The 57,671-nt window shown below is 53.6% G+C and carries 51 protein-coding genes and 1 tRNA gene (1 of these 52 running past the window's edge); 22 read left to right on the top strand and 30 right to left on the bottom strand.

Going from position 1 to position 57,671, the window contains the following annotated elements; translation table 11 throughout:
- Window positions 1-571: 571 nt before the first annotated feature.
- The 4 genes from TALK_RS15445 to TALK_RS15460 form a co-directional block, all read right to left on the bottom strand.
- Window positions 572-648 (bottom strand) — tRNA-Ile (locus TALK_RS15445).
- 96 nt (window positions 649-744) lie between these two features.
- Window positions 745-2,838, bottom strand: a complete 2,094-nt coding sequence (gene rpoD / locus TALK_RS15450; protein WP_085620051.1) for an RNA polymerase sigma factor RpoD — start codon at window positions 2,836-2,838, stop codon at window positions 745-747.
- 117 nt (window positions 2,839-2,955) lie between these two features.
- Window positions 2,956-4,848, bottom strand: coding sequence for a DNA primase (dnaG, locus tag TALK_RS15455; RefSeq protein WP_085620052.1), 1,893 nt, complete (start codon window positions 4,846-4,848; stop codon window positions 2,956-2,958).
- A 142-nt stretch (window positions 4,849-4,990) separates the two neighbouring features.
- Complete coding sequence (locus TALK_RS15460) at window positions 4,991-5,446, bottom strand: GatB/YqeY domain-containing protein (RefSeq protein WP_085620181.1); 456 nt, start codon at window positions 5,444-5,446, stop codon at window positions 4,991-4,993.
- A gap of 365 nt (window positions 5,447-5,811) precedes the next feature.
- Between TALK_RS15460 and carA the strand changes: the two genes are divergently transcribed.
- From carA to TALK_RS15480, 4 genes are all read left to right on the top strand, one after another.
- Window positions 5,812-6,978 carry a glutamine-hydrolyzing carbamoyl-phosphate synthase small subunit gene (gene carA / locus TALK_RS15465; protein WP_085620053.1) on the top strand — a complete coding sequence of 389 codons (1,167 nt, stop codon included), beginning with the start codon at window positions 5,812-5,814 and terminating at the stop codon, window positions 6,976-6,978.
- A 90-nt stretch (window positions 6,979-7,068) separates the two neighbouring features.
- A complete protein-coding gene (gene carB, locus TALK_RS15470; RefSeq protein WP_085620054.1) occupies window positions 7,069-10,311 on the top strand; it encodes a carbamoyl-phosphate synthase large subunit in 3,243 nt (1,080 codons plus the stop codon).
- A 106-nt stretch (window positions 10,312-10,417) separates the two neighbouring features.
- Window positions 10,418-10,891 (top strand): transcription elongation factor GreA, encoded by a 474-nt coding sequence (greA, locus tag TALK_RS15475; protein WP_085620055.1) that lies wholly within the window; start codon window positions 10,418-10,420, stop codon window positions 10,889-10,891.
- Window positions 10,892-10,976: 85 nt separating this feature from the next.
- Window positions 10,977-11,462 carry a GNAT family N-acetyltransferase gene (locus TALK_RS15480; RefSeq protein ID WP_169715051.1) on the top strand — a complete coding sequence of 162 codons (486 nt, stop codon included), beginning with the start codon at window positions 10,977-10,979 and terminating at the stop codon, window positions 11,460-11,462.
- A 62-nt stretch (window positions 11,463-11,524) separates the two neighbouring features.
- On the opposite strand, the gene TALK_RS15485 is transcribed toward TALK_RS15480, so the two are convergent.
- The 3 genes from TALK_RS15485 to TALK_RS15495 form a co-directional block, all read right to left on the bottom strand.
- Window positions 11,525-12,988 carry a methyl-accepting chemotaxis protein gene (locus tag TALK_RS15485; RefSeq protein WP_085620057.1) on the bottom strand — a complete coding sequence of 488 codons (1,464 nt, stop codon included), beginning with the start codon at window positions 12,986-12,988 and terminating at the stop codon, window positions 11,525-11,527.
- 17 nt (window positions 12,989-13,005) lie between these two features.
- Window positions 13,006-13,362 (bottom strand): hypothetical protein, encoded by a 357-nt coding sequence (locus TALK_RS15490; protein ID WP_085620058.1) that lies wholly within the window; start codon window positions 13,360-13,362, stop codon window positions 13,006-13,008.
- A 492-nt stretch (window positions 13,363-13,854) separates the two neighbouring features.
- Window positions 13,855-14,340 (bottom strand): Lrp/AsnC family transcriptional regulator, encoded by a 486-nt coding sequence (locus tag TALK_RS15495; RefSeq protein ID WP_085620059.1) that lies wholly within the window; start codon window positions 14,338-14,340, stop codon window positions 13,855-13,857.
- A gap of 331 nt (window positions 14,341-14,671) precedes the next feature.
- Here TALK_RS15495 and trxB point away from each other — a divergent pair, with 331 nt between their 5' ends.
- From trxB to TALK_RS15515, 3 genes are all read left to right on the top strand, one after another.
- A complete protein-coding gene (gene trxB, locus TALK_RS15505; protein ID WP_085620061.1) occupies window positions 14,672-15,622 on the top strand; it encodes a thioredoxin-disulfide reductase in 951 nt (316 codons plus the stop codon).
- Window positions 15,623-16,006: 384 nt separating this feature from the next.
- On the top strand, window positions 16,007-16,936 hold the full coding sequence (locus TALK_RS15510) for a LysR family transcriptional regulator (RefSeq protein ID WP_085620062.1): 930 nt from the start codon (window positions 16,007-16,009) through the stop codon (window positions 16,934-16,936).
- 957 nt (window positions 16,937-17,893) lie between these two features.
- Window positions 17,894-19,225 carry an adenylate/guanylate cyclase domain-containing protein gene (locus TALK_RS15515; protein ID WP_085620063.1) on the top strand — a complete coding sequence of 444 codons (1,332 nt, stop codon included), beginning with the start codon at window positions 17,894-17,896 and terminating at the stop codon, window positions 19,223-19,225.
- 634 nt (window positions 19,226-19,859) lie between these two features.
- On the opposite strand, the gene TALK_RS15520 is transcribed toward TALK_RS15515, so the two are convergent.
- Complete coding sequence (locus TALK_RS15520; protein WP_085620064.1) at window positions 19,860-20,138, bottom strand: hypothetical protein; 279 nt, start codon at window positions 20,136-20,138, stop codon at window positions 19,860-19,862.
- On the opposite strand from TALK_RS15520, the gene TALK_RS15525 reads away from it, so the two are divergent.
- Window positions 20,137-22,224, top strand: coding sequence for an elongation factor G (locus tag TALK_RS15525; RefSeq protein ID WP_085620065.1), 2,088 nt, complete (start codon window positions 20,137-20,139; stop codon window positions 22,222-22,224). The genes TALK_RS15520 and TALK_RS15525 overlap by 2 nt on opposite strands.
- Before the next feature lie 131 nt (window positions 22,225-22,355).
- Window positions 22,356-22,826 carry a Dps family protein gene (locus TALK_RS15530; protein ID WP_085620066.1) on the top strand — a complete coding sequence of 157 codons (471 nt, stop codon included), beginning with the start codon at window positions 22,356-22,358 and terminating at the stop codon, window positions 22,824-22,826.
- Between the two features lie 110 nt (window positions 22,827-22,936).
- Here TALK_RS15530 and TALK_RS15535 read toward each other — a convergent pair whose 3' ends face one another.
- From TALK_RS15535 to TALK_RS15565, 7 genes are all read right to left on the bottom strand, one after another.
- Window positions 22,937-24,217 carry an amidase gene (locus tag TALK_RS15535; RefSeq protein ID WP_085620067.1) on the bottom strand — a complete coding sequence of 427 codons (1,281 nt, stop codon included), beginning with the start codon at window positions 24,215-24,217 and terminating at the stop codon, window positions 22,937-22,939.
- 40 nt (window positions 24,218-24,257) lie between these two features.
- On the bottom strand, window positions 24,258-24,941 hold the full coding sequence (locus tag TALK_RS15540) for a DUF2848 domain-containing protein (protein ID WP_085620068.1): 684 nt from the start codon (window positions 24,939-24,941) through the stop codon (window positions 24,258-24,260).
- 131 nt (window positions 24,942-25,072) lie between these two features.
- Window positions 25,073-26,353 (bottom strand): TRAP transporter large permease, encoded by a 1,281-nt coding sequence (locus TALK_RS15545; RefSeq protein WP_085620069.1) that lies wholly within the window; start codon window positions 26,351-26,353, stop codon window positions 25,073-25,075.
- Entirely contained in the window at window positions 26,350-26,898 is a 549-nt protein-coding gene (locus tag TALK_RS15550) for a TRAP transporter small permease subunit (protein WP_245829956.1), read from the bottom strand. Before TALK_RS15550 ends, TALK_RS15545 begins: the two co-directional genes overlap by 4 nt.
- 27 nt (window positions 26,899-26,925) lie before the next feature.
- Window positions 26,926-27,978: a TRAP transporter substrate-binding protein gene (locus tag TALK_RS15555; protein WP_085620070.1), complete on the bottom strand. Its 1,053-nt coding sequence runs from the start codon at window positions 27,976-27,978 to the stop codon at window positions 26,926-26,928.
- Between the two features lie 39 nt (window positions 27,979-28,017).
- Window positions 28,018-28,869: a putative hydro-lyase gene (locus TALK_RS15560; RefSeq protein WP_085620071.1), complete on the bottom strand. Its 852-nt coding sequence runs from the start codon at window positions 28,867-28,869 to the stop codon at window positions 28,018-28,020.
- Between the two features lie 90 nt (window positions 28,870-28,959).
- The gene (locus TALK_RS15565; RefSeq protein ID WP_085620072.1) at window positions 28,960-29,853 is read right to left on the bottom strand and encodes a LysR family transcriptional regulator; all 894 of its coding nucleotides are present in this window, start codon (window positions 29,851-29,853) and stop codon (window positions 28,960-28,962) included.
- Between the two features lie 324 nt (window positions 29,854-30,177).
- Here TALK_RS15565 and msrP point away from each other — a divergent pair, with 324 nt between their 5' ends.
- Complete coding sequence (gene msrP, locus TALK_RS15570; RefSeq protein WP_085620073.1) at window positions 30,178-31,146, top strand: protein-methionine-sulfoxide reductase catalytic subunit MsrP; 969 nt, start codon at window positions 30,178-30,180, stop codon at window positions 31,144-31,146.
- Between the two features lie 26 nt (window positions 31,147-31,172).
- Here msrP and TALK_RS15575 read toward each other — a convergent pair whose 3' ends face one another.
- Window positions 31,173-32,222: a DmpA family aminopeptidase gene (locus tag TALK_RS15575; RefSeq protein WP_085620074.1), complete on the bottom strand. Its 1,050-nt coding sequence runs from the start codon at window positions 32,220-32,222 to the stop codon at window positions 31,173-31,175.
- Between the two features lie 98 nt (window positions 32,223-32,320).
- Window positions 32,321-34,456, bottom strand: coding sequence for an excinuclease ABC subunit UvrB (gene uvrB / locus TALK_RS15580; protein ID WP_085620183.1), 2,136 nt, complete (start codon window positions 34,454-34,456; stop codon window positions 32,321-32,323).
- Window positions 34,457-34,762: 306 nt separating this feature from the next.
- On the opposite strand from uvrB, the gene TALK_RS15585 reads away from it, so the two are divergent.
- Window positions 34,763-35,965 carry an aspartate transaminase gene (locus tag TALK_RS15585; protein WP_085620075.1) on the top strand — a complete coding sequence of 401 codons (1,203 nt, stop codon included), beginning with the start codon at window positions 34,763-34,765 and terminating at the stop codon, window positions 35,963-35,965.
- Between the two features lie 116 nt (window positions 35,966-36,081).
- The gene (locus TALK_RS15590; protein ID WP_085620076.1) at window positions 36,082-36,906 is read left to right on the top strand and encodes an alpha/beta fold hydrolase; all 825 of its coding nucleotides are present in this window, start codon (window positions 36,082-36,084) and stop codon (window positions 36,904-36,906) included.
- Between the two features lie 142 nt (window positions 36,907-37,048).
- On the opposite strand, the gene TALK_RS15595 is transcribed toward TALK_RS15590, so the two are convergent.
- Window positions 37,049-38,374 carry a serine hydroxymethyltransferase gene (locus tag TALK_RS15595; protein ID WP_085620077.1) on the bottom strand — a complete coding sequence of 442 codons (1,326 nt, stop codon included), beginning with the start codon at window positions 38,372-38,374 and terminating at the stop codon, window positions 37,049-37,051.
- Between the two features lie 99 nt (window positions 38,375-38,473).
- On the opposite strand from TALK_RS15595, the gene TALK_RS15600 reads away from it, so the two are divergent.
- A complete protein-coding gene (locus TALK_RS15600; protein ID WP_085620078.1) occupies window positions 38,474-39,367 on the top strand; it encodes a LysR substrate-binding domain-containing protein in 894 nt (297 codons plus the stop codon).
- An 88-nt stretch (window positions 39,368-39,455) separates the two neighbouring features.
- On the opposite strand, the gene ahpD is transcribed toward TALK_RS15600, so the two are convergent.
- Both ahpD and TALK_RS15610 read right to left on the bottom strand, forming a co-directional pair.
- Window positions 39,456-39,992: an alkylhydroperoxidase, AhpD family gene (ahpD, locus tag TALK_RS15605; protein ID WP_085620184.1), complete on the bottom strand. Its 537-nt coding sequence runs from the start codon at window positions 39,990-39,992 to the stop codon at window positions 39,456-39,458.
- A gap of 159 nt (window positions 39,993-40,151) precedes the next feature.
- Complete coding sequence (locus tag TALK_RS15610) at window positions 40,152-40,679, bottom strand: peroxiredoxin (RefSeq protein ID WP_085620079.1); 528 nt, start codon at window positions 40,677-40,679, stop codon at window positions 40,152-40,154.
- A gap of 180 nt (window positions 40,680-40,859) precedes the next feature.
- On the opposite strand from TALK_RS15610, the gene TALK_RS15615 reads away from it, so the two are divergent.
- Genes TALK_RS15615 through TALK_RS15630 form a run of 4 tightly spaced genes read left to right on the top strand, consistent with a single transcriptional unit; the run spans window position 40,860 to window position 44,409 of the window.
- Entirely contained in the window at window positions 40,860-41,783 is a 924-nt protein-coding gene (locus TALK_RS15615) for a LysR substrate-binding domain-containing protein (RefSeq protein ID WP_085620080.1), read from the top strand.
- A gap of 55 nt (window positions 41,784-41,838) precedes the next feature.
- A complete protein-coding gene (locus TALK_RS15620) occupies window positions 41,839-42,801 on the top strand; it encodes a rhomboid family intramembrane serine protease (RefSeq protein ID WP_085620081.1) in 963 nt (320 codons plus the stop codon).
- A gap of 45 nt (window positions 42,802-42,846) precedes the next feature.
- Window positions 42,847-43,887 carry a zinc-dependent alcohol dehydrogenase family protein gene (locus TALK_RS15625; protein WP_085620082.1) on the top strand — a complete coding sequence of 347 codons (1,041 nt, stop codon included), beginning with the start codon at window positions 42,847-42,849 and terminating at the stop codon, window positions 43,885-43,887.
- 3 nt (window positions 43,888-43,890) lie between these two features.
- Window positions 43,891-44,409: a DUF2478 domain-containing protein gene (locus TALK_RS15630; RefSeq protein WP_085620083.1), complete on the top strand. Its 519-nt coding sequence runs from the start codon at window positions 43,891-43,893 to the stop codon at window positions 44,407-44,409.
- Window positions 44,410-44,442: 33 nt separating this feature from the next.
- Here the strand turns inward: TALK_RS15630 and TALK_RS15635 are convergent, their stop codons facing one another.
- From TALK_RS15635 to rfaD, 10 genes are all read right to left on the bottom strand, one after another.
- Window positions 44,443-45,189, bottom strand: a complete 747-nt coding sequence (locus tag TALK_RS15635) for a glutamine amidotransferase-related protein (RefSeq protein ID WP_085620084.1) — start codon at window positions 45,187-45,189, stop codon at window positions 44,443-44,445.
- A gap of 145 nt (window positions 45,190-45,334) precedes the next feature.
- A complete protein-coding gene (gene ychF / locus TALK_RS15640; RefSeq protein ID WP_085620085.1) occupies window positions 45,335-46,438 on the bottom strand; it encodes a redox-regulated ATPase YchF in 1,104 nt (367 codons plus the stop codon).
- Window positions 46,439-46,504: 66 nt separating this feature from the next.
- Window positions 46,505-47,260, bottom strand: coding sequence for an aminoacyl-tRNA hydrolase (pth, locus tag TALK_RS15645; protein WP_085620086.1), 756 nt, complete (start codon window positions 47,258-47,260; stop codon window positions 46,505-46,507).
- Window positions 47,261-47,275: 15 nt separating this feature from the next.
- The gene (locus TALK_RS15650) at window positions 47,276-47,902 is read right to left on the bottom strand and encodes a 50S ribosomal protein L25/general stress protein Ctc (RefSeq protein WP_085620087.1); all 627 of its coding nucleotides are present in this window, start codon (window positions 47,900-47,902) and stop codon (window positions 47,276-47,278) included.
- 122 nt (window positions 47,903-48,024) lie between these two features.
- Window positions 48,025-48,957 (bottom strand): ribose-phosphate pyrophosphokinase, encoded by a 933-nt coding sequence (locus tag TALK_RS15655; RefSeq protein ID WP_085620088.1) that lies wholly within the window; start codon window positions 48,955-48,957, stop codon window positions 48,025-48,027.
- A gap of 316 nt (window positions 48,958-49,273) precedes the next feature.
- Window positions 49,274-50,287 (bottom strand): hypothetical protein, encoded by a 1,014-nt coding sequence (locus tag TALK_RS15660; protein WP_085620089.1) that lies wholly within the window; start codon window positions 50,285-50,287, stop codon window positions 49,274-49,276.
- A gap of 109 nt (window positions 50,288-50,396) precedes the next feature.
- Window positions 50,397-51,218: a peptidoglycan editing factor PgeF gene (gene pgeF, locus TALK_RS15665; protein ID WP_085620090.1), complete on the bottom strand. Its 822-nt coding sequence runs from the start codon at window positions 51,216-51,218 to the stop codon at window positions 50,397-50,399.
- Between the two features lie 11 nt (window positions 51,219-51,229).
- Window positions 51,230-52,357, bottom strand: a complete 1,128-nt coding sequence (locus TALK_RS15670; RefSeq protein WP_085620091.1) for a class I SAM-dependent methyltransferase — start codon at window positions 52,355-52,357, stop codon at window positions 51,230-51,232.
- On the bottom strand, window positions 52,354-53,187 hold the full coding sequence (gene lgt, locus TALK_RS15675) for a prolipoprotein diacylglyceryl transferase (RefSeq protein WP_085620092.1): 834 nt from the start codon (window positions 53,185-53,187) through the stop codon (window positions 52,354-52,356). The genes TALK_RS15670 and lgt overlap by 4 nt, the downstream gene beginning before the upstream one ends.
- A gap of 116 nt (window positions 53,188-53,303) precedes the next feature.
- Window positions 53,304-54,290 (bottom strand): ADP-glyceromanno-heptose 6-epimerase, encoded by a 987-nt coding sequence (gene rfaD / locus TALK_RS15680; protein WP_085620093.1) that lies wholly within the window; start codon window positions 54,288-54,290, stop codon window positions 53,304-53,306.
- A 241-nt stretch (window positions 54,291-54,531) separates the two neighbouring features.
- Here rfaD and TALK_RS15685 point away from each other — a divergent pair, with 241 nt between their 5' ends.
- The 5 genes from TALK_RS15685 to TALK_RS15710 form a co-directional block, all read left to right on the top strand.
- On the top strand, window positions 54,532-54,849 hold the full coding sequence (locus tag TALK_RS15685; RefSeq protein WP_085620185.1) for an accessory factor UbiK family protein: 318 nt from the start codon (window positions 54,532-54,534) through the stop codon (window positions 54,847-54,849).
- A gap of 189 nt (window positions 54,850-55,038) precedes the next feature.
- The gene (locus tag TALK_RS15690; protein ID WP_085620094.1) at window positions 55,039-55,545 is read left to right on the top strand and encodes a type III secretion system chaperone family protein; all 507 of its coding nucleotides are present in this window, start codon (window positions 55,039-55,041) and stop codon (window positions 55,543-55,545) included.
- Between the two features lie 270 nt (window positions 55,546-55,815).
- On the top strand, window positions 55,816-56,631 hold the full coding sequence (gene proC, locus TALK_RS15700) for a pyrroline-5-carboxylate reductase (RefSeq protein WP_085620096.1): 816 nt from the start codon (window positions 55,816-55,818) through the stop codon (window positions 56,629-56,631).
- Window positions 56,632-56,667: 36 nt separating this feature from the next.
- A complete protein-coding gene (locus TALK_RS15705) occupies window positions 56,668-57,372 on the top strand; it encodes a TetR/AcrR family transcriptional regulator (protein WP_085620097.1) in 705 nt (234 codons plus the stop codon).
- 197 nt (window positions 57,373-57,569) lie between these two features.
- On the top strand, window positions 57,570-57,671 hold the start of the coding sequence (locus tag TALK_RS15710; protein ID WP_085620098.1) for a phasin family protein. Its footprint extends 351 nt past the window's final position; the window shows 102 of its 453 coding nt (coding positions 1-102); the start codon lies at window positions 57,570-57,572; its stop codon lies beyond the right edge, outside the window.

Here is a 57,671-nt window from a genome sequence, read left to right on the forward strand (position 1 = left end):
GGGAATCCTGAATGTAAACACCGCCTAGGCTACAGTCAACACTTACACCCAGCACTAACTCAAACAAAATCTAGTTTAAGTTGCATATTTTTCGAAACTCATTTGGTTGTATATCTTATCATATTCACAACCAAGTGCTCGATTTACGCTGAAAAAAACAAAACTTTTCAAGCTTTTGCTCCGTAGATATTTTTGTTTATACAATTTTTTCAATAGCTTATCATTGCACCACTTCTATGGCACGCTCAATCACCACACTAAACACCCAGAAAGACAACTTCCCCTAAAAGTTGTACTTCTTGGCAAAAAAAACTTTCCCAAAGCACGACTTTGTTCGAAAAATAGCAATAAGCGCTACACATCAGATAAGTACGCACTTGTATTTACAGAGACTCGAGGACGTTTTTGTCTTGGATGCTATAAATAGGGCGAGATGAAAGCCTGTCGTCCCAGCTTGCCAAAATGCTTCAAGATTTAGATTTTCGGAAATCTGCATGCCAACTTCTTGGCGATATTGCCATCTTCTGTGGCAAGAATGCCAACTTCTCTGGCAAACGACAATACGAAAAAATGGTAGGCCCGGAGGGACTTGAACCCCCAACCAGACCGTTATGAGCGGTCGGCTCTAACCAATTGAGCTACGGGCCCCCGAGGGGAATAGAAAAGACCGCGCCAAACATTTGGCGCGGTCCCGAAAACTAGCGATTTTCAGGCTAAGGTCAAGCCCGAACGTCGTTTGATTTCTTAATAATCGAGGAACGACCGCAATTTGCGCGAGCGTGACGGATGTTTAAGCTTGCGCAGCGCCTTTGCCTCGATCTGACGGATACGTTCGCGGGTCACAGAAAACTGCTGACCGACTTCTTCGAGGGTATGATCCGTATTCATGCCGATACCAAAACGCATGCGCAGCACACGTTCCTCACGCGGGGTAAGGGAAGCCAGAACCCGCGTGGTCGTTTCACGCAAGTTTGCCTGGATCGCAGCATCAAGCGGCTGAACCGCATTTTTATCCTCGATGAAATCACCAAGATGGCTGTCTTCCTCGTCCCCGATCGGGGTTTCGAGCGAGATCGGCTCTTTGGCGATTTTCAGAACCTTGCGAACCTTTTCAAGCGGCATCTGCAGTTTTTCAGCCAGCTCTTCCGGGGTCGGCTCCCGACCGATTTCATGCAACATCTGGCGCGACGTACGAACCAGCTTGTTGATGGTTTCGATCATGTGAACCGGAATACGGATCGTACGAGCCTGATCGGCGATAGAACGCGTGATCGCCTGACGGATCCACCAGGTCGCATAGGTCGAGAATTTATACCCACGGCGGTATTCAAATTTATCCACCGCCTTCATCAGGCCGATATTGCCTTCCTGAATAAGGTCAAGGAACTGAAGACCACGGTTGGTATATTTTTTGGCAATCGAAATCACAAGACGCAGGTTGGCCTCGATCATTTCTTTTTTCGCACGGCCTGCTTCGCGTTCGCCCTTGTTGACGACGCCATAGACGCGACGGAATTCACCAATCGGCAAGCCAACCTCGGCCGAAACACCACCGACATTTTCACGCAATTGCGCGATTTCATCGGGATAGCGTTCGATAAAGAGTTTCCAACCCTTGCCCGGCAAAGCGCCAACGCGCTCCATCCAGTTCGGGTCGAGCTCATTGCCCTGATAGTGTTTGACGAAGTCCGGACGTTTGATTTTGCAACGATCGGCAAAACGCAGCAGCTTGCCTTCAAGGCCAAGCAAACGGTTATTCAGGCCGGTCAGATGATCAAGGAGTTCCTCGATGCGGAAGTTGTTCAAATGAACATCTTCCATCAGATCGACCATCTCGTTTTTCAGCTTGTTGTAACGCTTTTCCGTCGCAGCCGGAACGCTTTCACCCTTGTTCATCGCAACAAGGCGCTGTTCCTGTGCCTTGTGCAATTTCTCATAAGTCTTGGCGATCAGCTCGAACTTTTCAAGAACCTGCTCGGTCAGTTCCTCTTCCATCTTGGAAAGCGAAACATTGACCTTCTCATCATCGTCCTCGTCATCGTCGTCGTCGGTTTGTTCGCCCTCAGAAGTTTCAGAAGACTTTTCGGTTTCGTCCTCATCTTCTTCATCGTCAGAAGGAACACCGGTCGATTCGGGCGTTTCAGTTTCGGCTTCATCTTCATCGTCGTCGTCAGAAACAGCCTCGCCTTCAACAGCAGTGACTTCAAGGTCTTCACCCTGCGCCGCGGCCCCTTCGGCTTCTTCACCTTCTTCTTCGCTTTGCTGGGCTGCGATTTCCGCATCCGGGCCACCGCCATAGGTGGTTTCCAGATCGATCACATCACGAAGCAGAAGATTGCCAGCCTGAAGCTGATCATGCCAGTTGACGATCGCACGGATGGTCAGCGGGGATTCGCAAATCCCGCCAATCATCATGTCACGGCCTGCCTCGATACGCTTGGCAATGGCAATTTCGCCTTCACGCGACAGCAGTTCAACACTGCCCATCTCGCGCAGATACATCCGCACCGGATCATCGGTACGGCCAACATCATCGGCCGAAATATTGCCACTCGGATCAGCATCTTTGTCGTCGCTGTCATCCGAGTCGTCGCTATCCTCGCCATCGATAACATTGATGCCCATCTCGTTGAGATTGCTCATCACGTCTTCGATCTGCTCGGAAGAAAAATGCTCCGAAGGCAGGGCAGCGTTCAGTTCGTCAACCGAGATGTGGCCTTTCTCCTTGCCTTTGGCAATGAGCTTTTTGATGGCCGCCTTGTATGTATCGAGAAGAGGTCCGTCTGCGGTTTCAGAAGAGTTCTTTTTCTCTTCAGCGTTCGAAGTCTTAGACGACATCTATTCCCCGTTTCCCGCTGGGTACTATTCGTACCGTTGTTGTCCCACGCACTGTTTTTATCAGCGCAAATCACAAATAGCCCGAACGCCGATCCCACATACATCCGCATGCGTCGATCAGTCGTCGAGCTTAAACACTTTTTCCCGGCGCCGGGCGAGGTCGTCGCGTCTATGCGAAAACCTTTCCCATTCTTCATCGCTGATATCTGCTGCCAACTGTCGGACGGCGTATTTTGCCTCTTCGTCCTCCAGGGAGCTTACAGCCATGGAAAAAACCTGTTCCCAACCCGCACGGGCCCGTTCAAGCGGCGTTTCGGGCTTGGCGAAAGCGGCGTGCGCCAAAATATCCGCACCAACCACCCGCAATACTGTCTCTGACAGCCCGTCGCGCTCCAAATAGGCCTTGATCGCATCAGTATCAAGTCCAGGATCACCATCAAGGAGCTTTAAAACGGCCCGACGAAGATTGTCAAGTTCAGAGTCAGCACAAGTGTAGATTCCGAGCCGTTCACCGACGTCATCATGCAAATGGGGATGATTTATCAGCGTTACCAGCAAAATACAGTCCTGTACGGCACGGCGCTTTTGCATTGGCCGCTGCGACATGCCGGGCACGGCTTTTCCTGCTGGTTCCCAGAAATAGTCTTTTTTTCCGCTTTTGCCACCCTTGCTGAATTTTTTATTCTGGTAATTGCCACCACCTTGGCCGGAACGCGGCCCGTTGCCCTTGGAACGATCCCCCTTAAATAATTTCCAGACCCGGTCACGGAACATCGACTGATATTGCGATCTGACGGCTTCATCCCCGATCACCGAAACACGTTTCTGAATATCGGCCTCAAGGGCGGCACGCCGTTCAGGCGTGTCAATTGCACGCCCGGCAACATCAAGACGCCAAACCAGTTCGACCAGCGGCACCGATGTATCAAGAATTTTGCGGAAACTGGCAAACCCGTTTGGCGCCGCCATCAAACTGTCCGGGTCTTCGCCCTCGGGCAGGATCGAAAACAAAAGCGACTTTCCCGGGCGCAGGATTGGCAACGCACGCTCAGCAGCACGCACAGCGGCGCGTTTGCCCGCTTCATCACCGTCAAGGCACAGGATCGGCTCATTAGCCATTTTCCAAAGTTCGCCGATCTGTTCTTCGGTCACCGCGGTCCCCAGTGGCGCCACCGCCCCGCGGAATCCGGCCCGATGCAGGGCGATCACATCCATATAGCCCTCGGTCACAATGATCGGCGCATCGTGCTGGCTGGCTTCGCGGGCCTGTGGCAGGCCATAAAGCAACCGCCCCTTGTGAAACAGCGGTGTATCCGGACTGTTAAGGTATTTGGGCTTGGTATCGCCCATCACACGTCCGCCAAAGGCCACAACCCGCCCGCGCCGATCCAAAATAGGGAACATCACCCGTCCGCGGAATCGGTCATAGGTTTGCCGATCGCGATCTTCGGGTTCGATCAGAAGCCCGGCTTCAACCATCAGGGTTTCGTCGAATTCCTCGCGCTTGAGGGCTGCTTTTAAGGCACCGCGATTATCCGGCGCATAGCCAAGCCGGAATTCGGACATCGTTTTGTCGTCAAGGCCGCGACGATGGAAGTAATCAAGTCCTTCGCGCCCTTCGGGCATACGCAGCACGCGTTCGTAAAACGCACAGGCCGCTTCCATGACTTCGTATAGCGTCTTGGCCTTTTTTTCGCGTTCCTGGGCTTCACGCGACGGTTTGGGCACATCCATGCCAACCTGATTGGCCAGCACCTCGACCGCCTCGACAAACGTCAGGCCACGGGTATTCATCATAAAACTGATGACATCCCCATGCGCACCACAACCAAAGCAGTGGTAAAAGCCTTTTTGTTCGTTGACCGTGAAGGATGGGGATTTTTCGGAATGGAACGGACACAGCCCGGAATATTCCCGGCCGCGCTTGATCAGCTTCACCGACGTACCGACAATATCGGCCAGCCCGACGCGCGCCCGCAGATCGTCAAGGAACGACTGGGGAAAGCTCATGATTGTCCCGATCCCGTGATCACATTAATCCAAGCCCCTTGTGACCCTTTTATTGATTCTCATCGGAATCCGGGCTTTGGGACGACGAAAGCCGGACGATTTTACACGCCCGGCTTTCAATAAAAAATTTAAATTCTCGAAATCAGCCGAGAAGTTTTTTCGCAACACCACCAGCTTTGCCAAAATCCATGCAACTGGCATATTGTTCGCGAAGTGCTGCCATTGTCCGGCCCATATCCTTTAAGCAGGTCGCCCCAAGATCGGTAACAGCAGCTTTAACAGCCGCCTCGATCTCTTCGTCGGACATCTGCTTGGGCAGGAACCGTTCAATCACACCGATTTCCGAAGCTTCCTGCGCGGCAAGTTCGGGGCGATTGCCCTTGGTGTACATTTCAATGCTTTCACGACGCTGTTTGACCATCGCCTGCAGCAAGGTCAAAATTTCTTCGTCGGGAATACCATCTGTGTTCCCTTCGCCGCGTGCCGCAATATCGCGTTCTTTAAGTGCCGCCAAGATCAGGCGCACGGTCGTCACGGATACGGCATCCTTTGCGAGGACGGCCTTTTTCAAAGCGTCTCTGAGCTGCGATCGCAGCATGGCATATCTCTGATTCTGTGGAAGAAAGGAGCGAACATACCGCAAAACCGTGATGTAAGCAAAGAAAACCTTGCTGCGTAACACCTTGATTTTAAACGATAAATAAAAGTTTGGATGCGTTCTTGACAGCGCAGCGCGACTCCCGTAGACATCCGCCAATTTGCCCGCCGGGATAAGGATTTGCCTTGTTTTCAGCATATTTAACCGACGCCTACTGGTGTTTCGGCAAATCATGCTGAAAACACCTTGTCATGTTCGCATGCCCGATATGCAAGGGAATTAGGCTGATTCTCTCGGCCTGTTCGTAATTTTTATATATAAAGACTCCGTGTCTCACCGTGGAAAGATCGAAAGGACATTTGCCAATGTCAGCGCCCACGCACACCCCGCCTCCTGGTGCTTCTGCCGTTCTGGTACTAGCCGATGGTTCTGTTTTCTGGGGACGAGGCGCCGGTGCCCGAGGAGAAGTGGTTGGTGAAGTTTGCTTCAACACCTCGATCACGGGCTATCAGGAAATCATGACCGACCCGTCCTATGCCGGCCAGATGATCACCTTTACTTTCCCCCATATCGGTAATGTCGGCGTCAATGACGAGGATATTGAAAATACCCTTCCCGTCGCCCTTGGCTGCATCCTGCGCCAGGACATCACCGAACCGTCAAACTATCGCGCACAGGGTCATTTCAATGACTGGCTGGTCAAACACGGCCGTATCGGCATTACCGGCGTCGACACCCGCCGCCTGACCAAACGCATCCGTAATGAAGGCGCGCCAAACGGGGTAATTTGCCACAACCCGGATGGCACGTTTGATATTGATGCGCTGATTGCCAAGGCCAATGAATGGCCGGGCCTTGAAGGCATGGATCTGGCGAAAGACAATAGCTGCACCGAAGGATACGACTGGGATCAGGCGCTGTGGACCCGCGAAGGCGGTTACGGCAAACTGGGCAATGCCAAACACCATGTCGTTGCCATTGATTACGGTGTCAAACGCAATATCCTGCGCAATCTGGCCGCCCTTGATTGCAAAGTATCGGTTGTTCCGGCAACCACCAGCGCCGAGGCAATCCTTGCGATGAACCCGGATGGGGTATTCCTGTCGAACGGCCCCGGTGATCCTGCGGCCACAGGCGAATATGCTGTGCCGACCATCCAGAAACTGATCGCCAGCGGCAAACCGGTTTTCGGCATCTGCCTTGGTCATCAGATGATGGCACTGGCCCTTGGGGCAAAAACCCTGAAAATGGAAGTCGGCCATCGTGGTGCAAACCACCCGGTCAAGGATACCACCACCGGAGTTGTCGAGATCACCAGCCAGAACCACGGCTTTGTGGTCGACAAGGACAGCCTGCCTGACACCGTCGAAGCAACCCATTTCTCGCTGTTTGACGGATCACTTGCCGGGCTTCGCGTCAAAGACAAGCCGGTCTTTGCGGTCCAATACCATCCGGAAGCATCCCCGGGCCCGCATGACAGCCACTACCTGTTCAAACGTTTCGTTGGTCTGATCGAAGACGCCAAAGCCTGATAGCGCGAAAGTGTCAGCGACAAGCGATTAACGGACTTAATTTCGGGCGGTGCAGCCATTGCGCCCGCCACGCCAAAAGCGGAAGAAGACATGCCGAAACGTACAGATATCAAATCCATCCTAATCATCGGCGCCGGCCCGATTGTGATCGGTCAGGCTTGCGAGTTCGATTATTCTGGTGCCCAGGCCTGCAAAGCCCTGAAAGAGGAAGGCTATCGCGTCATTCTGGTCAATTCGAACCCGGCGACCATCATGACCGATCCGAACCTGGCCGATGCCACCTATATCGAGCCGATCACCCCGGAAATGGTCGCCAAGATCATCGAAAAAGAACGCCCGGACGTTCTTTTGCCGACCATGGGCGGACAAACTGCACTGAATACCGCACTTGCGCTTTATGACGACGGCACGCTTGAAAAATACAACGTCGAGATGATCGGTGCGAAAAAGCACGTGATTGAAAAAGCCGAAGATCGTCAGCTTTTCCGCGAAGCCATGGACAAGATCGGCCTTGAAAGCGCGCGCTCTGCCATGGTGCGCACCTTTGAAGAAGCCGTTGTTGCCCTTGAAACAACAGGCCTTCCTGCCATCATCCGCCCAAGCTTTACCCTTGGCGGTGAAGGCGGCGGCATTGCCTATAACCGCGAAGAATTTGAACAAATTGTTCGCAACGGTTTGGCGATTTCGCCGACCCACACGGTTCTGGTCGAAGAATCCATTCTTGGCTGGAAAGAATACGAGATGGAAGTCGTTCGCGATCATGCAGATAACTGCATCATCATCTGTTCGATTGAAAACGTTGACCCGATGGGCATCCATACCGGCGACTCGATCACTGTCGCCCCGGCACTGACCCTGACGGACAAGGAATACCAGATCATGCGTAACGCCTCCTTGGCGGTTCTGCGCGAGATCGGTGTGGATACCGGCGGATCAAACGTTCAGTTCGCGGTCAATCCCGATGATGGCCGTTTAATCGTCATTGAAATGAACCCGCGCGTTTCGCGTTCCTCGGCACTGGCATCAAAGGCAACCGGTTTCCCGATTGCCAAAATCGCGGCCAAACTGGCTGTTGGCTATACGCTTGATGAACTTGATAACGACATTACCGGTGTGACCCCGGCATCGTTCGAGCCGACCATCGATTACGTTGTGACCAAAATTCCGCGCTTCACCTTTGAAAAGTTCCCCGGCGCACAGGCGCTTTTGGGAACGGCCATGAAATCGGTCGGCGAAGCCATGTCGATTGGCGGATCCTTTGCCGAAAGCCTTCAAAAAGGCCTGCGGTCGATGGAAACAGGCCTGACCGGCCTTAACGAAGTCAAGATTGACGGCGCACCGGACAAGGCAGCGATCCGCGCAAAACTGTCTCAACCGATGCCATTTCGCATTCTTTACGCCGCACAGGCGTTCCGCCATGGCATGACCGTTGCCGAAATCCATTCCGCCACCAAATTCGATCCCTGGTATCTGCGTCAGATCGAAACCCTGGTCGCCGAAGAAGAAAAAATACGCGCCAGTGGCCTGCCGAAAGAAAAGCAGGAATTCCTGCGCCTGAAGAAACTTGGTTTCTCGGACGCCCGTTTGGCAGAACTGGTCGGCATGGAAGAAGACGATGTCCGTGCTGCGCGCCAGGCAATGAACCTGCGCCCGGTTTACAAACGCATTGATACCTGTGCCGCCGAATTCCCGTCGCGCACGTCCTATATGTATTCGATGTATGAAGGCGACGGGTTCTTTGAGCCGGAAAACGAAGCCGAAGTCACGGATCGCAAAAAAGTCATCATTCTTGGCGGTGGACCGAACCGTATCGGTCAGGGCATCGAATTCGATTATTGCTGTGTCCACGCGGCCTATGCACTGCGTGAAACCGGCATCGAAGCCATCATGGTCAACTGCAACCCGGAAACGGTTTCAACCGACTATGACACCTCGGACCGTCTGTATTTCGAACCCCTGACCGCCGAAGACGTGATCGAGCTGTGCCAGTTGGAACAAACCAATGGCGAACTGCTTGGTGTGATTGTGCAGTATGGCGGACAGACCCCGCTTAAACTGTCAGCAGCCCTTGAAAAAGCAGGCATTCCGATCCTTGGCACCAGCCCTGACAGCATCGACCTTGCCGAAGACCGCGACCGTTTCCAGGAACTGATCCACAAGCTGGGCCTGAAACAACCGGCCAACGGTATCGCACGTTCGGTCGACCAAGCCGTCACCATTGCCGAAAGCATCGGTTACCCGATTGTCATCCGGCCAAGCTATGTTCTTGGCGGGCGGGCAATGGAAATTGTTCACACCACCGAAGACTTGCTGCGCTACATGACCGAAGCCGTTCAGGTATCGGGCAAAAGCCCGGTTCTGATCGACAGCTTCCTTCAGGATGCGATCGAAATTGACGCCGATGCGGTTTCAGATGGCGAAAACGTCTTTGTGGCCGGCATCATGCAACATATCGAAGAAGCCGGCATCCATTCCGGGGACTCCGCCTGTTCGCTGCCACCCTACTCGCTCGATCAGGATATGATCGACCGCCTCAAGGCGCAGACCGTTCAACTGGCCCATGCGCTTAACGTTGTCGGCCTGATGAACGTTCAGTTCGCGATCAAGGATGATGTCATCTATCTGATCGAGGTAAATCCGCGCGCCTCGCGGACGGTTCCGTTCGTTGCCAAGGCAACCGGCAATCCGATTGCCAAGATCGGCGCGCGTATCATGGCAGGTGAAAAACTTACGGACTTCAAAATCAACGAAGGCCCGTTCAAACATATCGCCGTCAAGGAAGCCGTCCTTCCGTTCAACCGCTTCCCGGGTGTTGATACCTTGCTTGGCCCGGAAATGCGTTCAACCGGCGAAGTCATGGGGCTTGATACCGATTTCGGTCGCGCCTTTGCCAAGGCCCAGATGGCTGCGGGCCACGACCTTCCGCAATCGGGCAAGATCTTTATCTCGGTTAAAGGTCATGACAAACCGGCCGCCGTTCAACTTGCACGCGACGCGATTGCGCTTGGCTTTGCCATCGTCGCAACCCATGGCACCGCCGAAGCTCTTGAAAAAGAAGGGCTGGACGTCACCCCGGTCAATAAGGTACAGGAAGGACGTCCCCATATCGTGGACATGATGAAGAACGGTGATATCAACCTGGTATTCAATACCACCGAGAGCAAGCAGGCCGTGGTCGACAGTTTCTCGATCCGGCGGACGGCTCTGACCAATGATATTCCGTACTACACCACGATTGCCGGCGCACGCGCCACATTGCGTGCCATCGACAACCTGCAACGCGGAGCACTTGCAGTGCGGCCCGTTCAGGAATATCTTGGGGATGAATACTGAGGTTCGCTTCCGAACCCGACCAAAGAGTTTAGACCGCCCGGCGGTGTCGCCGGGCGGTTGATTTTGTAATACCGATCGCTAATTAAGAGAATAGGCTGTGAGCGCGATGGAAAAAGTACCAATGACCCCGCAAGGGCATCAGCGCCTCGAAGAAGAACTGAAGCACCGCAAATCTGTTGAACGCCTTGAAATCATCAAGGCAATTGCGGAAGCGCGCGAGCATGGCGATCTTTCAGAAAACGCTGAATACCATGCCGCACGCGAACGTCAGAGCTTCTGCGAAGGTCGTATTGCCGAGCTGGAAGATGTCCTGAGCCGTTCCGAAGTCATCAACATCAAGTCGCTGGCGGGATCGGTTGTCAAATTCGGTGCAACTGTGCATCTTGTCGATGAAAACACCGACGAGGAAACCACCTATCAGGTTGTGGGCCCGATTGAAGCCGATATCAATTCCGGTCGCATTTCGACCACATCCCCGATTGGCCGTGCGCTGATCGGCAAGGCCGTTGGTGAATCCGTAGAAGTTATCGTGCCCGGCGGCACAAAAAGCTACGAGATACTCTCGGTCAATTTCGCCTGATCCCATCATGTTATCTCGCGAAAAACGGTCCGATAATTATCGGGCCGTTTTTTTTGATCACAATGATCCCGCATTGGTGACTGCCATGACTGCCATAACCACCAACATCACCATTACCCCGGCCATGCCCGCCGATTGCCCCCATGTCGCGGAAATGTCCAATGCCCTGCACATCGAACTTGATTACGACAACCCGCCCCATACAAGCCAAAGCATCCACGAAATGATGTTCGGCCCCAAGGCACTGATCCAAAGCCTGATCGCATGGCATGGAGACCGCGCCGTCGGCCAGACGATCTTCCAGCCGTTCTATAATCCGGATTATTCCAAACTTGGTCTGTGGATGACCGAATTATACGTCATCCCCGATATGCGCTCAGAAAAGGTCGGCAACAAATTGATGACGGCGCTTGGAAAACACGCGCTTGATGAAGGCTATGTGTCGATGTGGTGGTCCGTCCTGCATCGCAACAAGGCAGCATGCCGGTTTTACGAACGTCTGGGCGCACGCAATTCAGGCGCCCTTCAATATGAAATCGATGGCAATGACCTTATCGATCTTGCCGGTTAAACAAGATACTTAACTAAAAAAGCCGGGCATTTTGCCCGGCTTTTCGCAAGTATGAAATGCCATTATTGACTTTTCGCCAGACTATCCAACACCATATCGATATTGCGATTAAGTGCGGTGGCTTCTTGGCCAAGATGGTCGGCACTGCCTGACATTTCAGATGACATCTCACCACTTTCATCCGCAACCGCCGAAAGCTGATTAATCAGCTCCGCAAGATCACGGGTGGCATCAACTGTAATGTTAAGGCTTTGCGCGATTTCGCGGGTGGCTGACTGTTGTTGATCCATGGTCGACGCAATCGTACTGGTCACTTCAGCCATGCTTTCGATGCTTTCCGACACTCCCTTGACAGCGGTAACAGAATCACCGGTTGCCGACTGGATTTCTGAAATCTGCTGGGCAATTTCATCCGTCGCACGTGCCGTTTGGTTAGCAAGGTTCTTAACCTCGCCCGCGACAACCGCAAATCCCTTGCCCGCCTCGCCCGCACGCGCAGCCTCGATTGTCGCATTCAGGGCCAAAAGATTGGTTTGTGCGGCAATATCGGTGATCAGTTTGACCACCTCGCCGATTTTTTCTGCCGCATTTGACAGCCATTCAATCCGTTCACTCGCCTGCCCGGAACGTGCCACCGCGTCATCCGTGATGCCGCGAGCACGATCAACCTGACGGGAAATTTCACCGGCTGATGTATTGATTTCCTCAACCGCAGATGCCGCGGCTTCCACGCTGGTTGATGTTTCTTCCGATGCGTGAACAGCACCGCGTGATGCTTCATGTGCCGCGCGTGCGCTATTTTCCATATGTTTTGCACGCTTCTGCAATTGAACCGATTCCGCGTCCACCGCTGCCGCAGACTGACCGATATTGTCACGTATCTGATCGGCAATTTCGGCAACGAACCGTGCCCGTTCCACCTGACGCTGGTCCCGGATTTGTTCGTTCTGTCTCAGCAATTCTTCGGCTCGATTGGCAGCATTTTCCGCAAGAACCGTGGCAGCCGCAGCATCGACAAGCGTCGTGTGCAATCGCAGGCAAGTCCAAAGCAACACACCGGCTTCAACGACAACGATAACAGCGTGCAAAATAACGCGGAAAAACTGACCGCCATCCGGGAAGACCCAATAGGGCACGGCAAAATTCAGAACCAGATGATGAACGGCGACAACCCCGGCGGCAACGACGATCGTACGCCAGCAAACCAACGCGCTAAGCACAGCCAGTGTTGCAAAGAAATACATATGAATATCGATCTGCCAGGGGTCGCCACGAAAAGCATAAACCAGAACACTGACTTGCAGCATCAGTGCCGTTGCGATCATGAAACGGCCAACCGGCGCTTGTCCGCCGCTAACACGATGGGTCGCATAAGCAACAATGGCAAAGATCGCACTGGCGATAAAGGGCGACACAGCATCGTCACTTGCAAAATAACCGGCAAGTGCGCTGATTGGCACATGGATCAAAAGGATGATCAATAGTGCCTGTGTGGCACGTTCGCGAATTTCCGTTAGTTTTTCCATCTATCGATTTCCGGATACTAAAAGCTGTTCACATCACTGTCTGCAAACGCACAGACAGACAGAATAATCGGGGCCAGCGCGAACAGGGCATCAAAGTCCTTTGCCTCGGGCACCAATCCGTCATCGCGCGCAACAACCGCCAAATGACCAAACCCGCCAAAGCGCAACACACGACCGCCATTCGATCCAACATGGTTCAGAATTTCTGTTTCCGACATGGCAAGCGGGAAGATCATACCAACTTCACGCGCCCCCACCAGTGGGCGATACGTCAGCACAACCAGCATCACCGTACCAATAATCGCAAAAATCCCGACCGGGATAATCCCGCGCCAATGATCGACATTCTCTTTTTTGGTATGCTGTACTGTCATTTTACCCACGGAAACATCATCATTCCCAATATAAAACCGACACTTTAGTATAGGTCACTGGAATTTATTAAAACCTTACCCTGCTGATCACAAGAAAAATCCCGCAAAAGATTTATGATAGATAGAAGGCACACGCATTGAGCGTGATTTTAATAATCAAATGCAATTAATCTATGGTGGACATTCAATACCGACCTTTCCCGATGGCTAAATTTATTTGGTAAGCTTTCCGCATTCACTTCAAATGGGAAATCACAGCATCGGTTTCAATCAAATTTACAATCCCAACGAACCATAACATTTTAATTCAATAATGTATTATGGTTCATCATTTCAAAACGCTTCATCCAGAACGGCAAAAGATTTCCACAAGGCACGTCAACGGCTAATACGAAATCCGGACGTCCCCATACCCTATGGTATAGGCCAGACAAGACAAAACCGGCAACCAATGGCGCCGGTTTATCGTCAGACAGGATCTATTGAAAAAGGTCAGTCCCGGGCTTCAATATCAATCGGGACACCGGGTTGATTTTTCGCAGTACGAATCGACAACGCGGATTTCACGTGATTGACGTTTTCGGCAACTGTCAGTTCGGTCGTCAGGAACTTTTGATACTCATCCCAGCTATGGGATACGATTTTCAAAAGGAAATCCATTTCCCCCGCGACCATGTGACATTCGCGCACTTCCACCCATGCCGCAGCCCGGGCTTCGAATGCCCGCAGATCATGTTCAGCCTGACTTGCCAAACCGACCAATGCAAACACGGTGACATTATAACCCAATGCCTGCGCATCAACATCAGCGTGATAGCCTTGGATAAAACCGGCTTCTTCGAGCGCACGGACGCGACGCAAACAAGGCGGCGCGGAAATACCTGCACGGCGTGCAAGCTCCACATTGGTCATGCGGCCATCTTCCTGGAGATCGCGCAAAATTCTGCGGTCGATCTTGTCGAGTTTGACCCGTTGCATTTATTCCTCGATTCTGTGCGCTGAACGTACCCCGGACGAAACAATATTACAGGGGGCCAGTACGCTGGCAATAATATATTCAACGACGGAATGCAATCTGCCCTTTTGTAAAGCGCAGAAATGCCCTGCACAATTTTGTATCAAAACATAACAACTGGCTGTTTTCGGGCGGCTTGGGCGCATTGGCACCATGATCCGGCGATGACAAAACACGCATTATCAAGACGCGCGATGAAAAGCTTGCGAAACTTCGTCCGAGGCAGTTGCACAACACAACATCACCCCATATGTTCGAGCGCAGTTTTTTCATCGACGACAACATGCGAAGCACATGGCCCAAAAACATAACACCAAAGTACTCATCATCGGATCCGGTCCTGCCGGGTACACCGCCGCAATCTATGCCGCGCGCGCCAATCTGGAACCCATGATGGTTATGGGGCTGCAACCGGGTGGACAGTTGACGATCACGACCGATGTCGAAAACTATCCCGGTTTTGCCGATGTCATTCAGGGTCCATGGCTTATGGATCAGATGAAGGCTCAGGCTGAGCATGTCGGGACCAAAATGGTTCATGACCTGATCACCGAAGTTGACTTTTCCAAACGCCCCTTCGTCTGCAAGGGTGATTCAGGCGATGAATACATCGCCGACAGCGTGATCATTTCGACCGGCGCACAGGCCCGCTGGCTTGGCCTTCCGGGCGAGGAAAAGTTCAATGGCCGCGGCGTTTCCGCCTGCGCGACGTGTGATGGTTTCTTTTATCGCAACAAACCGGTTGTCGTTGTCGGTGGGGGGAACACCGCCGTTGAAGAGGCGCTTTATCTGGCCGGAATTTGCAGCAAGGTAACGCTGGTCCATCGCCGCAATGAATTGCGCGCGGAAAAAATGCTGCAAGATCGTCTTTTGAAACATGAAAAGATTGATGTGGTCTGGGACAGCGTGATTGACGATATCCTTGGCGGCGACGGACCGATGGACGGTGTTGAAGCGGTGCGCCTGCGCAATGTCAAAACCGGTGACCTGACCGATATCACTGCGGATGGTTTCTTTGTCGCAATTGGCCATGATCCGGCCACGGGCATCTTCAAGAACCAGATCAACATGGATGACGAGAACTATATCCTTGTCAAAGCGGGTAGCACGACAACCAATGTTCAGGGTGTTTTTGCTGCGGGTGACGTGACCGACAAAGTGTATCGTCAGGCCGTGACAGCGGCAGGCATGGGCTGTATGGCAGCCCTTGAAGCCGAAAAATTCCTTGCCGAACACGCCGAATAAGCATCCTTGGCAAGACAATCATGATCAAGGGGTGCCGTTGTGCACCCCTTTTTCGTATCTCCAGCTTCGTTTATTCGACGAACCACCGATGTGCATAACCGGCTATTCATGCCGAATCTTGCCAATTTCCATGGGGCTTGACGGCCGTTTTTGACGGCAATGTCCTGAGTTCATTTGCAAATTTGTTGTAAACGAAATCACTCCGTTTGCAATTGGCGGCTTGCAGATCGCGTCAAAGGCCTCATATTGATCTAAAGATGTCAATTTGGAAGCAATTGTACACACTGCTTAACAGTGTAGAAACCAAATGCTTTTAATAAGAACATAAGAAGTATCAGGGGACTGGCGCGGCAACAGCGCGACAGTGACATTAGGAGCAGGTCGATGGACTGGGACAAGCTGCGTGTTTTTCACGCTGTTGCGGAAGCGGGAAGCTTCACACACGCGGGGGAAAACCTTAATCTGAGTCAGTCGGCCGTCAGCCGTCAGATCAGCGCACTTGAAGAAAGTGTCAAGGTACCGCTATTTCATCGCCATGCCCGTGGCCTGATCCTGACCGAGCAGGGCGAACTTCTATATCGTACTGCCCATGATGTTTTTGCCAAGCTTTCCATGGCCGAAGCACGGATTCGCGAATCCAAGGAACGGCCAAGCGGCCCATTAAAAGTGACAACCACGGTTGCCTTTGGTTCGACCTGGTTAACACCGCGTATCAATGAATTCCTTGAACGCTATCCGGAAATCGAACTATCGCTGGTGCTTAATGACGAGGAACTCGACCTTGCCATGCGCGAGGCCGACGTTGCAATCCGTATGCAGCCCCCCCGTCAGGCCGATCTGGTCCAGCGCCAGTTGATGACGTTGCGCTATCACGTGTTTGCGTCACCGGAATATATCAAGCAATACGGCATGCCCAAAAAACCCGAAGACCTGAAAGATCACCGTCTGATCATTTACGGTGCGGATGCCCGGCCGCCGGTTTCGAACGTTAACTGGATGATGGCCGTTGCGCAGCAGTTCAAACCCGATATGCGCCCGATTCTGAAGCTGAACAACATTTACGGTATCTTCCGGGCCACCGAGTCAGGCCTTGGTATTTCAGCATTGCCCGATTATCTGTTCCCGACCGGCAGCAATCTGGTGCGAATCCTTCCAGAGCTTGAAGGTCCAAGCTTCGACGCCTATTTCGTCTATCCCGAAGAATTGCGCCATTCCAAGCGGATTGCTGTATTCCGGGACTTCCTGATTGACGAAATCAACAAAGTCAAAGCCAAGACGAACGCAGCCGCTGCGGCTGCGGCCGCCGCCAAATAACGCTGCCTTGCCATTACATTACATCGCCTTGCAATAGCCTCGCAGCGTTTCGTTGTGGGGCTATTTTGTTTCCCCCAGGGAACAATCAAACCCAAGGATGATTTATCAAAAACAACACACCGCCCATACGGGTTTTCCTGTGATCAAATCCGTTATTTTCGGCCCTGTTCGTCATAATAGGTTCAATTTACTGAAACTTTTTCGCCATGCATTAAACGCATGGTTGAATTGACGATATTCTACTTTTAAGCGTAAGGTCATATGCGTATATTCATACTGTAAGTTGTTAGCGACCGCAAAAGCGAAGAGCGCTTTCATCTTTCGATGGTCTTCGTATCATCCGTTTACCGATACGTTATTCGGTTTGGAATCTCCCCCAGATTCCACGTCTCCCAGACGTTAAAACCTCCCTGTTGATCTTGCCGGTAGCTTCCCCTAGCTACCGGCTTTTTTTTCGCATTCGCACAATTAAACAGCACCCTGCCTGCGGCATATTGGGGAACATACCTATTAGAAGATCAATATATTTGTTGTTTTTCAATTGATTAACCGGATAATTTTCACAGCCTAAGATTTATGCATTTTACGCATAGCTGAAAGAGGATTTTGACAGTGGTCTTTCCCGTCAGAAACGCTATCTTCCTCTTCGAACCGCAGCGGTTAACGCCGCGTCGCGGTAAAGAGTTTTCTCCCTGACCGTTTTTCGGTCTTTGCCGGGCGCCCTGCCCGGCATACCCAGGGCCCTGAGAAGGGTCCTACGTCTCCCAGACGTGAAGCCTCCCTGATAAACTTGCCGGGCATTTAATTGCCCGGCTTTTTTTTTGTCCAAATCACACCCTCCGTCACATCCCCTTCCTTTTTTACGCAATGTCGCAACTTTATCAGTCGCTGTCTTGGCAGTTGGCCCTCAACCGCGCAATATAGGGATTGCGTTTAGCGATCAGGGCATTGCACATCATGAAAAAAGACATCGGCATTTTTCTGTTTGGCAAGCCAGCCGAAAAACGCCTGCCGGACCGGGTCCGCAATGCCATTGCCCAACAACAACGTGACAGCGAAAAGCTGATCAGTTGGGTTCAATTGTTACTGGTTACGATTTTTGCCGCCCTTTATGCAATATCACCCAAAACATTGATGAATGCCGGTATTCACCCTGTTCCCTGGGCGCTAGGACTATATTTTCTGTTCACCTTTACCCGATTAATCATGTCCTATCGCGGGGGATTATCCAGTTGGTTCCTGACCCTGTCTGTGATCGCCGATATCGGACTTTTGATGGTGCTGATCTGGAGCTTCCATATCCAGTACATGCAACCGGCAAGCTTCTATCTCAAAGCGCCGACGATGATTTATGTGTTTATCTTCATCTCGTTGCGTACTTTGCGGTTTGATCCGCGTTATATCCTGCTGGCCGGGGCAACAGCGGCAATTGGCTGGCTGTCATTGGTGATGTATGTCGTCTGGAGCGAAGGCGGTGCCAGCATGATCACCCGAAATTACGTGACCTATCTGACATCAAACTCGATCCTGATCGGGGCCGAAGTCGACAAGATCATCGCCATCGTACTGGTATCGCTCGTTCTGGCCATTGCTGTCCTGCGTGCCCAGCGATCCTTTACCCGGGCGGTCACCGACGAAATTGCCGCCAGCGAATTATCGCGCTTTATCTCGCCCGAGGTTGCCGCCCGCATCACCCATGCCGATCAACAAATAAAGCCCGGCGATGGTGAGGCCGTCCGTGCCACCATCATGTTTACTGATATCGAAGGCTTTTCGACTGTTTCCGAAAAACTTAAGCCCCAGGAACTTGCCGCGATGCTGAATGATTATTTCGCCATAACCAGTGCGGTCATCGACCAGCATGGCGGGGTAATTACCCAGTTCGAAGGCGATGCCATGCTGATCACATTTAACGCCGTCAAACCAGACCCTGATCACGCGATCAATGCAGTCAAAACCGCGCTGGAAATTCAAAAAATCTGTGCGCAAACCGTCTTTTGCCATGGCGAAAAACTGAAAACCCGCTGCGGGATCAATACCGGCGACATCGTGATTGGCGCAATCGGGTCGGAAAGCCGCCTGACCTTTACCGTCCATGGCGACAACGTCAATATTGCCGCACGGCTGGAACAGCTAAACAAGCAATTCGGAAGCTATGTCCTTGCCAGCGAAAATACCGTAGATGCCTGTGGCAAAGATAGTTCGCTGGTCTGGCAGGCACGCGGCGATGTGACCGTGCGCGGACGTGCCGCGCCGACGCAAATATTCAGCATTTCCGACAAAACCTGACAGGCCGGTACTTAACTGTCCCAAACCGATCACATCCCATCACCCCACGCAAAAAAAAGCGTGGTGGCGGGCGATTTGCCCGCCCCACGCTTTTGGGGACAGATGGTCTTGGGGAGACCGATCAGACGCAGTGCCTTGACCTTGGGGTGCAGAACACTGTGGGGGACAGTGACTTAAAGGTCCCGGTGAGTAGCGAGGGAGGGGCGCTTCACCGATGTTTCCGCGTCTGACAATTGTGAATATGCCCTTGAATTACGGCTCAAAAATTGATCGCAAATGACCATTCAGGGGCAAAATAGGGCGAAATAAAGTCTGTGGCCGAGCCCCTGAGTTCAAACAAAAAAAGAAGGGGCGGGATTTACCCGCCCCCAATTTCGGGGTCTTCATGGTCTTGGGGAGACCGGTCAGTCGAGGCCGAGGGGGTTCTTTCTTCGGGGGGAGACGAAAGAACTAGGGCCAGAAGACGTTTGAGGGGGGACAGAAGGTTCTGGCCGATGCCTCAACTGACAGTGAAGAATATGACCTGTGAATAGGGCAGGAAAACAGATCGCTTTGGGCCATTTGAGGGCGAATTATGGTCAAAAAGGGGCAGGCACAACAACAAACCCGTGATGGCGAATAGTGCAATAATGATTTACTCTGTGGTTGATCCGGTTCCGCATTGGCCTATACGTGCCAATCCGAAATACCACAGATAAACCGCATCATTTACTGGCACAGGCATGCTTTGCCCAAGGGCCAACGCGGATCGGACGACCAGCACACGACAAACCCGGCCCAGAACCGGGCCCGCGAAACGTTCTGACCGGTTGCCATGTATGGCAACAGCCGTGGAGCCGCTACAGCCATTAAACCCGGTGGCATAATTCGATCCCACGCGCACCCGGTCATCTTGCGTCAAGGAGATGTCCATGCCCTCGTCCACTACATCTGCCAACACCACAAATGCCAATGCACCAACTGCCCGAACCACCACGGCACGCTGTGCCGCACTGGTCGGTCCGTATTCCAGCGGTAAAACCAGCCTGCTTGAAAGCCTTCTGACCGCGACCGGGCGGGTCCATCGCAAGGGATCGGTTGGGGATGGCACCACAATCGGGGATGCGTCCCCCGAAGCCCGCGAACGCCATATGAGCACCGAACTAACGGTGGCCCAAACCACCTATCTTGATGAAGAATGGCATTTCATCGATTGCCCCGGCTCAGTCGACTTTGCCCAGGATGCCCGTGAAGCAGCCATGATTTGCGATGTTGCCATCGTCGTGGTCGAACCTGACCCGACCCGTGTCATGACAGCCGCACCGATCCTGAAGTTTCTGGATCGCAATCGCATCCCGCATCTAATTTTCATCAACAAGACCGATCATGGCGGCATCCGATTGCAAAACAGCCTTGATGCCCTGCAATCGGTTTCCGAAAGGCCCCTTGTCCTGCGCGAAATTCCGATCCGCGATGGCAAGGACCCGGATGATCCCATTACCGGTTTCGTTGATGTCGTGTCTCAGCGTGCCTATCAATATCTTGACGGCCAGCCATCCAAATTGATCGCCTTGCCCGCCAGTGCCAAAAACCGCGAAGCAAAAACCCGCGACGGATTGCTTGAAGCCCTGGCCGATTATGATGACAATCTGCTGGAACAAATCCTTGAAGATCAGGCCCCGGCAACCGAAACCATTTACGAAAATCTTGAACGCGATCTGGCCGAAGACCTGATTGCACCGGTTTTCTTTGGCTCGGCCGAACAGGACCACGGCATTATCCGTTTGCTTAAGGCGCTCCGCCACGAAGCCCCAAATGCCGATGTTTGCGCCCATCGCCTTGGGCTTGAACCACAAGACGGCAGCAACGCCGTTCAGATATTCAAAACCGTTCATCTGCCCCATGCGGGGCGGTTTTGTTATGGGCGTGTCCTTTCCGGTCAGATAAAAAACGGCGATACCCTTGGCCGCGACAAAATCGCGGGCATGTGCCAGATTTTCGGCGACAAGCACGAAAAACGCGATCAGGCACCAACCGGAACGATAATCGGCCTGCCCCGTGTTGATCATTTGCGGACCGGGTCGTTATGGGGCCCGGACGGCGCATTGGATCATCTGTGGCCCGATCCCCTGCCGCCGCTTTATGAAATCGGGCTGGACGTCACCAAACCCGGCGATGACGTCAAACTGACCGAGGCCCTGCGCCATCTGTGCGAACAGGACAGGTCACTTTCCTTTATTCATAACGACGGCACCGGGCAACTGGTGCTGCGCGGTCAGGGCGACATCCACCTTCAGGCCGCCCTTGGCCAACTTACCAATCGCTATCATCTTGAGGTCGAGGCAAAACCCGTCCTGACCGCCTATCAGGAAACAATCCGCAAACCATCACAGGCACGTGGCCGCTATAAGAAACAAACCGGGGGCCATGGCCAGTTTGGCGATGCCCTGATTGAACTCAAACCACTTGGACGTGGCGCAGGCTTTATCTTTAGCGAACGCATTGTTGGGGGTGCGATCCCGCGTCAATATATCTCGGCTGTGGAAAAAGGCGTGCGTGACGGCATGCGTGTCGGCCCGCTGGGCTTTCCTGTGATTGATGTAGAGATTGAACTGATCGATGGAACTTTTCACGCCGTTGACAGTTCCGATCAAGCCTTCCAGATGGCCGCACGGATAGCCGTCGCCGACGCGCTTCGTGATGCGCAACCGGTGTTGCTGGAACCGATCGAACGATATGCAGTTTCCATTCCGTCGGAATTCACATCCAAGGCCCAGCGCCTTGTCAGTACACGGCGCGGACAAATTCAGGGATTTAACGCCAAGGATGGCTGGCAGGGATGGGATGAAATCGATGTTCAGATGCCCGCATCGGAAACCGGTGACATGGTGATGGAATTGCGATCCCTGACCCAGGGTACGGGCTTTTTCACCCGCCGCTATTCCCACATGCAGGAACTTGCCGGAAAACACGCCGACATGATTGTTAGTGCCAACCAAAAACCACAAAGGAAGTCATAGAATTGATCTATCACCAATCATTAAACTATTGATTGGCGTAAAGTTTTTCAATCATCAATACTCTTTACAGACAGAGAGTAAACCTTCGGGCCTCAGGCTCCCGACCTGGCCCCGCCAACCGGAGAAATCAGATGCAAATCGACATCGGTATCAACGAAACCAACCGTACCGCCATTGCAGACGGTCTGGGCCGCGTATTGGCAGATTCCTATGCGCTTTACCTCAAAACCCATAACTTTCACTGGAATGTGACCGGTCCGATGTTCCAGACCCTGCACACCATGTTCGAAGAACAATATACCGAGCTGGCAATGGCAGTTGACGAAATTGCTGAACGCATCCGGTCGCTTGGTGCCTTTGCCCCGGCCAGTTTCTCGGCCTTCTCGGAACTAACCTCGATCAAAGAAGAACGTGGCGTTCCCGCAGCCAAGGACATGATCGCACAATTGGTCGAAGGCCATGAAACCGTGATCAAAACCGCACGTTCTTTGTATGCGCTGTGTAACTCGTCTGATGATGATGCAACCGCAGACCTTCTGACTGCACGTATTCAGGTCCATGAAAAAACCGCATGGATGCTGCGTTCGCTGCTTGAAGGATAAACTGCGCACCTGCCCCTGAAAGGGTCTTTTGCGTTACCGCGACACTTAAAAAAACCGGCCAGGAATTGTTTCCGGGCCGGTTTTTTTATATTGCAGACGATGATTAAAACCTAACCGCGCAAAATCGGATCAATCCGTTGCGCGGCATCCAGCACAGCAAAATCATGACCATGCGGGGCGGCAATCATCAACGCACCGGGGGCAACATCAACACCAACTGGAACCGGGATAGAAATCGCACAGGCATCCGACAGATTCAGATAGGACGTATTGCGCAACATGGTGGCATTCAACCGGTCAAAATCGGCTTCGACCTCGGCGATCTTTGGCGCCATCATCGGAAGCGTTGGCGAAATCATCACATCGACCTCGGCCATCGCCGAACTGAACATCGAAATCACATCTGCCCGCTTGGCATAGGCATCAATCAAATCCGACGCGCTTAGCGTATCGGCAAATCGCATCCGGTTCAAAACACGCGGATCACCACAGGTTTCCAGTGCCTTGAAATCCTTGGAATAGATTTTGTGGGCTTCGGCCGCGACAAGGATTTTGTTGATCACCGCATTTTCAGCCAGAAAACCAAGATCAATCTCGATCAATTCATGTCCGGCCGCACGCAGCTTTTTGCACACAGCATCAAAATCGGCCCGCACGCGATCATCCAGATCATTGGTAAAAGCATGAACCGGAACACCGATTTTAAGCGACACCGTTTTACCATCCTGTGCGGGGACGGTTTTGCCCGACATCACCTCGAACGCGGTAATCGCGGTTTGAAGGTCCCCGGCAAGTGGCCCGGCCGTGTCAAAACTTTTGGCCAGCGGATGAATGCCTTCGCCCGACATCCACAGACGGCTTGGCTTATAGCCATAAAGACCGTTGATTGCCGATGGAATACGTACCGAACCGCCAGTATCCGTACCAAGTGCGATATCGGCCAGACCAAGGGCAACGGTCAAACCACCGCCCGATGTCGAACCACCCGGAATGCCTTCGGTGTCGAACACATTGCCCGGCGTGCCGTAATGCGGGTTCAGGCCCACACCGGAATAGGCAAACTCGCTTAGTGCGGTGCGGCCAAACGGCACAGCGCCAGCCGCCTTGATCCGGGCGACGATATCGCAATCACGCGGTGCCGCGGGCCGACCTTGCAACAATTTCGATGCCGCTGTTGTCGTCACACCGGCCTCGTCATAAAGATCCTTGATCGACACCAACATCCCGGCCAAGGGCAATGGTGTTGCCGATTGCGCCACCCGTTCCTCGGCCACATGCGCATCACGCAAAATGCGATCACGGTCGAACTCTGTGAAAATCTTGCCTGCCAGATCGCCCAGTTGATCGACCTTGTCGATTGCGACCTGTGCCTTGTCGATAATCGCGCCCATCGGGTGGCCTCCGTTATGCTTTTAATTGCTTATGAAATTTCTATGCGATTTCGGGCAGTTCAACAACATCATAGCTGTGCGTGATGGTACGATCACGCACCGAATCATGCATCGCCATCTTAAACGAACGTGCCGGACGCACCCCGCCCTTCGCGCCAAAGGTGCCGCACAGCATGGCGGATGCAACACCATGATTACCCGCCGCAACAAGCCCCGATCCGTCAATCAGATCGCCAAGCGGGCGGATCGATGCAATCGTGCCTTCCTGATAGGGAACCCAATCGTCACGATCACCTTCGCGGATCCATGATTTCAATTCAATCTGTTCAATATGATCGGCCACATCATCATACTGCCACAACGTATTCGCCACCGGCTTTGCACAGATTTGTTTGGACAGGGCAACGGAATGGGCTTCCAGTTCGCGATCCGTGTGATCGGACGCCAGACCAAGATAAAGAACACCGTCTTTGGCCACCAATAACGGCTCGACCTCACCCGACGTTCCGCTGCCGACAACTTCGATCACCGGTGCCTGCGTCAACATGCCAAACGACGTGCGATAATACAGTGGCACAGTTGATGGCGGTTTGACGCCAATGGCCGCCAACTCGTCGATATGATGCTGGATCGCCTTGGCATCACGCCCGGTCCAACCCGCGACCGTGCAATGGCCAAAATCAAAGGTGACAGCGCTACCATCAAGCGTAAAATTCATCTGCATTTTGATATCCCAATTCTGATTTTTTACAATTTTGTGCGCAAGGCCCCGCCGCGGACCGGTTTCCCGGTCCGCGCGAACGGCACAATTGTTCAGGGTTGATGCCTTATCGGGGCAACGGTTCCGACCCGGTCTTAAAGAATATCGGGCAAGAACAGCGCCACTGCAGGCACCGCAACAAGCAAGGCAATCATCGCAACCATCACCAGAACGAACGGAATGGCGCCCAGCATGACTTCGGACAATCGGCCCGATTTGCGCGCGCCCTGCACAACATAAAGGTTAAGTCCGACCGGCGGCGTGATCAGGGCCATCTCGATCAAAACGATCAAAAGAATGCCAAACCACACTTTGTCAAAGCCCATGCCCGTCATAATCGGTACGATAATCGGAATGGTCGCCACCATCAGCGACAGGGTTTCAATGAAGAAACCAAGCACGATGTAAAGAACGATCACCACCATCAACGTGCCCATCGGCGACAGGTTCAAACCCGTCAAAAGGTCCTTAAGTTCCCGTCCCATCCCGGCAGCTGTCAGGGTAAAGTTCAGGAAATAAGCCCCGATAATCACCAACATGATCATCGCTGTAATGCGCACCGTCCCATACAGGCAATGACACATCATTTCGCGCGAAACACCGCGATTAAAGGCGGCAATCAAAAACGCAATTGCCACACCAACCGCGGCTGACTCCGTCGGCGTCGCCCAACCGGCATAAATCGATCCGATCACGACAAAAAACAAAATGATAATCGGCATCAGATGCCGCAGGCTGCCAAACCGTTCTGACCAGCTAAAGGACCGGCTGCTACCGCCCAGGGTTGGCTTGATTTTGCACAGGATCACGGTCACTGCCATGAAGGCCAGTGCCATCAAAAGCCCCGGAATAAGCCCGGCAAGGAATAGACGCGGGATCGATGTTTCAGTCAAAAACCCATAGACGATCAGATTGATCGACGGCGGGATCATGATGCCAAGTGTCCCACCCGCCGCAATCGCGCCGGAAAACAGCTTCGGATCATAGCCAAGCTTTTCAGCCTGCGGCATGGCAACAGTTGCCACCGTTGCCGCCGTCGCGACCGATGATCCCGACGTTGCCGAAAACATGGTCGCCGTTCCTATATTGGCGTGGATTAACCCGCCCGGCAGCCAGGAAAACCATTTATCAAGCGCTTCATAGGTGCGTTCGGCAATGCCGCCGCGTACCAGAATTTCACCCAATAAAACGAAAAACGGAATGGCAATCAGGGTCGATGAATTCGATGCTGACCAGATCACCTGCCCCAAACCGCGCAATAGCGGAAAGGGTGAAAATAACTGATCAACACCAATGCCCAGCAGGAAAAGAACAATCCCCACCGGAATGGACAGCGCCAAAAGCCCCAGAAGCGATGCGGTAACGGTAAAAATCATGCTTCCAGCTCCAGTTCAGTGCGGGCCCCGACAAGCGCGTCGGCTTCCTCCAGCCTGGATTTGACAAGAAGCACCAATGTCAAAAGAACCAGAACGCTTGAACACACCGCAAACCAGATCCATCCCGACAACCAGATCGATTGCGGAAGCCACAATGGCGTTTCAAGCGCTGTGTTGGCATGCGATCCGCGTGCGATTGTTTTCTGCAACACCGGCCAGCTTTGCACGGCAATCACAATCGCGGTTCCGGCAAGCGCGATGATTGCCAAAAGATCCAGCATCGCCTTGCCCCGTCTGCGAAGCCGCAAACGGATCAGGTCAATACGCACATGGGCAAGTTCGGTCAGGGCATAGGACATGCCCCAACTGGCAACACCGGCCATCACATAACCGGAAATTTCATCGGCACCGCCAAATGAAATCCCGGCTTCGCGCAGCAGAATGTCGACGATAATCAGGATCACGCAGCCTGTCAGAACAAGTCCGACAAGCAGCGCGATCATACGGTTCACGCGGCGGATGGCCGCAATCAATGAGGTCGTCACGGCTACGGCACCCTCCGATATATTTGCTTAGCTCAGAGGTACGGTAACACCGACCGTTTTGCCAACAGTATCATTCCAGCGTTTGACCCATTCAGGACCGGCGCGTTCAGCCCATTCTGGCAAAACCGTCCCGGTCAGGATTTCCTTGGCCTTGGCAAGATCGGCATCCGATGCTTCAACCAATGTCATATTGGCCGCTTTCCCTATCGAACAGGTTCCATTGCCCGTCAAACATGCAATATCGGTTTCAAGCGCACCAGCCGCCGCCGCCCAAGCCGGGGCTTCGAATTTGGTGGTGACTTCGTCGGTGATCAGTTTTTGCAATTCCGGTGACAGGCTGTTCCACTTGTCAAAGTTCATTGCCGTCACAACCGGATCCCAGCCGCCGAGCGGAATGGTCATCAGATGGTCGGACACTTCCCACCAACCGGCACTATATCCCGAACCGGCACCGGTAACGGCACAGTCAATCACACCGCGTTCCAATGCGCCCGGCACTTCGGAAAAGGCAACATTAACGCCATTGGCACCAAGGGCCTCAAGGAATTTGGTCGTCATACGGCCCGAACCACGGACTTTCTTGCCTTTAAGATCAGCAAGCGATGTCACATCCCCCTTACAGAAAACGACCTGCGGCGGATAAGGCGCAATTGCCAGAACCTTGGCATTAAAGCGGTCCTTGAAGATGTCATTTACCATCGGCCGCGCGGCTTCGACCATCGCCTGAGCTTCTTCGGCGGTGTTAGCCACCAGCGGCACATCAAGGCCTTCAAGTTCCGGCGCGTCACCAACGGCATAATCGGCAACGGTCATGCCGATATCAAAAACGCCATCGCTCAGGATACGGAACACATCGCCACCGCCGATGCCCATCTGATCGTGGGTGGTCATCTGAACGGTGATTTCGCCGTTTGATGCCGCCGGAAGTTCTTCGGTCCAGAACGGGGTTTCGAACTGCTTGTTAAGCGGAAGGCTGCTCCAGCTGCCGACAACCGCAAGGTCTTCGGCAAAGGCTGGTGATGCCATCATGCCCGCGCCAAGGGCGGTAACGGCAAGCAGTGAAGATACAGTCTTTTTCATAAGATGGTCCTCTCTGATAGATAGGTTTTGTTTGTAATTTCAGACGGTTTTTGTGTGCAGTGTAAATTCCGCGGCTTCGGCAAGGACATCGGTCACAAGCATCAATCCGGGTTCATGCGTGATGGCAAGATCCGGCAAAACATTGCGGATCGCCATTTGCGGCGTGACGCCACAGGCCCAGAAAACCGGAATATCGCCTTCGCCCACGACAGGTTCGTCGCCGAAGTCCGGCTTCATGAGATCGGAAATACCAATGCCGGCCGGATCGCCGATATGCACCGGCGCGCCATGCGCCAGGCGATAGCGATCAGAATACAGGATCGCACGGATGGCATCGGATGGTTTGAACGACCGCATCGAAACAACCAGCGGGCCATGAAAACGCCCGGCCGGGGTGGTTTCGATATTGGTCACATACATCGGCACGTTGCGATTGGCATCCATGTGGCGCAAAGGAACGCCACTGCGGGTAATCGCGGCCTCGAATGAAAATGAACAGCCCAGAACAAAAGTCACCAGATCATCGCGCCACACCGCATTCAGATCGGTCGCACTTTCAAAATCCTCGGTGCCGCGGAAAACGCGATAGCCCGGAACATCGGTACGGATATCAAGATCAGCACCCAGTTCGGGAATAAATGGCGACCCCGGTTCGGACATACCGATCAACGGGCAGGATTTTGGATTTCTGGCGCAAAACTTCAAAAACTCGTCGGCATAACTTGCCGGCAGAATTGCCAGATTGCCCTGCAAATAACCGGATGCATATCCGGTGGTCGTGCCCCGATGTTTCCCGGAACGGATTGCCTGCCGCAATGCCAGCGGCGAAATCGTCGATGCAGATCCGGTTACGGTCGTCGGGGAACAAGATGCGCTTTTTGTCGCGTTCATTTATTCGGTCCTGTTCTCAGCCTCGCTCGCAAGATTGAGAAACCGGACCGATCTTGTCAAGAAATCATTTTCAACAGTTTACGATCTATTTTAACGATCAGTTTGATCGAACAATCTGGCAGCATCGATCACGGCACCACCAATTTCGCGGTTGCGCTCAGGGTAATAACTGATCACGAAATGAAGGTCGGTCAACTGCGCCTCGTCGCGCACCGGGATCACCTTAATACGTTCATCCCAAACAGAATTTGTCACCATAAGTGTCGGTAAAACACCAATCCCGAACCCATCACCAACCAAGTGTTTAACCGTTGAAAGTGACGCCGATCCATGAAGTGCAGGCGGCGAAATATCGGGTGCGGAAAAGATACTTTCGACCTCGCGAAACGGGGGTGTTCCCTTTGGAAAGGTCACAATCGCATGCTCGGCAAGCTCGGCAAGCGACATTGGATGATCGGGCAATTCCATCGATTCGGTGCAATACCAGCCCAGTTGAACCGGTTTAAGGGCTGCGGCAACCGCGCCTTGTGGTACCGATTCCCGCAACATGATCGCAACATCAAGCGCGTCATCGGCCATTGTTGATGCCAATTGCCCCGATGTATCCACCGACAGTTCAAACCGAACCTTGGGGTAATCGTCTTTCAGCTTGTTCAGCATCCCGGTCAGGATCGTATGCACAATAGTTTCGGCCACCCCGATACGGATGGTGCCGCTAAGCTCGCCGGGGTGGGTCAGTTCCTGCCAGATACGATCACGTGCCCGCAACAACCGTTGTGCTTCTTCAATAAACCGTAACCCCGCCGCAGTTAACCGCACCTGTCGGTTAGACCGGTCAAACAGCAGAATGCCAAGCTTCTTTTCAAGTGCCGAAACCCGCGATGAAATGGCCGATTGCGATAAATCGTATTTTTGGGCAGCCGCGCGAAAGCCCCCCGCCTTTACGATGTCTTGCAATATTTCGATATCCTTGAATTCAAACACGTTATCGTTCCCTGAAACCGCATTGCATTGTCGATCCTGTGCCCCGGATCGTTTGATTTAAGATCACAATACCCCGCAACCGATCATCTGGCACGATCAATCCACGTCAATTTTGATATCCAATGCCAATTGGTCACCGCCAGATTACCGGTTTTATCGCCGCGTCAACGGTCATTTACACATACCTTAATGCGGGCTTCATCGCCTCATCACCCCCGGCATCTTCGCCGCAACCACGGTTCATCACCAATCCATCACCGAGGCGTTACTTGCCCAAAACACATTTTGCCTCAACATTATGATCCTGCCAGATTGGAGGATAAGATGCTGATACGCCGCAAAAAGGGTTGGGAGATCGCCGAACGCGATGCGACCCCGGAATCCATTTACCGAAATCGCCGCCAATTCCTGAAAGGCATCGCCGCAGGATCGATTGGTGCTGCGGCAACCAGCTTTCCGCTTGGCCGTGCCTTGGCCCAAGGGAGTGATCCCACCGCGGACCTTTATCCGGCAACGCGCAACACCGCCTATACGGTCGACCGCGCCATCACGGAAAAGTCCAAGGCCCTGACCTATAACAACTTCTATGAATTCGGATCACACAAATTCATATCCGATGCCGCACAGGCAATGAAAATCCGGCCATGGACGGTTAAGATCGATGGACTTGTTGAAAACCCGATTGAAATCGATTTCCATGATTTGATCCGCAAGATGCCGCTTGAAGAGCGCGTCTATCGGTTCCGCTGTGTCGAAGCATGGGCAATGACCGTGCCCTGGACCGGTTTCCCGATGAAGGCACTGGTTGATTTCGCCAAGCCGCTATCGGGTGCGAAATACATCGAAATGGAAACCGCCAGCCAAAAAGACACCATGCCGGGCCTGAAACAATTCTGGTATCCATGGCCCTATACCGAGGGCCTGACGATAAAAGAAGCCACTAACGATCTGGCAATGATTGCCACCGGCATTTACGGCGAACCATTACCCAAACAAAACGGTGCGCCGCTTCGCCTTGTTACGCCGTGGAAATACGGTTTCAAAAACATCAAATCGATTGTCCGCTTTACTTTTACCGACAAACGCCCGGTAAGTTACTGGGAACAGCTTAATGACAGCGAATATGGCTTCTGGGCCAATGTGAACCCGGCCGTGCCCCACCCTCGCTGGAGCCAGGCACAAGAACGCCTGTTAACCTCGGGTGACGAAGTCCCAACCCAGCTTTATAACGGTTATGCCGATTATGTCGGTGATCTTTACAAGGACATGAAAGACGAAAAACTGTTCATGTAATTTCCCAAAACAGTCACCCTCAGCAATTACCCTTCGTAATCCGCTAACCAGTCCGCAAGACTGGGCCGCCAGCTTTGCCTGAACCCGGTTGTCTCCGGGGCAAAGGTCATCGAATTCAAAACCGCTTCGACGGTTGTTTCCGCAGCAGCACGAAACAGCCTGTCGATGCGGTTTTCATTTAACATCATCACCGGAACCACATCCCGGTTGTCATCGTGATGGATCGTCCAGCCGGTGCTAAATGCCAGCGCTATATCACCGCTGCCATTGCCCCAATATGCCCCCATCCGTGCCAATCCCGCACCACCGCGCTTTGCCACACGGTCAAGCTGCCGGTGATCAAGCGGAATATCGGTTGCGATGATAATGATCACCGATCCTTTTTCGGCAACAGGCTTGGCTTTCGGCGGAATAACGCGCCGCCCATCGGGCAACACCAAATCACCCGCCCGCCCGAAATTCGACAGGACAAGCGTCCCAAGATGATAGTTCTTGCCGTCCAATTCGATAACACGTGACGCAGAACCAATGCCGCCCTTGAACCCGAAACATGACATGCCGGTTCCGGCCCCGACAGAACCTTGCTCAAACGCACCCGTGCTGGCGGTGACAATGGCCGCGTCAATGTCGCGCTCGCTGACACTCATAGCCTGAATATCGTTCAAAAACCCGTCATTGCATTCAAACACCAGCGGGTTAACAGTGCCGGTTTCGCGGCCAATATCCGGGTTTCCGGCCACCGCGTGACGCACCAGCGCATTAAATGCCGTACCAACGCCCAACGTGTTGGTCAAAACAATCGGCGTTTCCAGACAGCCAAGCTCGTTCACCTGCACCAAACCGGCTGATTTTCCAAAGCCGTTGATCACATGCGCGGCCGCTGGAACTTTTTGCCGAAACAGGTTGCCTTGATGGGGCAGGACCGCAGTTACACCAGTCCGCAGCCCCCCGTCACGCAGTGTTACGTGACCAACCGCAAGCCCCGCGATATCTGTAATCGCGTTTATCGGCCCCGTTGTCATCGGTCCGTTGATCAGGTTGAACGCACGGGCAGATTTGCAGGAAGAAACGGACATGATGACGCCTTAGGTTTCGATGCAAAAGAACACGGACCTGTCGCACTCACAACAGGCCCGATATTTCAAATTGTTATACCGCGATCAATATTTTCCACTCAAGGGCCGCTACGACGCCGCCCCTTGTATTTCGATTTGTTGGCTGATTTCGATCCCGGCCCAATCGTTCCGATGCTGCGCGCCATCGGTCCGGCATCGGCAAGGCCCAATTCCTGATCTTCAAGGCGTTTGACTTCATCGCGCAAGCGGGCGGCTTCTTCAAACTCAAGGTTCCCAGCGGCTTCGCGCATGCGTTTTTCCAAATCTTCGATATGCGCACGAAGGTTATGGCCGATCATCACATCGCCCGATACACCGGTATCAACCGTAACGTAATCCTGTTCGGCAACGCTTTGCAGAACGTCGCGAATTTTGCTGCGGATTGATTCTGGTGTGATGCCATGGGCCTTGTTATAGGCGACCTGCTTTTCGCGACGGCGGTTGGTTTCATCAATGGCATATTCAAGACTGCCGGTCATCTTGTCGGCATAGAGTAACACCCGACCATCAACGTTACGCGCCGCACGACCGATGGTTTGCACCAGCGACGTTTTGGATCGAAGGAACCCTTCCTTGTCGGCATCCAAAATAGCAACCAGCGCACATTCCGGAATATCGAGCCCTTCCCGCAAAAGGTTGATGCCAATCAGCACATCAAACACACCAAGACGCAAATCCCGAATGATTTCGATGCGTTCAAGTGTATCAATATCCGAATGCAGATAGCGCACCCGAATACCGTGTTCATGCAGATATTCGGTTAAATCCTCGGCCATGCGCTTGGTCAACGTGGTGACCAGAACGCGCTGCCCCTTGGCGGCACATTCCTTGGCCTCGGCCAGCAAATCATCAACCTGTGTTTCCACCGGCCGAATAATACAAACCGGATCAATCAGACCGGTCGGGCGGATCACCTGTTCGGTAAAGATACCACCCGTGCGTTCCATTTCCCAATTGCCCGGGGTGGCGGAAACAAACACGCTTTGCGGGCGCATCGCTTCCCATTCCTCGAACTTCAGCGGCCGGTTATCAACGCAACTTGGCAGGCGGAACCCATGTTCGGCAAGGGTGAATTTGCGATTATAATCGCCTTTGAACATGCCACCGATCTGCGGCACAGCAACGTGACTTTCATCAACAAATAACAGTGCATTTTCAGGCAGATATTCAAACAATGTCGGCGGCGGCTCGCCCGGGTTACGCCCCGAAAGCCAACGGGAATAGTTTTCAATCCCCTTGCAGTGCCCGACCGTTTCCATCATTTCCAGATCGAACACCGTGCGCTGTTCAATGCGCTCTGCAGCCAGAAGTTTGCCTTCCTGATGAAACTGGGCAAGCCGGTCTTTCAGTTCTTTCTTAATCCCGGTCATGGCCTGAACCAATGTCGGGCGCGGCGTTACATGGTGCGAATTTGCATAAACCATGACCGCGTCCATGGCTGCGTATTTATGCCCGGTCAGCGGATCGAACTCTGTCAGTTCCTCGACCTCATCGCCAAACATCGATACCCGCCATGCCCGATCTTCGGAGTGGGCCGGAAAGATTTCCAAAACATCGCCGCGCACCCGGAAAGTCCCGCGCGAAAATGCCGCATCGTTGCGGGTATATTGCAGTTCGACCAACCGTTTCATGATGGCATTGCGATCAACTTCATCGCCAACCGAAATCCGCTGGGTCATTTCCAGATAGGTTTCAACCGCGCCAATACCATAGATGCACGAAACCGATGCCACGATAATACAGTCGTTACGTTCCAGAATGGCACGCGTGGCCGCATGGCGCATCCGATCGATCTGTTCATTGATCGAACTGTCTTTTTCGATATAGGTGTCCGAACGTGCGATATAGGCCTCTGGCTGGTAATAGTCGTAATAGGATACGAAATATTCGACCGCGTTTTCGGGGAAAAAGCTTTTCATTTCAGCATAAAGCTGTGCCGCCAAGGTCTTGTTCGGCGCCAGAATAAGGGCCGGGCGCTGTTTCTGCGCAATGATATTGGCCATGGTAAAGGTCTTGCCCGACCCGGTCACCCCCAGCAGCACTTGATCACGTTCGTGATTGTCGATCCCCTCGACCAGCTCGGCAATCGCCGCCGGTTGATCACCGGCCGGCTGATAATCCGTCACCAGTTTGAATTCCCGCGATCCGGCAACCGGCGGGCGACGTTTTGTCAAAAACTCAGGCAGCGCATTCATCGGGTCGATCCCCTTTTGGACATGACCATAGTTATAGGTCACCGTGGCAACATCGCAAGTCCCCGCCCTGACAACTCCTGTCAGTATTCGTCAGCAGTTGTCAGGATGAAATCCTCTGGAACCCGCACTGATTTGCTGCGTTACAACATCACGCCGTTCAATTCCGGGGCCACGACGGGCCAATTTCATCCCAAAGAACCCGCAAAAGCGGCGAAACTGCCTTGAATTGCTTTAAACACGGGCGTAGGGTCCGAACCGAAAGAAAGCGATTCTTTCTATTTCATTTTATTCCAGGGAAACAGACCAATGGCGTTTATTGCCGACCGTTTGAGCCGTATCAAACCCTCTCCTACCATTGCTGTCACCACCAAGGCTGCCGAACTCAAGGCCGCTGGTGTTGATGTGATCGGACTTGGTGCAGGCGAGCCGGATTTTGATACCCCCGACAACATCAAAGATGCAGCCAAAGCCGCCCTTGATGCTGGCAAGACCAAATATACCCCGGTCGCTGGCACGCCGGAATTGCGCAAGGCGATTGTCGCAAAGTTCAAACGTGAAAATGATCTGGAATACACGATCGACGAAATCACCGTTGGTTGCGGTGGCAAACAGACGCTGTTTAACGCGCTGTTCGCAACGCTGAACCCCGGTGACGAAGTTGTTATTCCGGCACCGTATTGGGTTTCTTATCCCGATATGACCCTGATGGCCGAAGGCGTTCCGGTTGTTGTTGAATGTCAGGAAGAAAACGACTTTAAAATCACCGCCGCCGAACTTGAAGCCGCAATCACGCCGAAAACCAAATGGGTGGTTCTCAACTCGCCGTCCAACCCGACCGGTTCCGCTTATTCGCGTGACGAATTGCGCGCGCTGGCTGATGTATTGCTCAAACATGAAAATGTCTGGATCATGTCCGACGACATGTATGAGCATCTGGTCTATGACGGGTTCAAGTTCACCACCATCGCCCAGATCGAGCCAAAGCTGAAATCACGCACCCTGACGTGTAATGGTGTGTCGAAATCCTATGCCATGACCGGCTGGCGTCTTGGTTATGCCGCAGGCCCGGTTGAACTGATCAAAGCGATCAACAAAGTTCAGTCGCAAAGCAGCACGCATACCTCCTCGATCAGTCAGGCTGCCTCGGTCGAAGCATTGAACGGTCCGCAGGACTTTCTGGCTGAACGTGCCGCCGTCTTCAAAACCCGTCGTGATCTGGTCGTCAAGGCCATCAACGAATGCGAAGGCCTATCGTGCAAAACCCCGGAAGGCGCGTTTTATGTCTATCCGTCCTGTGCGGGCGCCATTGGCAAAACCACCCCGGATGGCAAGAAGATCGAAACCGATACCGATTTCGTTACCTATCTTCTTGAGGCCGAAGGTGTTGCTGCGGTTCAAGGATCGGCATTCGGTCTGGCACCGTATTTCCGCATTTCCTATGCCACATCAACCGAAGCATTGACCGAAGCCTGCAAGCGCATCAAACGGGCTTGTGCCGCGCTAAAATAAGCTTTCGTCATACAGCATCTAAATTCAACGGGGTCCGGCACTTGCCGGGCCCTGTTTTTTTGTCCATTATTCAATCCAACATTTACGCACCAAATTACCGATAAATCGGACATCATATGCAAAACGAGAATTTCTATGTCACCGTTGACGGCATCAGTCTGTCCTGTCAGCGGATCACGCCGACCCGCGTCGCCCCGGATGCGCCAACGATTATCTTCCTGCACGAAGCCCTTGGCACCATTCGCATGTGGCGTGATTTCCCGGCCAAACTTGCCACTGCCACCGGCCATCCGGTGATTATCTATGAACGTCGCGGCCACGGAAAATCAGACCCGCATGGCGATAATGACGTTCCGCGCCCGATTGATTTCCACAACATCGAAAGCGACGTCTATCTGCATGGCCTGATCACCGAACTGGGGCTGGATCGTCCGATCCTGTTTGGTCACAGCGACGGTGCCACCATTGCCCTGAAATATGCGGCACGTTTCCCAACCCATATTCGCGCCGTCATCAGCGAAGCCGCCCATGTCTGCGTCGAAGACGTGACCATTGCCGGGATCAACGACGCCGCGGCGATCTATGCCAATACGGACTGGAAATCAAAACTCGAACGTCATCACTTTTTCCAAACCGATGTGGTTTTCCGGTCATGGGTCGATACCTGGCGGCAACCCGAATTTCGCGATTGGCAGATGATTGATGAATTGCCCAATATCATTTGTCCGATGCTGGTGATCCAAGGCGATGACGACCAATTTGGTAGTGACGAACAGGTCCATACCATTTGCGGAAAAGTCACCGGCCCGGTCACCAAATTGATCTTGCCCGATTGCGGCCATATCCCGCATTTCGATCAGCCCGACCGGGTCATCGCGGCAAGTCTGGAATTCCTTGGCAAACTTGACGCGAACCAAGAACCGATCCGGGCAGAGGCCTAGGGTCACCTTAAAGTTCGCCCTTTCCGGGCGGGCACTTCACGCCGCCCGGAATGACGTATTTTAAAAATGACCGAATCGGCAAATAATCCGGGGCAAAGTGAATGCTTAACCCCGGCTTTTCCCAAACCGCGCATCCCCCGGCTTAACCCGCGCAGATATAATGGATTTTATCAAACCTGCGCCGCAGTTCTGCGGTGCGCAACGCAATGTTTGGCAACGATTTGCCATGAAGGGCATTAGCAACCAGTGTTGCGATTTCAGGAATGTCATCTTCGGTAACGCCCCAGCGCACCAGTTCGGGCGTCCCGATCCGAAGCCCGTTCATATCGCCCGGCACATCGGCAATCGGCAAACCAATGCCACAGGCAAGATACCCCGCCTTGCGCAACATTTTCGACGCCGCCTGCCCACCGCCAAACGTGGCGGCTTCAACCGCGAACTGGTGCGACCGGGTAAAGCCCTGCGCACGCGCAAAGACCGGCACATCGCATTCATCAAGGGTGCGGGCAAAAACCTGTGCGGTCTGCACCATCTTTTGGGCATACCGCGCACCATATTCGCGCCAATCCAGCATGGTTAAGGCCAATGCCGCCGACTTGGCCGCATCAAAGTTTGCCGTCATGCCCGGAAAGGCGATGGCATCAAGTTTTTGCGCCAACCCGGCATCATTGGTCACGATCAAACCACCCGCCGGTCCCCCAAGGCTTTTATAGGTGCTCATCGTCATCAGATCGGCACCATCATGGATTGGATTTGACCAAACCTTGCCCGCGATCATGCCGCATTGATGGGCGGCATCAAACAAAATGCGGGCCCCGACCTCGTCCGCGACCTTGCGAATTTCACCAACCGGATGGGGGAAAAGATTAAGGCTGCCCCCCACAGATATCAATTTGGGCCGGATACACTTTGCCAAGGCACGCAGTGCATTAACATCAATAGTATAACCATCGGCATTGACCGGGGCCTCGTGGATATCAAGCCCGTACAACCCGGCACACCCCGCCACATTATGGGTCACATGCCCACCGATGGATGCGGGCGGGACAATGATCGTATCGCCCGGTTTGCAAATCGCCATAAAGGCATAAAGATTGGCAAGCGCGCCCGAACCAACCCGGATTTCGGCAAATTTGGCGTCAAAAACCTCGGCACATAGTTCAGCGGCGATGACTTCGATTTCCTCGATTGCTTCAAGACCCATTTCGTATTTATCACCCGGATAACCAAGCGATGGCCGCGATCCGATCCCCGATGCCAGCATCGCCTCGGCACGCGGGTTCATCACATTGGTCGCCGGATTCAGGTTAAAGCATTCCTTTTCATGGATGACGCGATTAACCCGCGCCAGTTCGCGGATACGCCCGGCAATTTCCGATGCATTCTGCGTGGCTGTCTGCCCGGCATAAAGCTGAACCGTCTCCTCGCAATGGGCTGGAACCCAGTCCCGTTTCTGAAGTGCTGTCATGAAACCCCCTCCTGTTTAAGGACATGACTGCACCAAAATTCACGCGCCTTCGCAAACCAGATTTGCTATGATCTAGGCGTAGAAAAACTAGGCCTTAACATGTCAGTCGCACCACCTCGCCCAAAAGGGCCACATCTTAACGCATTACGCGCCTTCGAAGCCGCCGCCCGACTGGGTGGTTTTCGCATGGCTGCGGGGGAACTCGGCGTCACGCCCGGCGCCATCGCACAACACGTCAAGGCACTGGAAGAATGGGCGGGGGCGGCGTTGTTTGAACGTCAATCACAGGGCGTTGTCCTGACCGCACTTGGCGAACGTACATTGCCCGAATTTACCCGTGCTTTTGATCAATTGGGATATGCCATGCAATCCTTGCGGTCGATTGCAACACCGACCGACATTCGGATTGCGACATTGCCCAGCATCGCGCAACTTTGGCTATCGCCGCGATTGCCCGCCATTCGCCGTGCGGTGCCGGACCTTCGCATTTCGGTGACCGCCCTTGAACAAATACCCAATATGGATCGCGATCCGTTTGATTTAGCGATTTTCTATGAAGACCTGCCGGTTGCAGCCGATCACACTGTACTGGCAACCGATGATATTTTCCCGGTTTGCGCGCCCGAACTGGCAAACACCATGACATCCCCCAATGATTTGGAACAGGCAACCTGCCTTTATGACACCACCTGGGCCGGGGATTGGCAAAAATGGTATGCCCGCGCTCGACCGGGGCGTGAATTTCGCCCACGCGGGCCGGGATTTTCGCTTTATAGCCTGGCCGTTGACGAGGCCTGCAATGGTGCTGGTATTCTCATTGGCCACCGCATGCTAATCGAACAACATCTGGCATCGGGTCGGCTGGTGGCACCCTTCGGGGATTTGTCCGTTCGGATTGATCGCACCCTGACAGCAACCCCGTCCCGGCACCCCGAATCCCGGCAAACCGTCGACAGGGTCGTTGCGATGCTGACCCACGAAAAATCCCGGTAACACAAGGCTACCGGGATCAAGTTATTCGGATAAACATCCGACAAGTAATCTGTTGGCGTCCATGCGCCGATATGACGCCGCCCGGGCCTTATTCGGCCAGCGCGTCTTCGGCATCCAGAACAACCGCAACCGCATGAATCACCGATGCAATGCGCACCGCGTTCTGAACGGTTTCTTTTTTGATACCAGCGTTTTTCAGGACTTTTTCATGGCTGTCGATGCACATGCCACAGCCATTGATCGCGGATACCGCAAGTGAGAACAGTTCAAAATCAGCCTTATCAATGCCCGGCTTGCCAATGATGTTCATGCGCAGACGTGCTGGCATGGTGGCATATTCCGGCTCGGACACAAGGTGGTTGAAACGATAATAGATATTGTTCATACCCATGATCGCAGCCGCCCCTTTGGCGGCTTGGAATGCTTCGTCACTCAGCTTGGCTTTGGCTTCGGCAGCAATGGCTTTCAAAAGCTTTGCATTGCGCGATGCATAGGCGCAAGCCAAGGCAGTGCCATAAATCTGCTGATCGGTCATGCCCGGATTATTGGCAAGGCTGCTAAGGTTCAGCTTCAAATCCTTGGCATAGTCCGGCATTGCGTCTTTGATTTCGGAAATGGAAGACATCGAAAGCATCCCCTTATGTCGCTGAAGAATTAAATGCAAAAACAAAAAATCTGTTTGCCATCGGCACACCACAAAACTTGCAGGTGCAGGAAACAATTTCACCGATGGACTAAAAGTGGACCCGGGCATTTGCCCGGATCCAAATCGGTCTGGAGCGCCTTAAAGGGTTTCTTCACCCTGGGTCCAGTTGCACGGGCAGAGCTCGTCAGTCTGCAGCGCATCAAGAATACGCAGGGCTTCCTGCGGGTTACGACCAACTGAAAGGTCGTTGACCTGAACGTGGCGGATGATGTTTTCCGGATCAATGATGAAGGTCGCGCGCAAAGCAACGCCTTCGCCTTTGGCCAGAACACCAAGTGCGGTTGCCAGTTCTTTTTTCTCGTCAGCCAGCCACACGAACGGGCTATCGCCCAGATCTTCGTGGTGGGTGCGCCATGCGGCGTGAACGAAATCGGTATCGGTCGAACAACCGATCAGAACCGCATCACGGTCTTCGAAGTCACCGTTCAATTCGCCGTAACCAACGATTTCGGTCGGGCAAACAAAGGTAAAATCTTTCGGCCAGAAGAAAAGGATCTTCCATTTGCCTTCATAGGATTTGTCGGTAACCGGTGCAAAGCTGTCCGGGGTTTTGCCCGAAACGCCGGTAAGATTGAATTCTGGAAGAATATCGCCAACTGTAAGCATTATGGTTACTCCTAACCTTTTGGTATCAAAATCGTGTCAAAAATCCCGATCCACGGCCCCCGACAGGCCGTAAACATTTTGTGTGCAGGTGCGAAAAACACACTCACTACTGGCGATTTGTAGCCAAATGAACTAACTAAGACCAATAGATAAATTTTCGTAGTTCGATAGGAAAAATCGATGGCTGCCCAACCCAGCATAAAGCAGCTCAAATATCTGGTCGCCTTATCTGAAACCGGCCATTTTGGCCGCGCTGCCGAGGCAAGCTTCATTACGCAACCCAGCCTGTCTGCCGCCATAAGCGAGCTTGAAAACCTGCTTGGTGCCCAGTTGGTAGAACGTAATAAGCGTCAGGTTTTGATCACGCCGCTTGGCCGCGAAATCGTTTCGCGGGCGCGAACCATCCTTCAGGAAGTCGATGAACTGACCCTGATGGCGCAGTCCGCAACCGAACCGCTTTCCGGCCCGATCAATATCGGTGTGATCCCGACAATCGGTCCCTATCTGCTGCCCGATGTGATGGCGAACCTGAAAACCGGTTTTCCAAAACTTCAGCCCTTCCTGCGCGAAGATCAGACATCGAACCTCATCGAATTGCTTAGTGCGGGCAAACTTGATATCGCCCTGATCGCCCTTCCGGTCGAAGAAAACTGGCTTGAAGAAATGGACCTGTTTGAAGACCGGTTTGTTTTTGCCTGCAGTCCGGACAACCCGCTAACCCGCAAAAAGCGCCTTCAGATCGCCGATATCAAAGACGAAAAACTATTGCTGCTAGAGGACGGTCACTGTCTGCGCGACCAGGCGCTTGAAGTCTGCCAAAAAGCCGGTTGGAGCAAATCCGCCGATTTTCAGGCCAACAGCCTGTCGACCTTGGTCCAGATGGTTGTTGCCGGTGTTGGCGCGACCCTGCTTCCGGAAATGTCACTCGAAGTCGAAGCACGCCGTCCCGACACGCTTGCCATTTTGCCGTTTGAAAATCCGGTGCCGATTCGCCGTATCGGTCTCGTCTGGCGTCGCAGTTCTGCGCGCAAAAAAGAATTCCGTCAGATTGGCGCCTATTTGCGCGATGCGCTCGACACAAGTGAACGGTCGCATGTCGCCTGATTGCGCGGCGATGCCCCGCCCTTTGCATTAAAGTCACGGGACCGGACAAAAACCGATGCTGCCGATCAAAGATAACAACCCGACCACGATTACGCCCTGGGTGACCTATGGCCTGATTGCCATCAATATTGCCGTGTACCTGTTAACGGTAACATTGGGGCAAAAGGCCCATTTTCTGGTCAATCTGCAATATGGTGCAATCCCGGCAGTTCTGTTTGGCAATGCACAATTACCCCCACAGCTTGAAGTCTTCCCCCCGGGATTTGAATTCCTCAGCATCTTTTCCGCCATGTTCCTGCATGGTGGCCTGATGCATGTGGGGGGCAACATGTTGTATCTTTGGGTCTTTGGGAACAATGTCGAAGACGCGATGGGCCATTTCCGCTTTTTGGCATTTTATCTGCTGTGCGGTGCGGCGGCGGCCTTTGGTCATGGTTTGTTTGATACCACATCGCAAATCCCGATGATCGGTGCATCCGGCGCGCTTGCCGGTGTTTTGGGCGCCTATTTCCTGCTTTTTCCCAAGGCCCGTGTTCTGGTCTGGTTTTTCTGGGTCTTCATTTTTTATGTACCGGCCGTTGCCGTGCTGGGGCTTTGGATCGGCATGCAATTTGTCAATCTGTCAAGCGGTGCCGAACAGGGCGTTGCCATATTGGCCCATATTGCCGGTTTCTTTGCCGGTCTTGCCCTGATCCCGTTCTTTAAATACAGCTATATCCCCCTGTGGCAAGGCGGCCCGAAACAGGTGCCGGTCTTTGGCGTGTACCGCCCCGGCCGCAAGGGCCATGCAACAAATGCTGCCCCGCCACCTTGGGCCGCGGCCTATGAACAAGAACGCCGCGCGCGGCGCGAGCGTATGAAAAATGCCGGACGCGGACCATGGGGACGGGCTGGCGATACTCAAACAGACAAATCCCCCTGGGGTCGCTATCAGTCGCCAAAACCAGAACCCAAACCCGGAATTGGCGTGCCCAAAGTTACGCGCTTGCATCCCGGGGACAAACCCGACGATACTTGACCCGACTTAATTCCCGATACGAACCCGATCAGATCGGAGCCGACAATGCGCGCAGCTTTTTTCACCGAATACCAAGGCCCTATTGAAATACAAAAACTTGACGATCCAACACCGACAAATGGCGGTGTGGTGATCACGGTTGGCGCCACCGGACTGTGTCGAAGCGACTGGCACGGCTGGATGGGCCATGATTCCGATGTTCAACTGCCCCATGTCCCGGGCCATGAATTTGCCGGTACGATTGCCGCGGTTGGCAAGGATATCAAACGCTGGAAAGTGGGGGATCGGGTCACGGTGCCGTTTGTATCGGGATGCGGTCATTGCCCCGAATGTCATAGCGGCAACCATCAGGTATGCGATCATCAGTTCCAGCCGGGATTTACCCATTGGGGCAGCTTTGCACAATATGTTGCGATTGATTACGCCGATACCAATTTGGTGCGCCTGCCCGATGAAATGGATTTTGCCACTGCCGCCAGCCTTGGCTGTCGCTTTGCCACCAGTTTCCGCGGCGTCATTGATCAGGGCAAAGTAAGCGCCGGTCAGATCGTTGCCGTGCATGGCTGTGGCGGTGTCGGTCTTTCGGCCATCATGATTGCCGCTGCCGCAGGCGCACGGGTGATTGCGGTCGATATTGATGATGCCAAGCTTGATTTCGCCCGTGAACTTGGTGCGATTGATACAATCAATGCCACCGGTACCGATGATATTCCCGCCGCAATAAAGGATATTTCCCACGGCGGGGCGCATGTCTCGATTGATGCGCTTGGCAGTGCGATCACCAGCTTTAATTCCGTGTCATCTTTGCGCAAACGCGGCAAACATATCCAGATCGGTCTGATGACGGGTGATCATGCCCATGCAAGCATTCCGATGGATCGCGTCGTCGCCCATGAACTTGAAATTTTGGGCAGTCACGGCATGCAGGCCTTTCGCTATGACGCAATGATCGACATGATCACGACTGGTAAACTCGCACCACAAAAACTGATCTATGATCGCGTGACCCTTGCCGAAGGCGCCACTGCACTCATGAATATGGACAGTTTCGCCACCACCGGCGTTTCCGTCATCGACAGGTTTTAAATCATGCTCGCAGGTATTCCATTCCACCCCAAAGACGGCATTGACGATTTGCTTGGTCGCCTTGCGGATTATGTCACCGACAAAGGCCTGCGGGTTGCCGGTTATGTCCAGAAACGCCGGGCAGATCGCGATTGCGGCACACTGGTTTATGTCCGCAATCTTGGCAGCGGTCACGAAATGCCGATCACGAAAAACCAGGGTGCGATGGCGCGCGGCTGCAAGCTGGATGGCGATGCACTGGCGACGCTGTCAGAACAACTGGCGTCTGATCTGGATCACACCCCCGATATTCTGATCATCGGACGGTTCGGACGCAGCGAAGCCGAAGGTCGCGGCCTGCGCGATGTGATTTCAAAGGCGCTGGAACTCGGCATTCCGGTACTGGCAGGAGTGCGCGATGAATATGACGACGCTTGGCAGGAATTCCACGGCGGGTATGCACAATCGCTGCCATTCGACGAAACCGCCATCGTACAATGGTGGGAAACCCTAAGCTTGGAAAGCGAACCACAGAACGCTTAACATGTCCTCGCCTTTGCGATGCCCAAACGGGGATCAGGTGCGACAAACACCCAGACTGGCATCAACAATCGCGCGCTGATCAATCAGGACCCGCGTCGCAAAACCTTCGAACCATGCCCCGAATGCGGCATCATACTTTGCCCGGCCCGCACGTTGCTGGTCCGGGTTTTGCCCATTCGGGCGATTGGTATTATCCCCGGCCTTTTCAAGCCAGCGTTCATGGGTTTCATCATCGACTTCGGGATGGAACTGAATGCCCCAAATTCGGCCTTCGATGTGATAGGCCTGATGGGGAAAGACCGATCCGCTGGCCATCAATTGGGCACCATCGGGCAAACCGAACCCTTCGCTGTGCCAGTGATAAACCATCATTTCATCCGGGAAAAGATCGGTTCCGGCATCTGTTGCCTGCACCGGGTAATATCCGATTTCGGTCATGCCATCGGCGCGGGGCTGAACATCAGCCCCCAAATGACGGGCCATCAATTGCGCCCCAAGGCAGATACCCAGATACATCACCTTGCTATTGGCGACATTGGGCAGCCACTCCATGATCTGTGCAACATTGACTTCATGATCGTCATTGGCACTCATCGGGCCACCAAACACGATGGCCAGATGATAGCCTGACATATCGGTTGGCAACACATCCCCCTCGCCCGGGCGCCGAATATCGAACTCATACCCATAACGGCGCAAAACGGCACCAACCCGCCCCGGCTGGCCGGTGGCAGAATTGAAAACCATCAAAACACGCTTTACGGGACTTAATTCGTTCATGCCGACCTCACTGCTGCAACAGCGAAAGGGTGGCGGTTTAGAACCATTTTGACAACCCCTAAGCCATCAAAGCTGCATCGCATGACAAAAGGCCGCCGCATTTCTGCAGACGGCCTTTATTCATCATACAATATCTAAAGCTGGCTCAGACGTTGAATTTAAAGTGGAAGATATCGCCATCCTTGACGATATAGGTCTTGCCTTCCTGACGCAGCTTGCCGTGATCACGCGCACCGGCTTCACCGTTGAATTGGATAAAGTCGTCATAGGCCATGGTTTCGGCCTTGATGAAACCGCGTTCGAAATCGGTGTGAATAACACCGGCCGCATTCGGGGCGGTTGCACCGGAATAAACCGTCCATGCGCGGGCTTCTTTCGGACCAACCGTGAAGAAGGTCAGAAGTTTTAGAAGCTTATAGCCTTCGCGAATAACCCGCGTCAGGCCGGTTTCTTCAAGACCAAGGCCTTCAAGGAACTCTTGCTTGTCTTCTGCACTGTCAAGCAACGCCACTTCGGCCTCGATCGCGGCCGAAATCACAACCGAACGCGCACCCTGTGCTTCTGCCATTTCGGCAACTTTGGCCGACAGGGCATTGCCATCCGCCGCACTGTCTTCGTCAACGTTGCACGCATACAGAACCGGCTTGCTGGTCAAAAGCTGCAGCATACGGAATGCTTTTTCTTCGTCTTCGTTGGTAATTTCAACGACCCGGGCCGGTTTGCCTTCACGCAGGGCGTCAAGGGTCCGATCGATCAGTTCAAGCGTCAGCTTGGCATCCTTGTCGCCACCTTTGGCGCGTTTTTGCAGTCCGGTAACGCGTTTTTCAAGGCTGTCCATGTCGGCCAGCATCAATTCGGTTTCAATCGTTTCCGCATCGCGGACCGGATCAACCGACCCTTCGACATGGGTGATGTCGCCGTCTTCAAAACAGCGCAGCACATGCACGATGGCATCGGTTTCACGGATATTGGCCAGAAACTGGTTGCCAAGCCCCTCGCCCTTGGACGCACCGCGGACCAAACCGGCAATATCGACGAATTCAAGCTGGGTCGGGATGATGGTTGCCGACTTGCTGATCGCGACAATCTTATCAAGGCGTTCATCAGGAACACTGACCCGCCCGGTATTGGGTTCTATCGTACAGAACGGGAAGTTCGCTGCCTCGGCAGCGGCCGTCTGTGTCAGGGCGTTAAACAGGGTCGATTTACCAACATTTGGCAGACCGACGATACCGCATTTGAATCCCATCTTTTCCGGGCTCCGTCACTTCGAATGTGTGTCTGAAACAGGATGGGGCAGGCCCCGATCCCGATGCTATTTCTTTTTGTTAAACGCACGGGCCAATGCCTGTGCCATGGCGCTGGCAGCGTTGCTGACAGGCCGATCCGCCTTTTCAACCCGCACCCTTGCCGCACCCGACATTTCACCGTCATCTGCCTCAGGCGCCTCTGGCAAAGGATCAACCTTGTTCTTTTTCGGTGCCGGTTGCTTTGGCTTGGGCGGTGACACGATATGAGACACCTTGCTCATAAAGCCACCGTCATCACCCTTGACCAAACGCGGGAATTCCAACGCGATCCCATCCAAAAGCGCCATCAACCAGCCTGATTGTTCCGCCTTGGCGAAATCGCCCAGCACATGACCATGCACGCGGGCCTTGTCACCGGGATGACCAATGCCAAGCCGCACACGCCGGTATTCCTTGCCGCAATGGGCATCAATTGATCGCAATCCGTTATGCCCGCCATGGCCGCCGCCGCGTTTAACGCGCAGCTTGCCCGGTGGAAGATCCAGCTCGTCATGCAGGACAATAACGTCTTCGATCGGAATTTTGTAAAAGCGCAGCACGTCGCCAACACTTTGACCGGAATTGTTCATAAAGGTTTCGGGTTTTAACACCAGAACCTTTTGTCCGTTCAATTCGCCTTCGGCCAATTGCCCCTGATATTTCTTGCGCCAGGGACCAAAAGAATAACGGCGGACGAGTTCGTCCGCCGCCATAAAGCCGATATTGTGACGATTGGCGGCATATCCCGATCCCGGGTTTCCCAATCCAACCACCAGTAACATCGTAAGTCCTCGATCTTATTCTTCGGTCGCTGCTGCTTCTTCTTCGTCGTCGCCTTCGGCATTTTCTTCCGATTTAAGCGCAGACGGAGCAGCAACAGTCGCAACCGTGAAGTCACGGTCGGTAATGGTGAGTTCGACACCTTTCGGCAATTTAATCGCCGAAATATGAATCGAGTCGCCAACTTCGACACCAGTCAGATCAAAGACGAGTTCTTCAGGAATGGCACTCGGTGCGCATTCAACTTCAACATCGTGACGAACGATGTTCAGAACGCCGCCTTTTTTCAGACCCGGGGATTTCTCTTCATTAATGAAGCGAACCGGGACTTCAACGGTCATGGTCTGACCTTTTGCGAAACGCAGGAAGTCGACATGAAGCGGCACATCGGTCACTTTGTCGAACTGAACGTCGCGCGGCAGGACTTCATAGGTTTCTTTGCCAATCTGAACGTTCAGAATATGCGAGAAGAAACCAGGTTTATGCAGAAGCTTGTTGAGCGGACGCGGGTCCATCTGAAACATAACAGGTTCCTGTTTTGCTCCATAGATGACACCAGGGACCATACCGGCACGACGCACGGCACGGGCGGCCCCCTTTCCGGCCCGTTCACGGATTTCCGCAGTGATAACAGTGTTTGCCATCGGAAACTTTCCTTGAACTAAAAATATATTGCCAACATGGGCCGGTGCGAAACACCGGTAAAAACCCACGAAAGCAAACGCGCTGGCCTCCAGGGGTGCCAGCGCAGCAGCGCCTTATACCCTCAATCGAAAAGAACGGAAACAGATTTTTCTTCCGAAATTCGACGAATGGCTTCGGCCATCAAAGGAGCAATCGGAAGCTGGCGGATTTTAGAACATCCACGAACGGCTTCTGATGCCTTGATACTGTCAGTGGTAACAACTTCGGTCATCGGCGAATTTGCAATGCGGTCAACGGCCGGGCCCGAAAGAACACCATGGCTGACATAGGCTGCAACCGATGCCGCCCCGCGTTCCGTCAACGCGGTTGCCGCGTTGCAAAGCGTACCGGCGGAATCAACGATATCATCGACCAGAATGCAAGCCGCATCCTTAACATCACCGATAACATGCATGACTTCGGAAACGCCAGCCTGCGGGCGACGTTTGTCGATGATTGCCAGTTCCGCATCCAGACGTTTTGCAACCGAACGTGCACGGGCGACACCGCCAACATCCGGGCTGACGATGACCAGTTTCTGGCCTTCGAACTTGTTGCGGATATCGCTGGTCAGCACCGGGGATGCAAACAGGTTATCAAGCGGAATATCAAAGAAGCCCTGAATCTGACCGGCATGAAGGTCCATGGTCAGAACGCGATCAGCACCGGCAACCGTGATCAGGTTGGCAACCAGCTTGGCCGAAATCGGGGTACGGGGGCCTGATTTGCGGTCCTGACGGGCATAACCGAAATACGGCAGCACAGCCGTAATACGGCGCGCCGAACCACGACGCAGCGCATCAAGAACCACCAGAAGCTCCATCAGATGGTCATTGGCGGGATAAGAGGTGCTCTGAATGACAAAAACGTCCTCACCGCGGACGTTTTCCTGAATTTCACACCAAATTTCCTGATCGGAGAAGCGCTTAAGATCTGCACGGGTCAACGGCAAATTCAAATGATCAGCAATGGCCTCAGACAACGGGCGGTTGCTGTTACAAGCGAGGATCTTCATGGCGGGGGCCTCGATTAATGGGTGCCGGGAAAGCGAATAATCTAATGTCCTGCGCGGCACAGGCCGGTTGCAAGCTTACCCGTCACAAGTCCCATCACGCCTTTTACCGTTGCGGCGACCCAACAATCAGGCGTTTCCGCCCTGCCGGTCCAACGGTACATCTACGACACTCAAAGACCCATAATCGGCAAGCCCACATATCAGTGAACCGCGGGCGTGTTATAACCAGCCGTTAACAGTCTGTAAATGGGTCGGGTGGCGAATAACAACAAGGCAGTTATGCAGAACGGCGCAATACCGCGCAATCTGCAAATCTTTACCGTGTGGAAACTGTCTTTTTATCGGCTTTAAGCATCATGCCCTTTTTGCGCGCCACCTGATTAAGCGCCCCTTCAAGGGCATCAACAGCGGCCTGTGCCGCAATGGATGCAACAGCCCCCCACCGCTCATCAAGCCGCCCGCGCGGGACAACATTATTCTGGGCCATCTGGCCAAGTTCCGTCCCGTCCGGGTCCATGATCACCCAATCGATCAAAACCTGATCAAGCGGACTGGTGGTTTTGCGCGTTACCGGCTTCACCTCGATGGTCGCCGACAGGATAATGGATCGATCATCAATCTCATTGTCAACTTCGATGCCCTTGGCCCGCAAAAGGGCACCTGCGGACCGGGCCAATGCCACATTGCCATCACCGGGGGCACCGGCAAAATCAATCAGCGCAATCTTGACCACCGGGGCCGCCGCCAAATCGCTTCGGTCGCCTGAAATCAGAAACGCAATCCGGCTTGCCGGGTCACGCACCAATTCATCATAGGCAAGCTGGGTCGGGTCAATTCTTTGCCCCTGAAGGGTACGAATTTTTTCAACCAATTCCTGGGGAACGGCCAAATCGCTTTCTTCGGGGCCACCGGGATCTTGGGCAAACCACTGGCTTGCCTGTAATTCACCGGCCCCGCGTGCGGTATCAATCGCCAGTCCATCCGGATTCATCAGAACCCAGGTCACATCAATAAAGGCCGCGTCCCCATCCGCCAGACGGGATTGAACATTGGGCCGCAATATAAAGTCGCCACCAAGCTTGCTGTCGCTATAGGCCGGGATGTCATGGGCACGCAATGCACGCGCCATCGCACGTGCCAGATGAACCGACGCCCCATCAGGAAGGTCTTCACCGATTTCCACCCGAACCGTATTGGCATCACGCAGTTCCAGCAATGCCGGGTCGCCTTCGCGCCCTGCCCCTTCGAACGGACGTGGCAAATCACCACACCCCGCAAGCGGGGCGACAATCAAAATGAAAAGCAAAAAGGACCGGATCGGCGAAATCATCTGTTTATTGTCACCTTGGCGTCACCGCATCACATCAAGACACAACCAACCATGGCTGCGATGATTATAAAAAAGAACAACATGATCATATGGGGCATGATTTGGTTCCTTATCCCCCGGCCAACATGATGGCCGATAATTGCCGACCATAATCCGGTTCTTTGCGCAAGGTCGTGCGACGATAGCTGTAAAACAGGTCTTCCTCGGCCAAGGTATCACGCGCCACCAATTCAACCTCGGCAATTTCGGTCGCCATCGTCCGGCGCCGCACATATTCCGGCAAATCAAACATGAAATGCCCCGCCCGTACCGACGGATCAAATAAATCGTCATCACCCGACGGGCCAGACAGGATCGTATCGCGAAAACCACCATCAACTTCATAAGACGGGCGCGCAATACACGGCCCAACGGCGGCGGTTATATCCCCCCGCGATGCGCCCAATTTTTCCATCGCCGCAACCGTCGCCTCGGAAATCCCGGCGAACGACCCGCGCCACCCCGAATGGCACGCCCCGATCACCCCGGCCTTGGCGTCATGAAACAAAACCGGCGTACAATCAGCGGTCAAAATGCCCAGCATAATATCCGGGCGATCCGTCACCATGGCATCCGCCTTGGGGGCGTCGGATCGATCCAGCGGATGATCAAGCACCGCCACATCAATCCCGTGCACCTGATAAACCGTCGTCAGGCGTTCTTGCGTCGTGCCAAAAACCCGCGCCGCCCGGGCGCGATTTTCCGAAACACGATCCCGGCTGTCATCCGAGCCAAAGCCAACGTTAAGCCCGCCATGAATACCATCGCTAATGCCGCCCTTGCGGGTCAAAAAACCATGACGCAATCCTTCGCGCGCTTGCATGGATTTGGCTTCCAGCCACATCAGGCCATTGGCTTTGCGTTCAATTCCACGGGTCGTCTGACGGGTCATCGAAAGCTCCGTTATCCTTCGGCACCGCTGACACAGGGCGGCGGTGCGGTATCGCGACCGTATCCGATCAGCACTTTAAAAAGTGTTCCCATCTGATCGGCTTCGATCAAACGGGCCAATGCCGTATCAATTAATTTTGCCTGTTCCGCATCTGCGGTTTCTTTCAAAAGCTCGGCCCGCTGTTCAATACCCAACATCCTAAGGAACGTTCCTTGGGTCAAAACCGCCCCAACCCGACCATCGGCTTCAAGAATCGTACGACCAATGGCGGCAAAATCAACATGGGCAGTCACATCGGCATCACCGGGCTGATCAAGAACCGAATGGAATTTATGATCCTTTAAGGCCTGCAACGTATCGCCAAAGGCACTATGGGGATGACCATAATCAATAAATAATGCCGCCCCGCCAACCGCATTCAGACGGCGCGCCACCTGATCGGCAATCGCGATCGCAAGCGCACAGCTTTCAAAAATATCACCGGGTTTTGCCGTCCCGCGCAAGGTGGCCGGGATCAGCGCATCAGTCACCGGCGTTTCCTGCCCGCGCACAAACCCAAGTGCGCCGGTCCCGGCATCAACACCAATCAACCGTTCGGCCCAGCCATGGTCGCCGCGTTCGAACTGACGGATCGGAAGGGCGTCAAAAAACTCATTGCCGATCACGATCATCGGCGCATTGCCGCGTGATGGAATATCGTCAAACGCCTCGTGCCAGGTTGCCGGGATGCCATAGGGCATAATCGCCGTTTGCTGATGGCTGCGCAAAACCGGGCTGGTTTCAACAAATCGCACCGTCAGAGCATCGGAAAAACCCGGCACATTGCGCACGGCACGCAACGCATCGGCCATCAAGGTGCCGCGCCCCGGCCCAAGTTCGACCAGATCAATCTTGCGCGGACTGCCCATCTGTTGCCAGCTTACCGCCGCCCAAAGACCGATCAATTCGCCAAACATCTGACTGATTTCTGGCGCCGTGATGAAATCACCATCGCGTCCAAACGGGTCCTGTTTGCGGTAATAACCAAATTCAGGGTGGGCAAGCGCATCATTCATGAAATCGGCAATGGTGATCGGCCCGGAAAGCGCGATCCGCCGTTTCAAATGGTCCAGTAACGGGGTTTCAGACGTCTCGGTCACGCGGTCTGCTCTTCTTTTGGAAGTTGGCGTGTTTTGATCGGATCGGTTTTCAAGGCATAGAAAATACACCCAAGTCCGACCAGCACCATTGGGATCGACAACAATTGCCCCATGGTCGCACCAAATGTCAGGAAACCAAGCTGGGCATCGGGTTGGCGGAAAAACTCGACAATGATGCGCGAAATGCCGTAACCGGCCACAAATGTGCCGCCCATAATTCCCGGACGATGACGAACAAATGGGCTTCGCGCCAAAATGAACAACACAACAAACAGGATCGCGCCTTCAAGCGCGGCTTCGTAAAGCTGGCTGGGATGGCGCGGTTCCGGCCCGCCATTGGGAAAGACCATGCCCCACGGGGCATCGGTGGCCCGGCCAAACAATTCGCCATTGATGAAATTGGCAATCCGGCCAAAAAACAGCCCGATCGGCGCGGCAACGGCGGCGGCATCCAGCACGGCCAAAATCGAAATGCCACGTTTGCGCGCAAACAAAATGATCGCAATGATGACCCCCATGAACCCGCCATGGAACGCCATACCACCTTGCCAGACCTTTAAGATATTGGCCGGGTTCGCAAGGTAATAATCCAGATTGTAAAACAGGATATACCCCGTTCGCCCGCCAAGAATGACGCCAAGTGTCGCCCAGAACAGCAGATCATCAATGTCACGTTTGCTCATGATGTTGGGCGTTTTCGAACAATAATGAACGACATACCGCCACCCCAACAGCAATCCCGCGATATAGGCAAGTGCGTACCAGCGGATCGCAATCGGGCCAATTGCAATGGCAATCGGGTCAATCGCCGGAAAGGCAAGACTAAGCATCAGGGGGAACTCCGTGGCGTATGTCGTTTCATAAACGGCTGGGATGTATCGACTGGTCGCAAAGGATCAGGGCAGGAACATGGCAAACCACCCCCGCCCGTTTCCAGATTAGCGGATTAACGGAATGGATCTTCGGTTGCGAGGTAATCCTGAATATATTGCCGCACACCTTCTTCAAGCGGCGTCATATCCGCGTCGTATCCTGCGGCGCGTAACTTGGCCATATTGGCCTCGGTGAAATACTGATATTTATCGCGGATGCTTTCAGGTGTTGGCACGAACTTGATATCGGGTTCCTTGCCAAGGGCGGCAAAGACTGACAATGCCAAATCCTTGAAACTGCGCGCCTTGCCAGTGCCGATGTTAAACAGGTCGCTGACCTGTGGATTGTCATACAGCCACATGATGATATTCACCACGTCGCCGACCCAGACAAAATCACGCAACTGGCCGCCATCCTCGTAATCGGGATGATGCGATTTAAACAGGGTTGCGGTTTCCCCGGCGGACAGTTTGTCAAACATCTGCGACACAACCGACCGCATACCATCCTTGTGATATTCGTTCGGGCCGTAAACGTTAAAGAACTTTAATCCGGCCCATTGTTTCGGACGGAACCCGTTTTGGTCCAAAACCGTTCTGAACCGGCGATCTGTTGCATGCTTGGACCAGCCATAGGCGTTAAGCGGCGCCAGCTTTGCCAAATTGGCTTGATCGAAACTGTCGTCAAAGCCCTGCTTGCCATCGCCATAGGTCGCCGCCGACGAGGCATAGACCAAGCGCGCCGAATGACGCGAACACCATTCCCAAAGCCAGGTCGTCAGTTTGTAGTTGTTCTGGACGATCTTGTCGGCATCGCGTTCGGTGGTGGCGGAAATAGCGCCCATATGGAAGATCACATCAACATCGCCGCCATGATCTTCCAAGAATTTTGGCAAATCATCGGGATGGACGATATCGCGCAGATTGCGTTTGGCGATGTTTTTCCATTTGATCCCGTCGCGCAGGCGATCAACAACCACAATGTCGGTTTCGCCACGTTCTTCAAGGGCGGCCACAATATTGGAACCAATAAATCCGGCGCCACCGGTTACGATCAGCATTGCATTCTCCTGGCGGCACTCTGGCCTTGTTAAAGACTTCCGGGCCGTATGGGGCATCAATTATAAAAGCAGACCACTTTATAGGCCCGCCCCCGATCCGGGGCAAGAAAAGCTGTCGGTTTTTCAATGATTGCCGCCAGTGCGATGATCACCTTGCCTTAAGGGGCGTATCCCCCATATTATGCGCAAGTTTTACGAATATGCCGTCGCAAATCATGCGGCCCGACAGCCGGAGACAAAGATGCAGATCAATAACCGTATTCTTGACGACCTTACCCGTGTCACCAATTCCGCATTGGGCACCATGACCGGCATGAAGGGCGAGATCGACGCACTTGTCCGCCAGCAGTTCGAACGCATTCTGGCTGGCATGGATTTGGTCAGCCGCGAAGAATTCGATGTTGTTCACGATGTCGCCATCCGCGCGGCCGAACGCATTGATGCGCTTGAAGCCAAGATCACCGAACTTGAAGGCCGTCTGGCCGTTGCCGACAAGGCAGCCCCGAAACCTGCGGCCAAACGTGCCAGTGCCAAACCAGCGGCAAAAAAAGACGCATAATCGGGAAGCCATCCCCACATAAAGGCAAGAACTCCGTTCACAACAGGGCCGCTGAAAGGCCGGTCAGGAACAGCCGTTTGCCGATCACATGAAATTCATGACTGTCGCGCGTCGCGGGATGGTTGAAACGTGGCGGGCACCGGCATATAGTGCGCGCCCTTTCGCATATGCAGAGACTGGCAAATTTATATGAATGACCAAATGGAAGATATCGGCGACTTTGGCGACGAAAACCCGTTGCTGCTTGTCGAAGATATCGCCCGAACCAATGACTGGCATCTGGAACGTCGCAGCGAAGATGAAATCGTTGTCGAAATTCCGGCCCATTGGTGCACATATCTGGTCTATTTCACCTGGCGCGAAGACGCGGAAGCGCTTCATATTGCCTGCTGCTTTGATCTGTTCGTGCCCGAACCGTTGCGCCCGCGTGTCTATGAACTGGTGGCAAAGTGCAACGAACAGCTTTGGCTGGGCCATTTCGGATTATGGCTTGATGAAAACATGCCGCTGTTTCGCCATACGCTTTTATTTGCCGGTGATGTACCGCCGATGGTCGAACAGTTCGAAGAACTGATTGATATCGCCATTTCCGAATGCGAACGTTTTTTCCCGGCTTTCAATTTTGTTCTGGGTCAGGGCAAAACCCCGGACGAAGCCTTGGCCCATTCGATGCTGGAACCTGTCGGCCAAGCCTAGATCAGACACCTGCCAAGACGCATTCCAACAGGGTCGGCCATTGCGCCGACCCTGTTGCATTATAGGCCATGCGCATTCCCGATCCGGCCAAATGAACCCGAAAATTCACCTGCAATCTGACAGTTCCCTGTGACACCTGGTGAATTTTTCCCATCCCCTTGCCGCCCTGATCAACTTGACCCACCTTCAGAACATCGCTACGGCATTGCATTATATCTGCTGATCCGCACATGATCAGCAGCACAGGATGGAACAAGCGGAGCAGATTTTATGAATACGCGTCTATTGCTGATCGGTTGTGGCAAAATGGGCAGCGCCATGCTTGAAGGCTGGCTGGCCAAGGGGCTGAATGCCGATAATGTCTATATCGTCGAACAGGCCGAAGCCGCCGACAAGCTATCGACCCGTTATGGTATTCATGGCGTCACCGATGTTCGCGAAGTGCCACAGGATTTCATCCCGCAGGTCGTTCTGTTCGCGGTTAAACCGCAAATCCTGCCCGAAGTCATCGAAAACTATAAACCGCTGGTTCGCGCCGAAACGGTATTTTTATCTGTGGCAGCGGGCAAAACCATCACCTTCTTTACCAGCCATCTGGGCGAAGCCACCCGGATTGTCCGCGCCATGCCCAATACCCCGGCGGCGGTTTCACGCGGCATGACGGTCATGTATCCGACCGACAATGTCAGTCAGGCCCAGCGCGATATGTGCGAAACCCTGCTTGCTACGGTTGGCCTGGTATCCTGGGTCGATGATGAAACCCTGATGGATGCGGTGACCGCCCTGTCGGGCAGCGGTCCGGCCTATATCTTTCATCTGGTCGAAGCCATGGCACAGGCCGGTGAAGCCGCGGGACTTCCAAGCGAACAGGCCATGCTTTTGGCGCGCCAAACCGTCGTCGGCGCCGGTTTCCTGCTTGACGCCAGCGACGAAACCGCCGCAACCCTGCGCGAAAACGTCACAAGTCCGGGGGGCACCACGGCCGCCGCATTGAATGTCCTGATGGATCAGACAAACGGCCTGCCCGAACTGATGACCCGCGCGGTCGAAGCCGCCCGAAAACGATCGGTCGAACTGGCCGGCTGATCGCACCATTTTACATCCATGATGATAGAGGTCCCCATGCCCGCAACCAAAGACCCGCAAACCAAACTGATCGATGCCGCGATGGAATTGGCAGCATCGGGGCGCTGGCATGACGTCACCATGATCGATATCGCCACCGCGGCGAATACTGATATCGCCATTGCCTTTGATCATTTCAAAAGCAAGGCCGATATCCTGCGGCAATTCGTCCGCAAGATTGATCGCCTTGTTCTGGCAGATCTGGACCCGGCCGAATTCAACGAGCCGGGGCATGATCGCCTGATTGCGGTGATGATGGCCCGCTTTGATGCGCTGGCCCCGTATCGACCGGCGCTAAAATCAATCATCGCTGACCATGGCGACCTTGGCCCGGCCGATGCCCTGCGGGCGATCAAAACCCATTTCGGATCGATGCGCTGGATGCTCGATGCCGCGGGTTTCACCACCGGCGGATTGCACGGCAGCCTGCGCATAGCGGGTCTGGGGACGATATATGCCCGCGGCTTTTTGCAATGGCTCGATGATGAAACCACCGATTTCGGTCCGACCATGGCGGCCCTTGATCGCGCCTTGGCACGGGGGAGCAACTGGGACAAACGAATCCACACCGGGATATTACGGTTCAACAATCTTCGCGGAAAAGTTCAGAGCAAATGCTCGGGACTTGCACAAAAATATCGCCCGACCACACATACAGAAACGGCACCAGACAGCACCAAAAACCCCGATATATCCAGTTAATATATTGATATAAAACATTAATTACATCTATAACCCAAGGTTACAGAAAGACATAAAACATTAACTAAAAAGTTTTGTGCAGTGCAAAATAATTCTTGACGAAAGCCGACCATTCCTTCATATTGCAGTTGAATTTGTGCGGCGCACAATAGCGCCTCATTCCACACCTGTTGCAAATTGTTGATGGAGCGCACACCATGACCGCTGCTAAAAAGGCTACCAACCCATTCTTCGACATGGACTTCACGAAATTCACGAGCGACTTCAAAGTCCCGGGTATTGACATGAACGAAATGATG

This window comes from Thalassospira alkalitolerans (assembly GCF_002115745.1).
GTDB classification, from domain to species: Bacteria; Pseudomonadota; Alphaproteobacteria; order Rhodospirillales; family Thalassospiraceae; genus Thalassospira; species Thalassospira alkalitolerans.

Excerpts from the sequence above, each read along its gene's own strand:
- carB (WP_085620054.1), top strand. The coding sequence starts at position 7,069 with ATGCCGAAACGTACAGATATCAAATCCATCCTAATCATCGGCGCCGGC.
- lgt (WP_085620092.1), bottom strand. The coding sequence starts at position 53,187 with ATGCTTAGTCTTGCCTTTCCGGCGATTGACCCGATTGCCATTGCAATT.
- TALK_RS15685 (WP_085620185.1), top strand. The coding sequence starts at position 54,532 with ATGCAGATCAATAACCGTATTCTTGACGACCTTACCCGTGTCACCAAT.
- TALK_RS15660 (WP_085620089.1), bottom strand. The coding sequence starts at position 50,287 with ATGATTTCGCCGATCCGGTCCTTTTTGCTTTTCATTTTGATTGTCGCC.
- TALK_RS15520 (WP_085620064.1), bottom strand. The coding sequence starts at position 20,138 with ATGGACATCTCCTTGACGCAAGATGACCGGGTGCGCGTGGGATCGAAT.
- rpoD (WP_085620051.1), bottom strand. The coding sequence starts at position 2,838 with ATGTCGTCTAAGACTTCGAACGCTGAAGAGAAAAAGAACTCTTCTGAA.
- TALK_RS15585 (WP_085620075.1), top strand. The coding sequence starts at position 34,763 with ATGGCGTTTATTGCCGACCGTTTGAGCCGTATCAAACCCTCTCCTACC.
- TALK_RS15530 (WP_085620066.1), top strand. The coding sequence starts at position 22,356 with ATGCAAATCGACATCGGTATCAACGAAACCAACCGTACCGCCATTGCA.
- TALK_RS15615 (WP_085620080.1), top strand. The coding sequence starts at position 40,860 with ATGGCTGCCCAACCCAGCATAAAGCAGCTCAAATATCTGGTCGCCTTA.
- ychF (WP_085620085.1), bottom strand. The coding sequence starts at position 46,438 with ATGGGATTCAAATGCGGTATCGTCGGTCTGCCAAATGTTGGTAAATCG.
- TALK_RS15635 (WP_085620084.1), bottom strand. The coding sequence starts at position 45,189 with ATGAACGAATTAAGTCCCGTAAAGCGTGTTTTGATGGTTTTCAATTCT.
- pth (WP_085620086.1), bottom strand. The coding sequence starts at position 47,260 with ATGTTACTGGTGGTTGGATTGGGAAACCCGGGATCGGGATATGCCGCC.
- ahpD (WP_085620184.1), bottom strand. The coding sequence starts at position 39,992 with ATGTCTTCCATTTCCGAAATCAAAGACGCAATGCCGGACTATGCCAAG.
- TALK_RS15600 (WP_085620078.1), top strand. The coding sequence starts at position 38,474 with ATGTCAGTCGCACCACCTCGCCCAAAAGGGCCACATCTTAACGCATTA.
- msrP (WP_085620073.1), top strand. The coding sequence starts at position 30,178 with ATGCTGATACGCCGCAAAAAGGGTTGGGAGATCGCCGAACGCGATGCG.
- dnaG (WP_085620052.1), bottom strand. The coding sequence starts at position 4,848 with ATGAGCTTTCCCCAGTCGTTCCTTGACGATCTGCGGGCGCGCGTCGGG.
- TALK_RS15545 (WP_085620069.1), bottom strand. The coding sequence starts at position 26,353 with ATGATTTTTACCGTTACCGCATCGCTTCTGGGGCTTTTGGCGCTGTCC.
- TALK_RS15490 (WP_085620058.1), bottom strand. The coding sequence starts at position 13,362 with ATGACAGTACAGCATACCAAAAAAGAGAATGTCGATCATTGGCGCGGG.
- TALK_RS15630 (WP_085620083.1), top strand. The coding sequence starts at position 43,891 with ATGCTCGCAGGTATTCCATTCCACCCCAAAGACGGCATTGACGATTTG.
- TALK_RS15575 (WP_085620074.1), bottom strand. The coding sequence starts at position 32,222 with ATGTCCGTTTCTTCCTGCAAATCTGCCCGTGCGTTCAACCTGATCAAC.
- TALK_RS15650 (WP_085620087.1), bottom strand. The coding sequence starts at position 47,902 with ATGGCAAACACTGTTATCACTGCGGAAATCCGTGAACGGGCCGGAAAG.
- TALK_RS15510 (WP_085620062.1), top strand. The coding sequence starts at position 16,007 with ATGGACTGGGACAAGCTGCGTGTTTTTCACGCTGTTGCGGAAGCGGGA.
- TALK_RS15625 (WP_085620082.1), top strand. The coding sequence starts at position 42,847 with ATGCGCGCAGCTTTTTTCACCGAATACCAAGGCCCTATTGAAATACAA.
- pgeF (WP_085620090.1), bottom strand. The coding sequence starts at position 51,218 with ATGACCCGTCAGACGACCCGTGGAATTGAACGCAAAGCCAATGGCCTG.
- TALK_RS15540 (WP_085620068.1), bottom strand. The coding sequence starts at position 24,941 with ATGCAGATGAATTTTACGCTTGATGGTAGCGCTGTCACCTTTGATTTT.
- greA (WP_085620055.1), top strand. The coding sequence starts at position 10,418 with ATGGAAAAAGTACCAATGACCCCGCAAGGGCATCAGCGCCTCGAAGAA.
- TALK_RS15595 (WP_085620077.1), bottom strand. The coding sequence starts at position 38,374 with ATGACAGCACTTCAGAAACGGGACTGGGTTCCAGCCCATTGCGAGGAG.
- TALK_RS15620 (WP_085620081.1), top strand. The coding sequence starts at position 41,839 with ATGCTGCCGATCAAAGATAACAACCCGACCACGATTACGCCCTGGGTG.
- TALK_RS15590 (WP_085620076.1), top strand. The coding sequence starts at position 36,082 with ATGCAAAACGAGAATTTCTATGTCACCGTTGACGGCATCAGTCTGTCC.
- proC (WP_085620096.1), top strand. The coding sequence starts at position 55,816 with ATGAATACGCGTCTATTGCTGATCGGTTGTGGCAAAATGGGCAGCGCC.
- rfaD (WP_085620093.1), bottom strand. The coding sequence starts at position 54,290 with ATGCTGATCGTAACCGGTGGCGCCGGATTTATTGGTTCCAATATTGTG.
- uvrB (WP_085620183.1), bottom strand. The coding sequence starts at position 34,456 with ATGAATGCGCTGCCTGAGTTTTTGACAAAACGTCGCCCGCCGGTTGCC.
- TALK_RS15610 (WP_085620079.1), bottom strand. The coding sequence starts at position 40,679 with ATGCTTACAGTTGGCGATATTCTTCCAGAATTCAATCTTACCGGCGTT.
- TALK_RS15515 (WP_085620063.1), top strand. The coding sequence starts at position 17,894 with ATGAAAAAAGACATCGGCATTTTTCTGTTTGGCAAGCCAGCCGAAAAA.
- TALK_RS15690 (WP_085620094.1), top strand. The coding sequence starts at position 55,039 with ATGAATGACCAAATGGAAGATATCGGCGACTTTGGCGACGAAAACCCG.
- TALK_RS15535 (WP_085620067.1), bottom strand. The coding sequence starts at position 24,217 with ATGGGCGCGATTATCGACAAGGCACAGGTCGCAATCGACAAGGTCGAT.
- TALK_RS15485 (WP_085620057.1), bottom strand. The coding sequence starts at position 12,988 with ATGGAAAAACTAACGGAAATTCGCGAACGTGCCACACAGGCACTATTG.
- TALK_RS15460 (WP_085620181.1), bottom strand. The coding sequence starts at position 5,446 with ATGCTGCGATCGCAGCTCAGAGACGCTTTGAAAAAGGCCGTCCTCGCA.
- TALK_RS15555 (WP_085620070.1), bottom strand. The coding sequence starts at position 27,978 with ATGAAAAAGACTGTATCTTCACTGCTTGCCGTTACCGCCCTTGGCGCG.
- carA (WP_085620053.1), top strand. The coding sequence starts at position 5,812 with ATGTCAGCGCCCACGCACACCCCGCCTCCTGGTGCTTCTGCCGTTCTG.
- TALK_RS15655 (WP_085620088.1), bottom strand. The coding sequence starts at position 48,957 with ATGAAGATCCTCGCTTGTAACAGCAACCGCCCGTTGTCTGAGGCCATT.
- TALK_RS15705 (WP_085620097.1), top strand. The coding sequence starts at position 56,668 with ATGCCCGCAACCAAAGACCCGCAAACCAAACTGATCGATGCCGCGATG.
- TALK_RS15560 (WP_085620071.1), bottom strand. The coding sequence starts at position 28,869 with ATGAACGCGACAAAAAGCGCATCTTGTTCCCCGACGACCGTAACCGGA.
- trxB (WP_085620061.1), top strand. The coding sequence starts at position 14,672 with ATGGCCCAAAAACATAACACCAAAGTACTCATCATCGGATCCGGTCCT.
- TALK_RS15525 (WP_085620065.1), top strand. The coding sequence starts at position 20,137 with ATGCCCTCGTCCACTACATCTGCCAACACCACAAATGCCAATGCACCA.
- TALK_RS15480 (WP_169715051.1), top strand. The coding sequence starts at position 10,977 with ATGACTGCCATAACCACCAACATCACCATTACCCCGGCCATGCCCGCC.
- TALK_RS15495 (WP_085620059.1), bottom strand. The coding sequence starts at position 14,340 with ATGCAACGGGTCAAACTCGACAAGATCGACCGCAGAATTTTGCGCGAT.